The sequence below is a fragment of the Halosimplex rarum genome (assembly GCF_047715405.1).
Classification (GTDB): Archaea; Halobacteriota; Halobacteria; order Halobacteriales; family Haloarculaceae; genus Halosimplex; species Halosimplex rarum.
Genome location: NZ_CP180412.1, coordinates 4,191,819 through 4,246,928 on the forward strand (window position 1 = coordinate 4,191,819; position 55,110 = coordinate 4,246,928).

General features: G+C 69.3%; 54 protein-coding genes and 1 tRNA gene (1 of these 55 cut by a window edge). 23 read left to right on the forward strand and 32 right to left on the reverse strand.

Translation table 11 applies throughout. The features are described from left to right. The 10 genes from ACMGFH_RS19985 to ACMGFH_RS20030 all read right to left on the reverse strand — a co-directional run. Positions 1-218, reverse strand: partial view of a metal-dependent transcriptional regulator gene (locus tag ACMGFH_RS19985; RefSeq protein ID WP_415380369.1) — the 5' portion only. Its footprint begins 187 nt before the window's first position; only the first 218 of its 405 coding nucleotides appear in the window; its start codon is at positions 216-218; the stop codon falls past the left edge of the window. A 97-nt stretch (positions 219-315) separates the two neighbouring features. Beyond that, positions 316-1,104, reverse strand: coding sequence for a hypothetical protein (locus ACMGFH_RS19990; RefSeq protein WP_415380370.1), 789 nt, complete (start codon positions 1,102-1,104; stop codon positions 316-318). A 1-nt stretch (position 1,105) separates the two neighbouring features. Continuing rightward, a complete protein-coding gene (locus ACMGFH_RS19995; RefSeq protein ID WP_415380371.1) occupies positions 1,106-2,026 on the reverse strand; it encodes a hypothetical protein in 921 nt (306 codons plus the stop codon). A gap of 225 nt (positions 2,027-2,251) precedes the next feature. After that, complete coding sequence (locus ACMGFH_RS20000; RefSeq protein ID WP_415380372.1) at positions 2,252-3,544, reverse strand: ABC transporter substrate-binding protein; 1,293 nt, start codon at positions 3,542-3,544, stop codon at positions 2,252-2,254. Further along, positions 3,541-4,863 carry an ABC transporter substrate-binding protein gene (locus ACMGFH_RS20005; RefSeq protein WP_415380373.1) on the reverse strand — a complete coding sequence of 441 codons (1,323 nt, stop codon included), beginning with the start codon at positions 4,861-4,863 and terminating at the stop codon, positions 3,541-3,543. Before ACMGFH_RS20005 ends, ACMGFH_RS20000 begins: the two co-directional genes overlap by 4 nt. Beyond that, entirely contained in the window at positions 4,860-6,134 is a 1,275-nt protein-coding gene (locus tag ACMGFH_RS20010; protein WP_415380374.1) for an ABC transporter substrate-binding protein, read from the reverse strand. The genes ACMGFH_RS20005 and ACMGFH_RS20010 overlap by 4 nt, the downstream gene beginning before the upstream one ends. A 2-nt stretch (positions 6,135-6,136) precedes the next feature. Then, positions 6,137-7,174: an ABC transporter substrate-binding protein gene (locus ACMGFH_RS20015; protein WP_415383285.1), complete on the reverse strand. Its 1,038-nt coding sequence runs from the start codon at positions 7,172-7,174 to the stop codon at positions 6,137-6,139. Between the two features lie 462 nt (positions 7,175-7,636). Further along, positions 7,637-8,650, reverse strand: coding sequence for a HEAT repeat domain-containing protein (locus tag ACMGFH_RS20020; protein ID WP_415380375.1), 1,014 nt, complete (start codon positions 8,648-8,650; stop codon positions 7,637-7,639). A 208-nt stretch (positions 8,651-8,858) separates the two neighbouring features. Then, positions 8,859-9,767, reverse strand: coding sequence for an RIO1 family regulatory kinase/ATPase (locus tag ACMGFH_RS20025; RefSeq protein WP_415380376.1), 909 nt, complete (start codon positions 9,765-9,767; stop codon positions 8,859-8,861). A 322-nt stretch (positions 9,768-10,089) separates the two neighbouring features. Next, positions 10,090-10,467: a winged helix-turn-helix transcriptional regulator gene (locus ACMGFH_RS20030; protein WP_415380377.1), complete on the reverse strand. Its 378-nt coding sequence runs from the start codon at positions 10,465-10,467 to the stop codon at positions 10,090-10,092. Positions 10,468-10,764: 297 nt separating this feature from the next. Here ACMGFH_RS20030 and ACMGFH_RS20035 point away from each other — a divergent pair, with 297 nt between their 5' ends. Then, positions 10,765-11,184 (forward strand): DoxX family protein, encoded by a 420-nt coding sequence (locus ACMGFH_RS20035; protein ID WP_415380378.1) that lies wholly within the window; start codon positions 10,765-10,767, stop codon positions 11,182-11,184. A gap of 3 nt (positions 11,185-11,187) precedes the next feature. On the opposite strand, the gene ACMGFH_RS20040 is transcribed toward ACMGFH_RS20035, so the two are convergent. The 3 genes from ACMGFH_RS20040 to ACMGFH_RS20050 form a co-directional block, all read right to left on the reverse strand. After that, entirely contained in the window at positions 11,188-11,469 is a 282-nt protein-coding gene (locus ACMGFH_RS20040; RefSeq protein WP_415380379.1) for a winged helix-turn-helix domain-containing protein, read from the reverse strand. A 138-nt stretch (positions 11,470-11,607) separates the two neighbouring features. Beyond that, a complete protein-coding gene (locus tag ACMGFH_RS20045; protein WP_415380380.1) occupies positions 11,608-13,497 on the reverse strand; it encodes a vWA domain-containing protein in 1,890 nt (629 codons plus the stop codon). A gap of 270 nt (positions 13,498-13,767) precedes the next feature. Next, positions 13,768-15,441 carry an NADH-quinone oxidoreductase subunit D gene (locus ACMGFH_RS20050; RefSeq protein WP_415380381.1) on the reverse strand — a complete coding sequence of 558 codons (1,674 nt, stop codon included), beginning with the start codon at positions 15,439-15,441 and terminating at the stop codon, positions 13,768-13,770. 85 nt (positions 15,442-15,526) lie between these two features. Here ACMGFH_RS20050 and ACMGFH_RS20055 point away from each other — a divergent pair, with 85 nt between their 5' ends. The 3 genes from ACMGFH_RS20055 to ACMGFH_RS20065 all read left to right on the forward strand — a co-directional run bounded on the left by ACMGFH_RS20055 (position 15,527) and on the right by ACMGFH_RS20065 (position 18,006). After that, positions 15,527-16,192, forward strand: a complete 666-nt coding sequence (locus ACMGFH_RS20055; RefSeq protein WP_415380382.1) for a helix-turn-helix domain-containing protein — start codon at positions 15,527-15,529, stop codon at positions 16,190-16,192. A 101-nt stretch (positions 16,193-16,293) separates the two neighbouring features. Continuing rightward, a complete protein-coding gene (locus ACMGFH_RS20060; protein WP_415380383.1) occupies positions 16,294-17,106 on the forward strand; it encodes a biotin/lipoate A/B protein ligase family protein in 813 nt (270 codons plus the stop codon). A 366-nt stretch (positions 17,107-17,472) separates the two neighbouring features. Next, a complete protein-coding gene (locus tag ACMGFH_RS20065) occupies positions 17,473-18,006 on the forward strand; it encodes a hypothetical protein (RefSeq protein WP_415380384.1) in 534 nt (177 codons plus the stop codon). 39 nt (positions 18,007-18,045) lie between these two features. On the opposite strand, the gene ACMGFH_RS20070 is transcribed toward ACMGFH_RS20065, so the two are convergent. After that, positions 18,046-19,386: an ATP-binding protein gene (locus ACMGFH_RS20070; RefSeq protein ID WP_415380385.1), complete on the reverse strand. Its 1,341-nt coding sequence runs from the start codon at positions 19,384-19,386 to the stop codon at positions 18,046-18,048. 115 nt (positions 19,387-19,501) lie between these two features. Between ACMGFH_RS20070 and ACMGFH_RS20075 the strand changes: the two genes are divergently transcribed. Continuing rightward, positions 19,502-19,942 carry a hypothetical protein gene (locus ACMGFH_RS20075; protein ID WP_415380386.1) on the forward strand — a complete coding sequence of 147 codons (441 nt, stop codon included), beginning with the start codon at positions 19,502-19,504 and terminating at the stop codon, positions 19,940-19,942. Positions 19,943-20,479: 537 nt separating this feature from the next. Beyond that, positions 20,480-21,313 carry a deoxyribonuclease IV gene (locus ACMGFH_RS20080; protein ID WP_415380387.1) on the forward strand — a complete coding sequence of 278 codons (834 nt, stop codon included), beginning with the start codon at positions 20,480-20,482 and terminating at the stop codon, positions 21,311-21,313. Between the two features lie 124 nt (positions 21,314-21,437). On the opposite strand, the gene ACMGFH_RS20085 is transcribed toward ACMGFH_RS20080, so the two are convergent. Further along, positions 21,438-22,088, reverse strand: a complete 651-nt coding sequence (locus tag ACMGFH_RS20085; RefSeq protein WP_415380388.1) for a hypothetical protein — start codon at positions 22,086-22,088, stop codon at positions 21,438-21,440. A 127-nt stretch (positions 22,089-22,215) separates the two neighbouring features. Between ACMGFH_RS20085 and ACMGFH_RS20090 the strand changes: the two genes are divergently transcribed. Both ACMGFH_RS20090 and ACMGFH_RS20095 read left to right on the forward strand, forming a co-directional pair. After that, entirely contained in the window at positions 22,216-22,809 is a 594-nt protein-coding gene (locus ACMGFH_RS20090) for a helix-turn-helix transcriptional regulator (protein WP_415380389.1), read from the forward strand. A 146-nt stretch (positions 22,810-22,955) separates the two neighbouring features. Beyond that, entirely contained in the window at positions 22,956-23,408 is a 453-nt protein-coding gene (locus ACMGFH_RS20095) for a hypothetical protein (protein ID WP_415380390.1), read from the forward strand. Between the two features lie 375 nt (positions 23,409-23,783). Here ACMGFH_RS20095 and ACMGFH_RS20100 read toward each other — a convergent pair whose 3' ends face one another. Both ACMGFH_RS20100 and ACMGFH_RS20105 read right to left on the reverse strand, forming a co-directional pair. Beyond that, on the reverse strand, positions 23,784-25,193 hold the full coding sequence (locus ACMGFH_RS20100; RefSeq protein WP_415380391.1) for a hypothetical protein: 1,410 nt from the start codon (positions 25,191-25,193) through the stop codon (positions 23,784-23,786). A gap of 167 nt (positions 25,194-25,360) precedes the next feature. Then, on the reverse strand, positions 25,361-28,267 hold the full coding sequence (locus ACMGFH_RS20105; protein WP_415380392.1) for a glycoside hydrolase family 2 protein: 2,907 nt from the start codon (positions 28,265-28,267) through the stop codon (positions 25,361-25,363). 164 nt (positions 28,268-28,431) lie between these two features. Here ACMGFH_RS20105 and ACMGFH_RS20110 point away from each other — a divergent pair, with 164 nt between their 5' ends. Beyond that, positions 28,432-29,226 (forward strand): class I SAM-dependent methyltransferase, encoded by a 795-nt coding sequence (locus tag ACMGFH_RS20110; protein WP_415380393.1) that lies wholly within the window; start codon positions 28,432-28,434, stop codon positions 29,224-29,226. A gap of 553 nt (positions 29,227-29,779) precedes the next feature. Here the strand turns inward: ACMGFH_RS20110 and cysK are convergent. Next, entirely contained in the window at positions 29,780-30,733 is a 954-nt protein-coding gene (cysK, locus tag ACMGFH_RS20115; protein ID WP_415380394.1) for a cysteine synthase A, read from the reverse strand. Positions 30,734-30,880: 147 nt separating this feature from the next. Here cysK and ACMGFH_RS20120 point away from each other — a divergent pair, with 147 nt between their 5' ends. Then, positions 30,881-31,972, forward strand: coding sequence for an aminopeptidase (locus tag ACMGFH_RS20120; protein ID WP_415380395.1), 1,092 nt, complete (start codon positions 30,881-30,883; stop codon positions 31,970-31,972). Positions 31,973-32,197: 225 nt separating this feature from the next. Here the strand turns inward: ACMGFH_RS20120 and ACMGFH_RS20125 are convergent, their stop codons facing one another. Both ACMGFH_RS20125 and ACMGFH_RS20130 read right to left on the reverse strand, forming a co-directional pair. Further along, positions 32,198-32,509, reverse strand: coding sequence for a HalOD1 output domain-containing protein (locus ACMGFH_RS20125; RefSeq protein WP_415380396.1), 312 nt, complete (start codon positions 32,507-32,509; stop codon positions 32,198-32,200). A gap of 172 nt (positions 32,510-32,681) precedes the next feature. Further along, the gene (locus tag ACMGFH_RS20130) at positions 32,682-33,380 is read right to left on the reverse strand and encodes a hypothetical protein (RefSeq protein ID WP_415380397.1); all 699 of its coding nucleotides are present in this window, start codon (positions 33,378-33,380) and stop codon (positions 32,682-32,684) included. Between the two features lie 105 nt (positions 33,381-33,485). Here ACMGFH_RS20130 and ACMGFH_RS20135 point away from each other — a divergent pair, with 105 nt between their 5' ends. Together ACMGFH_RS20135 and ncsA are read left to right on the forward strand one after the other, a co-directional pair. Further along, positions 33,486-35,123, forward strand: a complete 1,638-nt coding sequence (locus ACMGFH_RS20135) for an ATP-binding protein (protein WP_415380398.1) — start codon at positions 33,486-33,488, stop codon at positions 35,121-35,123. Between the two features lie 64 nt (positions 35,124-35,187). Continuing rightward, a complete protein-coding gene (gene ncsA / locus ACMGFH_RS20140; protein WP_415380399.1) occupies positions 35,188-36,207 on the forward strand; it encodes a tRNA 2-thiolation protein NcsA in 1,020 nt (339 codons plus the stop codon). A gap of 248 nt (positions 36,208-36,455) precedes the next feature. Here ncsA and ftsZ read toward each other — a convergent pair whose 3' ends face one another. From ftsZ to ACMGFH_RS20155, 3 genes are all read right to left on the reverse strand, one after another. Next, positions 36,456-37,712, reverse strand: a complete 1,257-nt coding sequence (gene ftsZ / locus ACMGFH_RS20145) for a cell division protein FtsZ (protein WP_415380400.1) — start codon at positions 37,710-37,712, stop codon at positions 36,456-36,458. Between the two features lie 3 nt (positions 37,713-37,715). Beyond that, positions 37,716-37,907: a ribbon-helix-helix domain-containing protein gene (locus ACMGFH_RS20150; protein WP_274325293.1), complete on the reverse strand. Its 192-nt coding sequence runs from the start codon at positions 37,905-37,907 to the stop codon at positions 37,716-37,718. Between the two features lie 253 nt (positions 37,908-38,160). Next, on the reverse strand, positions 38,161-38,754 hold the full coding sequence (locus tag ACMGFH_RS20155; protein ID WP_415380401.1) for a double zinc ribbon domain-containing protein: 594 nt from the start codon (positions 38,752-38,754) through the stop codon (positions 38,161-38,163). A gap of 158 nt (positions 38,755-38,912) precedes the next feature. Between ACMGFH_RS20155 and ACMGFH_RS20160 the strand changes: the two genes are divergently transcribed. After that, positions 38,913-38,986: transfer RNA gene (locus tag ACMGFH_RS20160), tRNA-Tyr, on the forward strand. A gap of 322 nt (positions 38,987-39,308) precedes the next feature. Here the strand turns inward: ACMGFH_RS20160 and ACMGFH_RS20165 are convergent. Then, the gene (locus tag ACMGFH_RS20165) at positions 39,309-40,094 is read right to left on the reverse strand and encodes a formate/nitrite transporter family protein (RefSeq protein ID WP_415380402.1); all 786 of its coding nucleotides are present in this window, start codon (positions 40,092-40,094) and stop codon (positions 39,309-39,311) included. Between the two features lie 172 nt (positions 40,095-40,266). Between ACMGFH_RS20165 and ACMGFH_RS20170 the strand changes: the two genes are divergently transcribed. From ACMGFH_RS20170 to ACMGFH_RS20190, 5 genes are all read left to right on the forward strand, one after another. Then, positions 40,267-40,698, forward strand: a complete 432-nt coding sequence (locus tag ACMGFH_RS20170) for a hypothetical protein (protein WP_415380403.1) — start codon at positions 40,267-40,269, stop codon at positions 40,696-40,698. Between the two features lie 587 nt (positions 40,699-41,285). Further along, the gene (locus ACMGFH_RS20175) at positions 41,286-41,915 is read left to right on the forward strand and encodes an HAD family hydrolase (RefSeq protein ID WP_415380404.1); all 630 of its coding nucleotides are present in this window, start codon (positions 41,286-41,288) and stop codon (positions 41,913-41,915) included. Beyond that, complete coding sequence (gene cbiB, locus ACMGFH_RS20180) at positions 41,912-42,856, forward strand: adenosylcobinamide-phosphate synthase CbiB (protein WP_415380405.1); 945 nt, start codon at positions 41,912-41,914, stop codon at positions 42,854-42,856. Before ACMGFH_RS20175 ends, cbiB begins: the two co-directional genes overlap by 4 nt. After that, on the forward strand, positions 42,847-43,665 hold the full coding sequence (gene cobS / locus ACMGFH_RS20185; RefSeq protein WP_415380406.1) for an adenosylcobinamide-GDP ribazoletransferase: 819 nt from the start codon (positions 42,847-42,849) through the stop codon (positions 43,663-43,665). The genes cbiB and cobS overlap by 10 nt, the downstream gene beginning before the upstream one ends. After that, positions 43,665-44,207, forward strand: coding sequence for an NTP transferase domain-containing protein (locus ACMGFH_RS20190; protein ID WP_415383286.1), 543 nt, complete (start codon positions 43,665-43,667; stop codon positions 44,205-44,207). Before cobS ends, ACMGFH_RS20190 begins: the two co-directional genes overlap by 1 nt. An 8-nt stretch (positions 44,208-44,215) precedes the next feature. Here the strand turns inward: ACMGFH_RS20190 and ACMGFH_RS20195 are convergent, their stop codons facing one another. Continuing rightward, entirely contained in the window at positions 44,216-44,848 is a 633-nt protein-coding gene (locus ACMGFH_RS20195; RefSeq protein WP_415380407.1) for a hypothetical protein, read from the reverse strand. 105 nt (positions 44,849-44,953) lie between these two features. On the opposite strand from ACMGFH_RS20195, the gene ACMGFH_RS20200 reads away from it, so the two are divergent. Then, the gene (locus ACMGFH_RS20200) at positions 44,954-45,406 is read left to right on the forward strand and encodes a hypothetical protein (RefSeq protein ID WP_415380408.1); all 453 of its coding nucleotides are present in this window, start codon (positions 44,954-44,956) and stop codon (positions 45,404-45,406) included. Here the strand turns inward: ACMGFH_RS20200 and ACMGFH_RS20205 are convergent. Further along, a complete protein-coding gene (locus ACMGFH_RS20205; protein ID WP_415380409.1) occupies positions 45,391-45,531 on the reverse strand; it encodes a hypothetical protein in 141 nt (46 codons plus the stop codon). The genes ACMGFH_RS20200 and ACMGFH_RS20205 overlap by 16 nt on opposite strands. Between ACMGFH_RS20205 and ACMGFH_RS20210 the strand changes: the two genes are divergently transcribed. The 3 genes from ACMGFH_RS20210 (at position 45,530) to ACMGFH_RS20220 (ending at position 48,072) form a co-directional block, all read left to right on the forward strand. Beyond that, entirely contained in the window at positions 45,530-46,579 is a 1,050-nt protein-coding gene (locus ACMGFH_RS20210; RefSeq protein WP_415380410.1) for a threonine-phosphate decarboxylase, read from the forward strand. The genes ACMGFH_RS20205 and ACMGFH_RS20210 overlap by 2 nt on opposite strands. Then, positions 46,566-47,318, forward strand: coding sequence for an adenosylcobinamide amidohydrolase (locus ACMGFH_RS20215; RefSeq protein WP_415380411.1), 753 nt, complete (start codon positions 46,566-46,568; stop codon positions 47,316-47,318). Before ACMGFH_RS20210 ends, ACMGFH_RS20215 begins: the two co-directional genes overlap by 14 nt. A gap of 76 nt (positions 47,319-47,394) precedes the next feature. Next, complete coding sequence (locus tag ACMGFH_RS20220) at positions 47,395-48,072, forward strand: cob(I)yrinic acid a,c-diamide adenosyltransferase (RefSeq protein WP_415380412.1); 678 nt, start codon at positions 47,395-47,397, stop codon at positions 48,070-48,072. Between the two features lie 7 nt (positions 48,073-48,079). Here the strand turns inward: ACMGFH_RS20220 and ACMGFH_RS20225 are convergent, their stop codons facing one another. From ACMGFH_RS20225 to ACMGFH_RS20250, 6 genes are all read right to left on the reverse strand, one after another. After that, positions 48,080-48,844 (reverse strand): proteasome assembly chaperone family protein, encoded by a 765-nt coding sequence (locus ACMGFH_RS20225; RefSeq protein WP_415380413.1) that lies wholly within the window; start codon positions 48,842-48,844, stop codon positions 48,080-48,082. A gap of 62 nt (positions 48,845-48,906) precedes the next feature. Beyond that, positions 48,907-50,604, reverse strand: coding sequence for a hypothetical protein (locus tag ACMGFH_RS20230; RefSeq protein WP_415380414.1), 1,698 nt, complete (start codon positions 50,602-50,604; stop codon positions 48,907-48,909). Further along, on the reverse strand, positions 50,601-51,449 hold the full coding sequence (locus tag ACMGFH_RS20235; protein ID WP_415380415.1) for an ABC transporter ATP-binding protein: 849 nt from the start codon (positions 51,447-51,449) through the stop codon (positions 50,601-50,603). Before ACMGFH_RS20235 ends, ACMGFH_RS20230 begins: the two co-directional genes overlap by 4 nt. Before the next feature lie 155 nt (positions 51,450-51,604). Next, positions 51,605-51,994, reverse strand: coding sequence for a type II toxin-antitoxin system VapC family toxin (locus ACMGFH_RS20240; protein ID WP_415380416.1), 390 nt, complete (start codon positions 51,992-51,994; stop codon positions 51,605-51,607). A 1-nt stretch (position 51,995) separates the two neighbouring features. Further along, positions 51,996-52,232, reverse strand: a complete 237-nt coding sequence (locus tag ACMGFH_RS20245; RefSeq protein WP_415380417.1) for an antitoxin VapB family protein — start codon at positions 52,230-52,232, stop codon at positions 51,996-51,998. Positions 52,233-52,352: 120 nt separating this feature from the next. After that, positions 52,353-53,225 carry a class I SAM-dependent methyltransferase gene (locus tag ACMGFH_RS20250; protein ID WP_415380418.1) on the reverse strand — a complete coding sequence of 291 codons (873 nt, stop codon included), beginning with the start codon at positions 53,223-53,225 and terminating at the stop codon, positions 52,353-52,355. 256 nt (positions 53,226-53,481) lie between these two features. Here ACMGFH_RS20250 and ACMGFH_RS20255 point away from each other — a divergent pair, with 256 nt between their 5' ends. After that, a complete protein-coding gene (locus ACMGFH_RS20255) occupies positions 53,482-55,101 on the forward strand; it encodes a cobyric acid synthase (protein WP_415380419.1) in 1,620 nt (539 codons plus the stop codon). The last annotated feature ends 9 nt before the right edge of the window (positions 55,102-55,110 follow it).

The following is a 55,110-nucleotide window of genomic DNA, read 5'->3' on the forward strand; positions in this document are numbered from 1 at the left end:
TGGAGGTCGGCAGCGGTCGCGCGCCCCTCGGCTGTCAGCGTCGCCCCCTCGTACGGTTCGAGCGAGACGAGACCGCGGGTTTCCAGCCGCTGTAACATCTCCGTCGTGGCCGCCGGCGACCGGTCCAGCGTCTCGGCGACCCGACTCGGCGGGATCGGCGGGGACAGCTCCCGCTCGGCGAGGTACAGCGCGAGCAGGTACTGAGTCTCCCCCGTCACGGTCGTCCCTCTTCCGTTCGTGCGGACTGCCCGCCTTCCGCTCGCGCGGACCGTCCCCCCTCGGATCGTGCCGGTCCGGGGCGTCGGAACACGCGACTCACGCCCTCCGAACGAGGTGGTCGCGGACGGTTCGCCGACACTCGCGACACGTCTCGTCCAGGCGGGCGACCGTCGAGAGGACGGGGTAGTCGACCGGGAAGTCGCCGTAGAGAAACGCCACCAGATCCCGATGGTCGACCGCGGAGTCGACGTCGTGGCCCGTTTTCGACCGCAGCCGCGACTGGCGCTCGTGGACGGCCTCGTCGCAGCGGTCGCTGAACGCCGCGAGCGTCTCGTGGCGCTCCCGCAGGCCGTCGAATCCGACGTCGCACAGGGGCGTCTCGTCGGTCTCGGCGATCCACGCAGTGGCTTCGTCGACGAGCGTCGCCGCCGTTTCGAGACCGGTGACTTCCCGCTCCAGCGCTCGGCGGACGACTGCGGTCTGGGTCTTTCGGGCGGTCGCTTCGGACAGGACCGCGCGTTTGACCTCCGCGGAGAACGACGCCTCGGTCGCCGGCGCGAGCGCGACCGCGACCGGGTCGCCGAGTTCGGCGCGTATCGAGGCCAGTAGCGGTTCGGACTCGTCGACGTCGGCGACGCTGTGGGGCCGGACCGTCTCCGCGAACGCCGTGCGGACGCTCCGGCAGCAGTCCGGGGTCGACCGGCCGACGTACCGCCCCGCGCCGCCGGTGGTCGCGACGTCCGCCGCCGGCGCACCGGTCGTCTCCGCCGTCACGTCGGCGACCCGCTCGACGAACCGGCCGTACGCGTCGAGCTTCGCGTCGAAGGCGTCGCGTTCGCTACGGGCGCGCTCGCGTGCGCGGTGAACGTGCGTTTCGACGGACATGCTACGCGTTCGGTCGGATCGGGGCGCTCGCGAGGCCGTCCGGGTCGCCGTCGGCGCCGAGTTCGACGGTGACTCGCCACCCCTCGTCCGCGGCGGCGACGCGGAGCGCGGCGGGCGCCATCTCGGGTCGGTGCCGGTAGAGTTCGACCGCGACCGGCAACACCGGTAGGCGGTCGCCCTGCGGCGAGAGCGCGTACTCCGAGAGCGTCGTGCGGACCGATCGGACGCCGCTCGCGCGGTCGATCGCCGCCGGCGCGCACGTGAACTCGCCGACCAGCCCGCGCCGGCGGAGCGCTCGCAACGCCGCGGTCACCGGTTCGTCCGCGCGGTCCCCCGGCGCGAGTTGCGCCGCGGTAGCCGACAGTACGTCCGCCTGACGGATGGGGCTGAGCCGATCGTCGATCTCGGTGGCCATGCTCTCGAGCAGGCACAGACAGAGGTCGTCGGGGTCCTCGACGGTCTCCGCGCGCTCGAAGTACGTGTCCATGATCGCGGTCTCGACGCCCTCGCACGCCCCGTCGGAGAGCATCTCGAAGGTCGCGGCGGCGACCCGGTGGCAGAACTCGATCCGGCGCCGGCGCGCGGGCTTGCGCTCTTCGCCGTCACGGAAGGGTTCCGGCGTCCTCGACGCTTCGGCGTCCGCGGCGAGCGCTCGCGGCCCGTCCGGCCGAGCGGACGAGTCGCCTTCCTCGCAGACGATCAGGTCGTACCGCGGGGTCCGCGGGTCGTAGCGCCTGAGCGCGCTGCGGTACTGCTCGGTGGCGTGGACGGCGGCGCGGGCCGCGGTGCGGGTGTCGAAGCGAAGCCCGGCCGCGGGCACCGGCCGTTCGCCGGTCCGGCCGCAGACCACGTAGTACGTCCCGTCTTCGCTGGCGAGCGCCTCGATCCGTTCTCGGATGTCTGTGAGCGTCGTCCCTATCATCGTGTCTCGTCCCCCCTGCCGTGACCGCGGCTCCCACCGCCGATACACCCGGCCAGCAGTCCTCCGGCTACGAGCGCGCCGGCGCGTCCGAAATAGCTCCTGCGCGTCGAGATGCCGCGCGGGCCGGAGTCTCGTGCCATGGTTTTCGGCTAGCCTAAAACGCATAAATAGCTGCCGGTTTTTAGGCAGGCCAAAAAGATAGCGGAGCCGCAATCGTCGGTTCGGTCAGTCGTCCTGGAGTCGTCCGTTGATCACGTCCGCGACGCGCTGGCGGTCGAACAGCCGCTCCGCCTCGGGGATCTCCGGATATGACCCGTCGACGTAGCTCGGCCACTCGCCGAACTCCTCGGGATAGAGCTGTTTCGCGGTCATCTCCAGCTGGAAGAGGTTCAGGATCGGCCCCTGATAGCGCGCGCCCTGCACGTAGACGCGCTCGTTCTCGACCGCGGAAATCTTGCTTCCGACGGAGTGGTCTTCGAGGCGCTGCCGGATGCCCGCCATGTCGGTGTCGGGGTGCATCCCGCCGAGCGCGAAGATCACGTCGGGGTCGGCCTCCAGCAACCCCTCCATGTCGATCTGGCTGCCGGAACTGACGTCCTCGCCGAGGGCGCCGCGGGCTCCCAGCGGTCTGACGTGCGCCGCGAGGAACCCCGGCACGTCGGTCTTGTACACCCACGGGTTCTCGACGTCGGTCAGTCCGGCCATCAGCGCCGTGGGCCGCTCGGCCGTCGGGGGCAGGTTCGATTCGATCGTCTCGCGGACCGCCGCGTGCTCCTCCGCGAGCGCCTCGTATCGGTCGCCCGCACGAAACACCTGCGCGACCCGCTCGAACATCTCCCACAGGTCGTAGTAGCGATAGCGATCGGCGTACTCGTCCGGCGGTGAGAGGTGCCTGTTGCTGTAGTGGTTCCCGAACCACGGTCCGATGTTCTCGCGCACCTCCTCGACGTCGGCCGCGTTCCAGCTCCCGAGCGAGCGCACGCTCGCCGGGTCGGCGAGGTGGACGTCGCTGTCCAGTTCGTAGAGCCGCTCCTTGGTCGGCTCCCACGAGGAGTACAGCCCCGACCAGTCGAGTTCGACACCGGGCAGTCGCGGCGTGAACTGGTTCCACAGCGCGTCGTAGTAGTCCGGGGCGTGCATCGCGTTCACGTCGTTCCCGCGACCGACCGCGAAGGCCATCCCCGCGAGGTGGGTCAGCCGCGTGAAGATCGTCTCGGGCACCCCTTCGAAGGTGACCTCGCCCATCGGCGCCATCTCCACCGTGTAGGGCCCGCCGTCGGTCGGCGTCGGCGAATCCGTCGCCGCCGGCGTCTCACCGTCTCCGGGCGTGGGCGTCGGCGTGGCCGTCGGCGTCGGTGACGCGGAGTCGGTCTCGCCGCCGTCCACACCGTCGGTCGAGGTAGTCTGGTCTCCGCGGCCGGTACAGCCGGCGAGCAGCCCGCCGCCGAGGACCGCACTGTACTTCAGGTAGTCTCTGCGGCTCGGTTCGTCGTTCGTCTCGGTCTCGTGGTCGCTCATGATTCGATGGCTCCGTCGACGATGTCGCGCACGCGCTGGCGGTCGAACAGGCGATGCTCCTCGGCGATTTTGGGGAATCGCTCGGCGTCGAACCCGCCGAACTCGTCGGGATACAGCTGCTGGGCGACGAGTTCGGTCTGGAGCAGGTTCACCAGCGGGCCCTGCGAGCCGAACGCGCCCGGGTAGACGCGCCCCTCCCGGACGGCGGTCAGCTGACTCCCCACCGAGTCGGCTTCGAGCGGCGCGACGTAGCGCTCGCGGAACGCCTCGGCGGAAAAGCTCGTCGAGTCCCCAGTCGTCCCGATCCCCCAGTGGACGACGAGGATATCGGGGTCGACTTCCAGCAGTTGCTCGTAGTCGATCGTCCCGCCCTCGACGAGGTCCGCCGAGAACGCGCTGCCCACGTCGAGGTCGCGATACGGCTTCATCTCGACGCCCTCGACCTGGGTGTGCATGGGGTAGAACGTCCCCTCGTTCGGGTCCGACGCGCTGTTGATCAGCCCGATCTCGGGGCGCTCGTCGGCCGGGGGGAGCCGGGACTGGACTTCCTCCTGCACGGACGCGTGGACCGCGGCGAGCGCCTCGTAGCGCTCGCGCTCCCCGAAGAGGTCGGCGAGGCGGTCGAGCGCCTCGTACAGCGTGTACAGCCGGTAGTCGTGCCACTCGCGGCGCCGCAGGACGTTGTTCCCGAAGAAGGGGGCGACGTTCTCGCGTACCTCCGCGGTGTCGGACTCGTCCCAGGAGTCGTCCCACCCCGTCTTGTGCATGTAGTTCGGGTCCATCAGGATGACGTCCGGATCCAGCTCGTAGAACCGCTCTTTGTCCCAGTCCGTCGTCGAGAGGCTCGTCGTCTCGTCTTCCGGGGGAACGTCGAGCCCGAACGGCTCGAAGAGGAACCCGGGGATCATGTTCGCCCCGGTCAGGAACCCGTCCCGCTGGCCGAGCGCGAACGCCATGTCCGCCCACTCGCCGTTGTTGACGACGTACGTCTCCGGGACCTCCTCGAACGTGCGGCAGCCGACCGGTTCGATACACGCCTCGTACCCGCCGCCGGCGTTCGTCGCGGTCCGCGCGTCCGTTTCGCCCGTAGCGCTCGTCGTACCGTCGTCCGCCGAGTCGTCCGTCTCCGCGGCCGTCGGCGAGCCCGTGGCGGTCCCGGACTCGGTGGCGGCCCTCGTCTCCGTACCGCCATCGCTCGTACAGCCGGCGACGAGACTGCCAGCGATGACGGCGCTCCCCTGCTTGAGATACCGCCGCCGCGTCCGTTCGGTCCCGGTTTCGGACTCGCCGTCGCCATCTTCGTCCGCGGTGTCGCTCATTGCTCGCCCTCCCCGGACTCGTCGACCCCCTCGGTGACGATCCGCGCGAGTTCGTCGCGGTCGAACAACCGATCTTCGGTGAACTCCTCGGGGAAGTACGCCTTCGCGTAGCGCTCGATCATGAAGAGGTTGTGCAGCGGCCCGGCGTAGATCGGCCCGCCGCGGAACACCCGCTCCTCCTGGACCGCGGTCAGCTGACTGCCGAGCTCGTGGTCGCGCAAGTAGTCGAGGACCGAGGCCTCGAACTCCTCGCGGGTCTTCCCCTCCTCGTGGTACCGCAACAGCAGGGAGTCGGGGTCGACTTCCAGCATGGTCTCGTAGTCGATAGTGCCGGTGTCGCTCGTCGAGAGACCGTCGACGCCGGTGTCGGCGAACGCGTCGGCGATGCCCAGCGTGCGGAAGTGCTCCTTGTTGGCGCCGTTACCGGACAGTCGGTACGGACTGAACTCCTCGGGCTCTTCCCCGGCGAACACGAGCGCGGCGTTCGGCCGGTCGTCGGGCGCCGGCAACCGCGACTGGACCGTCGCGACGAGGTCGTCGTGCATCGCCCGGATCGCCTCGAAGCGCTCGCGCTCCTGGACGATCGCGGCTACCTTCTCGAAGGCTTCGTACAGGGAGTAGTACCGGTAGTCGTGCCACTCGTCGGTCCGCCGGAAGACGACGTTCCCGACGAACGGCGCGACGTTCTCTCGAACTTCTTCGAGGTCCGACTGGCTCCAGGCCTGGAACCAGTCCGTCAGCGCGTGCGGGTCGATCAGGTGCAGGTCGGCGTCCATCTCGTAGAAGGGCTCCTTGGGGACGCCGTCCGCCCAGAGCTGGGTCAGCCCGTCTAGGTCCATCGAGACGCCGTCGAGCTCCTCGTAGTGGAGCGTCTTGTAGCGTCCACGGTACCAGATCGACTCGACCGCGTCGCCGTGACCGAGCGCGACCAGCATGTCGATGTAGTCCGCGGTGAACGGCGCGATCGACTGTGGAACGGCGTCGAACTCGACCGTCCCCACCGGCTCCATCGTCACCGAGTAGCCGCCATCGCCCGACCGGTTCGACGTCTCCGCCGCCGTTTCGGCCGGTGTCGGCGTCTCCGTCGGTGTCACAGCGTCCCTGGTCGCCGGGTCGCTCTCCGTCGAAGCAGGCGTCTCTTCCGGCGTGGCCCCGGCGTCGCCCTCGCTCGAACACCCGGCGACCAGTCCGGCCGCCGCGAGCGCGCCGCCGTAGGTCAGGAACGTTCGTCGCGTCGGCGCCTCGCCGTCGGTAGTACTGTCGTCTCCCATGGTCAGAACTCTCCCGTGATGACGTCGGCGACCTTCTGGCGGTCGAACAGCCGCTCTGCCTCCGCGATCTCGGGGTACGGTTCGCCGTCGACGTACCCCGGCCACTCGCCGAAGGCGTCGGGGTAGAGCTGCTTGGCGGTCATCTCCAGTTGAAAGAGGTTGAGGATCGGACCCTGTCGGCGCGCACCCTGAGCGTAGACGTTCCCTTCTTCGACGGCGGTGATCTCGCTCGCTACTTCGTCGTCCGCCAACTTCGTCCGGATCTCCGCGAGGTCGTGGTACTGCGCCATCGGACCGAGGACGAGCAGCACGTCCGGGTCCGCTTCGAGGAGCGTCTCGTAGTCGAGCGTGACGTTCCGGCCGTCGTCGCCGTATCCCTCACCGACGGCGTCGGCCAGCGCGTCGGTGACTCCCATCGGACGCGTGTGCGCGGCGTAATAGCCCGGATGGTTCAGCTTGTAGCCCCACGCCTTCGCGTCCGACGACGAGAACAACACCAGCGCTGCGTCCGGCCGCTCGCTCTCCGGCGGTAGGCCCGCCTCGATGGTCTCCCTCATCGATTCACGGACGGAGGCGAGCGCCTCGTAGCGCGCCCCCTCCTGAAACACCTGGGCCACCTTGCCGAAGATCTCCCAGAGCGTGTAGTACTCGTAGCTGTCGGCCCACCCCTCCGGGGGCGTCTTGTTCGTGCCGCTGAGGGTGTTCCCGAACCAGGGGCCGACGCCCTCCTCGATCTCCTCGATGTCGCCGTCGTCCCACCCCTCGGCCGTCGCGACTTTTGCCGGGTCCGCGACGTGAACGTCGCTGTCGAGTTCGTACAGCTTCTCCTTCGTCGGCGGCCACGAGGAGTACAGCCCCTCCCAGTCCACCGAAACTCCGTCGAGGCGGGCCAGGAACTTCCGATACAGCGACTGATGGTATTCGGGGGCGTGCATCGCGTTGATCGCGTCGCCGCGCCCGAGCGCCAGCAGCATGTCCGTGTGATGGCCAAGAATCGTGAACACGTCCTGGGGCACGCCCTCGAACGTGACGTCGCCCATCGGCGCCATCGTCACCGAGTAGCTCGGACCGTCGGAGGGAGCCGTCTGCGACCCCGCCGCAGTCTCCGACGCGGTCGGTGTCGCCGTCGCCGGAGCCGTCTCGGGCTGCGTCGACGTGCTCTCCGAGTCGGTTCCCGCGGGTGACTCGCCCGCTTCGCCGTCCGTACAGCCGGCCAGGAGTCCGCCACCCACGAGCGCTCCACCGTACTTCACGCACTCTCTGCGCGTCGGTTCACCCTCCGCGTCGGCATCGCGTGCCATGGGTTTCGGCTAGCCTAAAACGTATAAAGAGCTTCCGAATTTTAGGCTAACCAAAAACACTGATAATACGCGAGTATTTCGTCTGCGTTGTCGACCGTGCACTCGCGAGAAACCGTGAGAGACGGGACGGACCGCGGCCGTGCGCTGTAGGGAGCAACGCCGCGCGGCGCGTTCACCGACCGATCGAGCCCGCTGCTGTCGCTATCGCGGCGCTCCGCAGCGCGGGCACATCGGCGGTCCGCTCTCGGGGAGTTCGAGGCCGCAGTGGGGGCACTCGCCGTCGACATCCGGCGTGGTCAGTTCCTCGATAGCCACCGCTGTGGTCTCGCGGACGGCGCCGAGCGACCCGATCGCTGTGCCGTCCGGAGACTCGCCGCTGTGATCGTCGCCCCCGCAGCGGACAGCGACGCCGAAGCTGGCGCGTTCGGCGACGAAGCGCTCCTCGTCTCCGGTGAGATCCGCGAGTCGGTCGGTCGGTAGCGACGCGTCCGGGTCGGCCTCACCGAGCAGTCCGAGGGCTTCGGCGGCGCGGCCCCGAACGAACGAATTGGAGTCCCCGAGGCGCGAGCCGAACTCGTCTACCGCGTCGGTCAGGCGGTCCGGATACGAACAGCCCACGGCGACCAGTGCTGTCGAGAGGTGGTACCTGACGAGTTCGTTGTCGTCGTCCAGCCGCTCGGCCAGCCGCGGGACCTGGTGGCGGAGGCGACCCGGGTCGCCGAGGGCGACGAACTCGATCGCCTTGGCGAGTTTCTCCTTGACCTCCGGCTCGTCGAACTCCAGGCCGACCCGGAGGTCGGCGAGCAGTTCCGGCGAGGCGACGGCGTCGGGGTGTTCGAGCGCGACGTACCCGAGCGCTTCGGCCGACCGGGCGCGCACGTAGTAGAACTCGTCGCCGTCGGCGAGGCGGTCGGCGAGCGCTTCGACGACGGGAACGACGGCGTCGGGGTCGGACTCCGCGACCGCGACGAACAGCTTCGCGGTCGCGAGCCGAACCGCGCGTTCGTCGTCGGTCAGGAACGGCACGACGGCCGGGAGCAACTGACCCGTCGAACCCGGTCGTTTCTCCGCGAGCGTGCGAAGCGACCGGATCGCTTCGCTGCGGTCGGCGGCCGATGCGTCCCCGAGGCGTTCCAGCGCGGACCGCGCCTCCCCGGACGACTCTGCCTCGACGAGTTCGACGACGCGTTCCGGTACCGGCGAGTTGTCTCCCATCTGTGGAGGATTCTACCCGGCTCGTCTCATCGATTCTATAAATCGCTTGCGTTCAACAGAACCCGCTCGTCGCGGCGGATCTCGTGGGCGTCCGATCCAGCTACTTGCCGATTTGATATAGCGACATGTGGTTTACTAGCACGAAACGATCGGGGGCATTCGTCGCTTTCAATTGGTCAGAATGGGGTCAAGGGGCCGAGATCGGCGCTCACTCGGCGAATTCGGCGACCGAGTCGAAGGAGTCGTCGGCGAGCGCGGCAGCGAGGGCAGGAACGTCGATCTCGTCGACGTGGCTGGGGTACTTGCGGGCGAAGTAGCCGACGAGGTTCTCCACGTCGCGTTCGAGCAGTTCGCGCGCGTTGTCGTGGTCGGTCGGCACCGCCTGGGGCCAGTCGAAGACGACCACACCCTGCTCGGTGACGAAGACGTTGTACTCGCTCATGTCGGCGTGGACGTACCCCTCGGCGTACGCCGTCGCCATCTCGTCGAGGATCAGTTCCATCACGGGGACGACCTGCTCGTCGGTGAGCTTCGTCCGCGAGAGCTCGACGCCGTCGACCTTCTCCATCACGAGCGCGTGGCGGTTCTGGTCGACGGGTTGGGGGACGGACACGTCGGGGTAGAGCGACTCCAGAGCCTCGTGCTCGCGCTCGGCGGCTTTGCGCGCGGTATACTGCCAGGAGACGTGGCCGCGGTCGGCGGTGTAGTCGCGCTCTTTCATCACTTCCCGGAAGTTGGTGTACCCTTCGCGGTGGTACTTCAGGGCGAGCGGGCGATACGAACGGACCTCGTACACGTCGCTCTCCTTGCCGACGCCGAGGGGGGCGCCGACGCCGTCGAAGGTCTCCCGTTCGGCGAAGGTGTGGAGCGCGAGCGCGTCGTACCCCTCGAACGTGAGTTTGAACCCCTCGTACTGGATGGTCTTTCGCTCGACCAGGCCGCGGTCCTCGCAGCGGTCCAGCCGGTAGTCGACGTCCTCCGCCGAGAGGCGGGTGAACTCGGGTAGCTTCTCGCGGTCGACGTACTCCGAGAAGCGCATCCCCTGTTCGACCCCCGAGAGGAGATAGAAGTCCTCGGGTTCGAGGTCGGCTATCACAGATGCCACGTTCTGGACCATTACTCGTCCATACTCCGTCGATAGGGAAAAGCCCGACGCGTTGGGTGACGAGTGGTGATAAACTACTTACCGCGATATCGAATCGGTCTCTATCGGCCACTCCGGGAGCCGAGTCGATCCGCGAACGCAGTCGGACCGACCGTCGAGCCGGCGGCTCCCAGTTCACGCGTTCGATTCCGCAGTTTCTGCCGCGCTCTCGGCCGATTGAAGAGCACCCGCTGGAGAACAAGTGGGATGAGACGACGGGATACGGACCGGAACTAGCGCGTCGCGCGGTTCCCGAAGCCCGCCGGGCCGCGCGGTCGCGCGTCGGTCGGGCGGTTCACTCGTTGGCGACGGCTTCGACCGCGGCCATGGCTTCGGCCTCGTCGGGGTCTTCGCCGAGCCACTCGTCGGCCCACGACTCGATGGCGTCGAAGACCGGACAGAGCGACTCGCCCTTGGCGGTCAGCGAATAGAAGGTCGCGACCGGTGCGTCCTCTTCGAGCCGTCGGTCGACCAGGTCGAGCTCCTGCAGGTCGTCGAGGACGCGCGAGAGGGTGCGCGAGCTCGCGCCCGTCGATCGCTTGAGCTCGTTGAACCGCTTCTCGTCGCCCTGCAGGTCGTAGAGGACGACCAGGCGCCACTGGGAACCGATCTGGTCGAGCGAGTCGACCACCGGGCACGCCTCGGGGTTCGCCGCGTCCGCATTCGTTGCCATGGACACCGCTACTGCGGGCAACTACTTAGGTGGTTCGTTAACGAACCGGGTATCGAAGTGAAACCAGGTTCTACTTCTACCCGCGTTCGCGCTTCCCCATTTGACTTCCCGATCGGTTCCGTGCCTGCGAGAAGACGCTGTCCCGGTAACACCGACGTCTCCCGGTGACACTGATGTCAGATAACGTATATGTGTGGCGGGGTCGTACGCGGTATCGATGTCAGAGACACGGATTTCAGAGGGAAACGAACCAGACGAACGACCGAACGGGGCGGCGCGAACCGTGGTGACGGCCTGATGGTCGCCGAGACGGTCGTGGGCGAGATCGCCTTCTTGCTCGCGCGGGTCCTGTTCGGCGGCGTGCTCGCGTTCATGGGGTTCAACCACTTCTCGGGCGTCGAGGGAACGGCCGGGTACGCCGAGATGAAGGGCGTTCCGGCACCGACGTTTTCGGTCGTCGCCTCGGGCGTGTTGCTCGTCCTCGGCGGACTGGGTATCGCGCTCGGAATCGCGCCCGTTATCGCCGCGGGCGCGATAGCGACCTTCCTGCTGGCGTCGGCGGTTGCGATGCACGACTTCTGGGCTGTCCCCGACGAACAGGCCCAGGACGAGATGACGCAGTTCCTGAAGAACGTCACGATGGCTGGCGGCGCGCTTGCGTTCCTGGCGATCGGTGGACAAGCATGGCCCTACGCGGTCGGGGTCAGCGTCTTCTGACGGTCACTGCGCGGTGACGCGGTCGATTATCTCCTCGGCGGTGTCCCAGCAGCCGCGCAGTCGGTCGCTCGGCAGGTAGATGGCGCCGTAGCCGTCGCCGCTGCGGCGGATCAGGCCCTTTTCCGTGAGAACGTCGAGGTGGTGGCGGACCGTCTTGTAGTCGAGGTCGAGCGCGTCGGCGAGCTGATTGGCGTTGCGCGGTCGCTCCTCGAGCGCCCGGAGAATGCGCGCTCGGTTGGGACCGCCTCGCGTCCCGGCCAGCACTTGCCAGAGTGTTCCTTCCATCGTCGGGAGCGCCGCGGGGTCTGTCCCCCGTGTCGTGTTCGGTCGTCAAGGACTCTCCGGTCTTAAACCCCGGGGCGCCGGCGACCGCACGGGAGCGGATCGCGGGCCACCGGGGGCCGTCGCGTGACGTCTCAGCCGTCACTGCACGGCGTCTTCACCGTGGGACCGCGACCGGCGCTTCTGTCTGATCCCGAACGCGGCGACGCAGAGAGTGACGAGCAGGTTGAGGGCGCCGAACACGGGCAGGTCGCTACCGAACACACTCGACAGCCACGCGTTCGACCCCGCCGCATCGTCGGCGCCCGGGCCTCCGTCGTCCGCGGGTGCGACGGCGTCGCGGTCGTCGGTCCCGCGGTCTCCGGTAGTAGTGAGATCCGTCCGTGACTCGTCGGCGGACGATTCCCCCGGCGCTGGCCCGTTCGCGGCGGCGAGCCGTTCGAGCACGTCGATATCGCGGTCCATCCGGTCGGCGTCGAGCGCGGACTGCTCGGCGCGGAAGTACTCGAGGAAGCGATCAATCCGGTCGTCGTAGGGCTCGGAGACGCCGAGGGCGACCGACCCCTGCTCCCACTGTTCGTCGTACTCGCGGTACTCTATCGGCTCCTCGACCGCGGTCGCGCCTGCCTCGCCGTCGGCGCGTTCGTGGGCCATCCAGTTGCGCACGAGCGTACCGTACTCGCTGAGCGCGACCGCCTTGCGCACCCCCGTCGACCCGTAGTACGGCGCTTCCCGCGATTCGAAGGACACGTTACGGACCACCTGCCGGGCGCCCCCGCCGGGGTCCTCGTAGCTCGCGACGAGCCCCAGGGTGGGGTCATCGCCGGTCCGCTTGACCTCCAGCAGGACGACGCCGCCCTCGGTCTTGTTCCCCTCGCGCCGTGAGGGGAACAGGGTGGTGACCTCCATCAGTTCGGCGCTGGCGGCGTCCGCCTGGGGCGATCCGTAGACGTTCTCGATCTCGTAGCCGTCGCCGGCGACTCGCAGCGAGAGGTTGTGAACCAGCGGCGTCACCATGTACGAGAACCCCTCGTCCATGCGCTCCTCGAACTGGGCGGGGGAATGGACTGCGTAGTAGTTCGCCCCCCGAACGGTCGAGATGGTCTCGGTCAGTCGGGAGTTGAAGTCGACGCCGACACCGACGAACGTGGTGTGGATCCCCCGGTTCGCATGCGAGCGGAGCCGCGACTCCAGCGAGTCGCCGCTCGTGTCGCCGAGGTTCGGCATCGCGTCGGTGACGTAGACGACGCGCGTCTCGCGCTCGCTGTCGTTCCCGTGCTCGGCGAGCATATCGCGGGCCTCGCTCATCCCGGCGTCGAGGTTCGTCCCGCCCCCGGCAGTGAGCCCCCGCACGTCGCTCCGCAGATCACCGCGGTCGATCTCGGAGACGCGCCGGAGGCCCTGGACAGTCCGCGCGCTGTCGTCGTAATCGACGACGCCCACGCGGTCGTCGCCGTTCAGTTTGCCGAGCATCGAGACGACGGCGTCCCCGGCGGCGTCCATCTTGGCCTGGTTCTCCTCGACTTTCGTCTCCTCGCCGCCGTCGTAGTGGTACTCGTCGAACTGGCTCTCCATCGACCCGGAGGTGTCGACGACGACCACGAGATTGAGCGGCTTGCGCTGGAAGTCGCGCTTCGAGATCCCGGAGTTGAGGCCGACGGTGACGAACCGCTCCGTGTCGTTCGAGAGCGGGTCGCGCGTCACGGCCGTGCTGTAGGACGGGCAGAACAGTCGCTCGCACGGCCGGTCCTGGCCGGTATCGAAGTAGTAGTCGTGGAACAGCCCCTCGTAGGTGAGGTCCGTGGGTTGCGGGACGTACCCCTCCTCGACGTTCGTGCGGAAGGCGTTGGCGTCCTGCGCGCCGCCGGCGCTGACGCCGATGTTCCCGCTCCCGCCGTCGCCGCCGCCCATCGCGCCGCTGGCCCCGTCGCCGCCGTCCCCGACCGCCACGTCGGCGCTCCCTCCGCTGCTCGAACAGCCGGCGAGGACGAGAAGCGCGACCACTGCCACTGTGAGTATCGCCTGTCGCATACTCCCGTATCGTTCACGTTGGGTTATATGTCGGCTGATGGATCAAAGACGCGTTTCACCGTTCAGAAGCCGTCTGTCGACAAATTCTGTAAGGGAGTTCGTCGATCGTGGTCATCGGTACCAGAAGACACTCGTCGACCGAATCGAGGCGGCGAGACGTCCGGCGAGAACCGTCGTTGGCGGCATGCTCGTCACGACGGACGACGAGGATGCGTGCCCGGGGGCGGGAGTGCGGTCGGTGTCGAGGGCGGATCAGGAGTTCACGGCAATTCAGCGGTCGACGTCGCCCATGATCGGGTCGAGGCTGCCGATAGTGGCGATCAGGTCAGGGACGAACTCGCCGCGGGCGATCTCCGGGAGGACGGAGACGTGCGAGAACGAGGGGCCGCGGATCTTGAACCGGGCCGGCTTGTCAGTGCCGTCCGCGCGGATGTAGATGCCGAGCTCGCCCTTCGCCGACTCGACGGCGCGATAGAGTTCGGTGTCGGGGTCGGGGCGGAGCGTGCGAGGGACGTTCGCCTGGACGGTCCGCTCCTCGTCGGGCCAGGTCTCCAGGAGGTCGACGCACTGCTCGACGATGCGGGCCGACTGTTCCAGTTCGCGCAGGCGCACGAGCACGCGCGCGTAGTTGTCGCAGCCGTCCTCGGTGACGACGTCCCAGTCGAGTTTGGGGTAGTAGCCGTACGGGTCGTCTCGCCGGAGATCGTAGTCGATGCCCGACCCGCGGGCGACCGGGCCGGTACAGCCGTACTCCCTGGCGGTCTCCGGCGACAGTTCCCCGGTGTCGACGGTCCGGATCTGGAAGATCTCGTTGCTCGTCAGCAGGTCGTGGTACTCGGCGAGTTTGGCGGGGAGGCCGTCGACGAAGGCGCGGACGGACTCGAAGAACGCCGCGCGGGGTTCGGGCAGATCCCAGGCGATGCCGCCGAGGCGGAAGTAGTTGAACATGAGGCGCTGGCCGGTCAGGTCCTCCAGGATGTCCTGGACGATCTCGCGGTCGCGGATGCCGTACTGGAAGGCGGCGGTGAACTCGCCAACCACGTCGAGGGCGTAGGTGGCGACGGCGAGGAAGTGCCCGAGCATCCGCGAGAGCTCGGCGCTCATCGTCCGGATGACCTGAGCGTACTCGGGCACGTCGATGTCCGCCAGATCCTCGGCGACGCGGGCGTAGGCCCACTCGTTGCAGAGGCCGGCGCCGCTCCAGTCCCAGCGGTCGGGGTAGGGCATGATCTGGTGGCGGTAGGTGCCCTGCTGGCACATCTGCTCCTCGCAGCGGTGGATGTAGCCGATGTCGGGGGTCACCTCGGCGACGTGCTCGCCGTCGAGGGTGACGCCGAGGTGGAGCACGCCGTGGGTCGCCGGGTGGTGAGGCCCCATGTTGACGAACAGCGTGTCGCCGTCCTGATGGTCGTCGGCCAGCGGGTTCTCGTGTTCCCGGAAGGTCACGATCTGTGGCTCGGTGTCGTCGTCGTCCGGGTCCAGCGGGTGGCCCTGCCACGTCTCGGGCAGGAGTATCCGCCGGAGGTCGGGGTGGTCGTCGTACTCGATCCCCACCAGGTCGTAGGCCTCGCGCTCGTGCCAGTCGGCGGCCGGGTACACCGGCGCGGCGCTCTCGCTGACCGGGTCGGCGGCTGGGACGGGGACGACGACGGAGAGTTCACGCGTCGGGTCGTCGTAGCTCCGGAGGTGGTAGATCGACTCGTAGCGGTCGCCGTAGGCCTGGCCGGTGACGCAGGCGCAGTGGTCGAAGCCCGCTTCCTCGCGGAGGGCGGCGAGGACCGCTTGCACCCGGTCGGCCCGGACGACCAGCGCGGGGGCGTTGCGGTGCTGTTCGGTGTCGGTCACGGCGTCGTCGGGAACGACGGCGAGGGCGGCGTCGAGCGGTGATTCTCGGGACGGTGTGGCCTCGTCCGCGTCCGTTCCTACCTGTCGCTGCTGGGCCATACGCGGACTTCGCGCGGTCCGACAATCGCCGTTGGGCCTCACGAGTGGGCGGGATTTAAGTCAGCGCGCGGAAATCGATCGCGCGATGCGCTACCTGCGGCTCGCGGTCCACCAGGAACCGTCGGTTCGCCACCCGATGCACCAGTTCGTGGTCGAGCACGACGGGTACAGCGTCTCTCGACTCCTCCAGTACAACATCACGCTCGAGGACGAACCGGCGTTTCTCTTCCACGTCGACGGCGACCCGGAGCCGTACGAACCGGCGCTGCGGGAGACCGAGAGCGTGCGGACCTACGAGATATCGGAGTGTCCGGACGACACGTTCTATCTCTACGTTCGCGAAGCGATCCCCGAGCACAGCCGGGACTTCATCGGAGCGTTCACACAACCGGGGCTGGTGGGGTTGATGCCGGTCGAATATCGCGAGGACGGGACGGTCCGACTGACCGGCGTCGGACCGGCGGAGATGCTCCAGGCCGCCGTCGACGAGACGCCCGAGGGCATGGACGTGGAGGTACTGGAGATCGGGGAGTACGACGCCCGCCGACTCGACGCGGGCAGCGACCTGACCGACCGGCAGTTCGAGGCCGTCGTCGCCGCGGTCGACTGCGGCTACTACGAGACGCCCAGCGAGGGGACCGTCGCGGAGGTGAGCGAGCGACTCGACTGCGCGCCGGGGACGGCCGCAGAACTGCTCCGCCGGGCCGAGCGCTCGGTCATGAAGAACGTCGTCTCGACCGGCCCGTTCTGACCCGACCGGTCTGTTCTGACCCGACCGGCCTGTTCTGACCCGATCTGTGCCGGGAGCCATCCGAACGCAACCCCTTTCCTGACACTGTTCCAAGTGCGCGCATGGACCTGGCCGACCGGGAGTGGCGGCTGATCACCGAGGAGTCCCGCTCGGGCCCGATGAACATGGCGCTCGACGAGATCGCCGCCGAGTCGGCGGCCGACGAGGGTATCCGGACGCTACGCGTCTACCGCTGGGAGCCCAGCACGCTCTCACTGGGGTATCACCAGGACCCCGCGACTATCGACTGGGACGTTTGCGAACGCGAGGGGATCACGGTCACGCGCCGGCCCACCGGCGGTGGCGCCATCTACCACGACGAGCGAGGTGACATCTCCTACTCGATCGTCGCGCCGGCCGACGAACTCCCCGGTGATCTGCTGGAGTCGTACGAGTTGCTCTGCGAACCGCTGCTCGATGCCTTCGAGGGCATGGGCGTCGATGCGGGGTTCGCCGCGGAGGAGCGGCCGGCGCTGTACCAGCCGGCGTGTTACCTGCGTGCGCTCCACCCTGCTCACGACGTGGTGGCGAGCGACGGACGGAAGATATCGGGGAACGCCCAGTACCGCCAACGGGATGCCGTCGTCCAGCACGGATCGATCACCTTCGAACGGACGACCGACCGCCACCTCTCGTCGTTCGCCGACCCCGACGCGACGCCCGCAGACTTCGACGATCGGGTGACCAGTGTGGTCGAACAGGCCGGTATTTCACGCAGGGAGGCCGTCGGCGAACTGACCGACGCGCTCCGTAACCGGGCTGATGCCCACGAAGGAACGTGGTCCGAGGCGGAACTGGCCGATGCTCGCGAGCGCGCGAACGAGAAGTTCGCGACCGAACAGTGGACCCGCGACGGCGACGACCCGACCGACTGATCCTCCGGTCGGGCGCGCTCCCGCTCGCCCCGCCGGCGTCCCCGTATTTTACGGGACTCGTCCCGTCGACATCCAGTGACAGCGATCAGATGGTAATTATTGCGCACCTCTCTTCGACGGCCGAGACGTCTTCTCGACGGCGAAATTCATAGATTCCGATCTAACGAACCTGACCTATCTCTTCGAGCGGACAAGATTCAAGGCGGTCCCGACACACCTTCCCCGAACAGAGCAATCGCTCACCGTGGAGAAGACCGTGGAAGTAGGACGCCTGGTCTTTCTCCCTCCGGCGAAATAAGCTTTACCCACGGATAGCGGCGCCTCCGGTCGACGGCGGGCCCGTTCGTGGGGGGAACCCACGGGAACATGGACAACTCACGCGAATCGAACGCAGCACGCATCGATCGGACGGACTCCTGGGCGGACCGCTGGGCGGACGCCGAGGCGCTGGGAACCGGTGGGGGCGGTCGCTCCCCGCCGTTTTACCGCCGCGACGCCATCTCGCTGCTCGCGCCGACGGCGCTCGCGATAGTGTACGGCATCGTCGTGCTCGTCACGGGCGGGGGCGTCTTCGAGACGGGTCAGCCCTTGCCGGGTGCAGCCGTCGCCTTCGGCCTGCTCGGGGCGCTCTTTGCGGTCGCCGCCCACGGCACGCTCAGGCTCTACGACGACGCGCGGACGGTAGCGCGGGCGGCGGGCGACTGGCGCCCGAACCCGTGGCTGTACGTCGCGAACGCGGCACTCCTTCTCGTCGCCCTGCAGGCGGCGCGGTTCGCCGTCGCCGGCCAGCCGGTCTCCGCTCCCGTCCCGACCTACGTCGGTGCACTCGTCGTCGCCCTCCCTCTCTCCTCGCTCGTCGCCGGTCCCGTCTACGTCGCCCAGCGGTACAGGCACGCCTGAGCGAAGCGATCCGACTTCTTGCTGAGTTCCGCCGACCGGTCAGACGACCAGCAGCCCGACGGCCAGCCCGACGAGGAGACCGAGGGCGACGAGCAAGACCTTCGGGAGGAGCGCCTCGACGCGCCGGCGCCCGCGCGGCGTGTCGCTCAGGCGGTCGGCGGTCCAGGTGAGTGCCCGTCCCCCGGAGCGGGCGAGGAAGCCGACCCCGCGGCCGGCCACGCCGACGATCGCACCGGTGAGGTAGGTGAGGAACTGCGCGGCCTCCCAGGCGGGGTCGGTCGCCGGCTCGGCGCCGCCGTCGCTCGCGGCCGTCGTCGTCGCAGCCGCCCCGCTCGCTCGGCCGCCGGTCGACCCGGTGTTGGAGGCGGTCGCGTTCGCCGTCGTCGTGCCGTCCGCGTCGGCGACGTCGTCGCCGGACGACTCGTCTTCTGTCGAGCCGTCCGTACCGTTCGGATCAATTTCGTCGGTCGACTTGCCACCGTCTGCCGGTCCGTCTCCGACGTCGTCGCCCGTGACGTCGGCGTCGACGGCGGACTGGAGTTCCGCGAGCAGGTCGCCGTCGACGGACTTGAGGTCAGGGCGGTCGACGCTGTCGAGATCCGGCGTCGCGCCGGCGTCGAAGGTGCGCTTGCGGCGGAACGTCACGCGCTGGACGCGGTCGTCCCAGTCGGTCATCACGATCGCTTCGCCGTCGTCCAGGTCCTCGACGTCCTCGGCGGCGTCGTCGCCCAGGATGCGCCCGACGACCTTGGTGTCGTTCTCCCAGGTGAGCCGGTGCCAGACGAGCCAGTCGCACTGGGTGATGTAGTCCTTCGAGACCGAGGCCGGCCGCTGGGAGAGCGCGCAGACGCCCAGTCCGCGCTTGCGACCCCGCTTGGCCACCCGGATCAGCGTCTCGCCAACTTCGTCGCGGCCGCCCTGCTCGGGCACGAACTCGTGAGCCTCCTCGACGATGACGAGGAACGGCGTCTTCGCCGTCTTCTCCCGGACGAACAGCTCCTCGACCACTTCGCCGACGAGTTCGCGGCCCTCGTCGGGGTCGCGGTAGCCGGAGACGTCGAGGATCACCGGCATCTGGCGGTCGAGCGCGACGGCCGCGATCTGCTCGGCGTGGCCCGGGTGGACCTGCAGGTCGCAGTGGTCGTCGCCGCCGACGTGCAGGAGTTCGAACTCCTCTTTGAGGCCGTAGTACTCGCCGTCGGTGTCGACGATCAGCAGTGGCACCTCGGCGGCGAGCAGTTCCTCGGCGACCACGCTCACGGTGTTTGACTTCCCGCTGCCGGACTTGCCGGTGATGAAGCCCCTGCCGGTCAGGACCTCCAGCGTCGGCATGGAGAAGCCGTCTTCCGAGAGCGTGATCGCGTCGGGCGTGTCGGCCATCTCGCCGTCGATATGTACGCTACCCGTAAATGCTTCGTGGCCCGATTCTCCCTCGCTGTTGTCGAGGGGACCACTCCGCCAGCAAGCTTTTACCCCCGCCGCCGGATCCCCGACCATGGCGCTGTCCGACCGATTCGGCGAGCGACTCCGGCGCGTCGTCGGCACGCGGGCCGCCCTCGGCGTCGCCGGGCTGACCGTCCTGCTGACCTGCGCGTTCGTCGGCCTGCTCGCGTTCGTCAGCGGCGCCCGCCCCGACGTGGGCTCGCGACTCCCCTACTACGTCCTCGCCATGGCCGTCGTCTTCGTCGCCGCCGTCTTCCGCCTCGACGACCGCGAGCGCCAGGGCACCCACGTCCTCACCTCGGTCTCCGCGGTGTCGGTCGTCGCGTTCGTCCTCGTCGGCCTCGCCGTCGAAGGTGTGGTGTACGCCGTGCAGAATCCCGGTGAACTGGTGGCTTCTCAGCTGATCGTCTACTTCGCCGCGGCCGCGCTGATCTGCACCGGCGTCACCGTCTGGGGCCTCCACCACTGGCGCGAGTTCGCTAGCAGTGAGTGATTGTATCCGTGTCGTTGGTCGGTTCCCCGTCTGTTCTGACGTTCGTTTTGAGTCGTGATCGTCGTCGACATCGAGCGACGAAAGCCCTCGGCCCGCTCGCTAGGAGTCGATACCGCAATTGCCAACAAGCGACGAAAGCCCTCGGCCCGCTCGCGCGGTCTGCGCGGGATATCCTCGGTCGCTGGCGCTCCCTCGGATAGGGCCCGCGCAGACCGCGCGACCGTGCTCACGGCTCGCTTCACTCGCCGTTCGCCAATCGTGGCGCTCCCGTCGGTCGCGCCACGCGCGCCTCGCCCTTTCAGTCCACCAGGGACACCACAACTGCACGGCACAGCACCGCGCCTCACGCCTCCCCAACCGACTGCGCTTCTCGCTCACTTCGTTCGCTGCGATGCTCATCCCTCGCGCGGCTACTGTCGCGCGATGAAACGCGCGACAGCGCGCGCCACCGCGCTTCAAAATTGGCGTCTAGACAGGTGGCGATCGGTCGCAGATCGCTTCGATACGACTTTCCCGATCCGTTCCCTGCGGTCTGCCATGATCCGGATCGGCGCACACACATCGATCGCGGGCGGCGTCCCGAACGCCGTCGACGAACAGCTCGAGATCGGCGGCAACTGCGGGCAGATATTCACCCACTCGCCGCAGGTCTGGCAGGATCCGAACATCGGCGACGACGAGGCCGCGGAGTTCCGCGACCTCGTCGGCGAGAACGACCTCGGCCCGTGGGTCATCCACTCGTCGTACCTCGTGAACCTCTGCACGCCGAAAGACGACCTGCGCGAGAAATCCGTCGACTCCATGCAGAAGGAAGTCGACGCCGCCGACAAACTCGGCGTCGAGTACGTCAACGTCCACCTCGGCGCGCACACGGGCGCGGGCGTCGACGGCGGCCTCGACAACGCCGCGAGCGCGCTGGACGAACTGGACATCCCGGGCGGCGTCACGGTCCTCGTCGAGTCCGATGCGGGCTCGGGCACGAAACTCGGCGGCGACTTCGAGCACCTCGCCGAGGTGCTGGACCGCTCGGCGCAGGACCTCGACGTCTGCCTCGACACGGCCCACATGTTCGCGGCGGGCTACGACCTCTCGACGCCCGAGGGCGTCCAGGAGACCGTCGCGGAGTTCGACGAGGTCGTCGGGCTGGAGCACCTGGAGTGCATCCACCTCAACGACTCGAAACACGAGTGCGGGACGAACAAGGACGAGCACGCCCACATCGGCGAGGGGCTCATCGGCGAGGACGGGATGCGCGCGTTCCTCAACCACGAGGACCTGCTCGACGTGCCGCTCGTGCTGGAGACGCCCACCGAGAACGGCAAGAGCTACGCGTGGAACGTCGAGCGCGTGCGAGAGCTGCGTGACGCGTAGCGAACGACGATTGGAGTGAGTGAGCGTCACGTTTTGGCGAACGGGGAACGAAGTGACCCGTGAGCCTGCGAGACGCGGAGTGACCGACGAACGCCGGTGAGACGGGGCGAACCGTTTCCGACGGTCAGTCGGTGACGACGACTACCTCCTCGTTTTCCAGGTCCACCTGCGCTTCGGCAGTCACCGCGCCGGTCGCGTTCCGTATCTCGACCTCCACGTGGCCGTCGTAAGTCTGTTCGCTGACGGTCACCGAGCCGTCGTGGCTGTCGACCGTCGCGTTCTCGACTTCGAACGTCCCGGTGCTACCGACCTTGGTCCCGTTCCCGGCCGACGCGGTCCAGTTGCCGCCGGCGGCGTCGAGTGAGACGTTGGTGGACTGGACCCGGTCGGCACTAATCCCGTAGATCGGCTCGACGGCGAGTTCGTACCCGTCCAGTTCGGCGAGGCGCTGGCGGACGCGGTCGTCGCTCCGGGTGATCGCCTTCGCTCGCTCACGGTCCGCGGGCGAGAGCGGTCCGTCGTCGGTTTCGACGGCCAATCGCCCGTCGGTCGCGCTCATCTCGACGGCGGCGACCCCGGTCATGTTCTCCACGACGGTGACGGTCTCGTCGGTCCCCGAGAGGGTGACGCCGTGGTCGGAGACGCGGAACTCCGCGGCCGGCGTCCGATCGGTGAGCGGCCCGCCGACGCCGAGCGCGGTCCCGGCGTAGCCAACGCAGCCGCCGAGCACCGCGAGCGCGACCAGCGCCACCGCCCGCAGTCGGATGTCGGTCATCGGTAGACCGTTGTCCGAAAGGCCTCATCAGCGTTCGGCTGAAAGCGGTTCGGAACGCGTTTCACCGGCGTTTCGCGGGAAACAAACCGGTGGGAATTAGGGGGTGTCGCGGGATGGCCCGGAACGTATGCCGTCCCTCCAGCGACGCCAGCTCGCCGCGGCGGCCGCGTTCGTCGCCGCGGCGGTGGTCCTCGCCGTGCAACTCATCACGCCCTCGCCGGTCGTCGTCTCCGTGGGGGAGAACGGGACGACCGTCTCCGAACTCGGGACGTACTTCACCACCGAGGACGTCGCGGTCGTCGCCGCCGCTGCCGCGCTGCTCGGTGCGAGCGGGACGTACCTCCTCGCGGGCCACCGCTCGACTCCCGACGGGGCCGGCGGGGTAACCAGCGATGGCAACGCGTCGATCGCCGGTCGCCACTCCACCGCTGGCGCCGACGACCCGGTCTCCGCGGACCGGTCGTCCGGGCCCGAACCGAGCGACGAACTCCTCGAAACGCGCCGCGAGGAACGAGCGGAGATCGCGGCGCGACTCTCGACCAACGAGGAGGCCGTCTACGACGCGGTGCTTGACGCCGACGGCGTCCTCCCGCAGTCGGAGATCGTCGCCGGGACGGACCTCTCGAAGGCGACGGTCAGCCGCACGCTCGACACGCTGGAGAGCAAGGACCTCCTCGAACGCAGGCGACGGGGCATGGGGAACGTCGTCTTCCTGCGGTGAAATACGTCGGAAGGGCTCTCGGAACGGTGATTCCGGCCGTTTCCAACGGGGATATATCCGGTCTTTCGCGCAACGTCCGCTCGCCGTGGCGCGGTGTCCAGGCCGGGGTCGGCCCGCGCGGACACACGTGCCACGCGCGCAGACACATGAAACACGGAACCCTGATCGCGTCCCTCTGCGTCGCGGCGCTGGCCCTCGGTGGCGCCTCCGTCGTCGCGGCGGATCTCGGGACGCCCGACCGACAGATAGCACAGCACGACGACTCCCCCAACGTTACCGTCGAGGTCGCCGATCCCGACGGCGAACTGACGGCCGACGAGCGCGAGCGGGTTCGCTCGCTCGTCCACGGGGACGACGCCGTCTCGTCGCTGGCCGACCGCTTCGAGGAGGGGACGGTGACGCTGACCGTCAGCGGGATCGACCCGAGCGACCGCGTCCACATGGACGCGACCGCGCCCGACGGCGGCCCCGAGACGATCGTCGTCGCCGACCTCGACGAGAGGTCGGTGAGCGTCGAAGACGGCACGCTCGTCGACGACAGCGAGGTCGTCACCCGGACAGTCGACAGCGACAACGTCACGATCGTCGACGGGGCGTGACGACCCCGCGGACCGCCGGACGAACCGTCAGGTAGCTCTACCGCCGTCGCCGGTGTCGGCGACGGTCGTTCCCTCCCGTCACCGATCGACTGCTCCGAGATATTAACACCAGTATGACACTAATCACGCGTTTGTTGCCGGTTACGACCGCTCGATGCTCTCGACGTTGAGGGGCTCGTCGCGGCCGTGTCGATGGCGGCGTCCGTCGACGGCGCCGCGGTGGCTGCGGGGATCGACTGGGGGCCGCTGTCGCCCACCAGTTCTGCGCGGGGTCGCCCGCCGGCAAGCGTCTTCTGCGAACCGGCGAGCGAGCGATCCAGCCTCTTCGCCGGGTGGGTGGTCCGACTTCGCCGTCCGCGCGGTCGCGACCGGGGGTCACCCCTTCTCGACCGCGCCGGGCCGGTTCTGCACGCGGGGATAGCGAACCCCGAGGGCCTTCCAGTCGAGCCAGCGGGCGCCGGGGCGGTCGTCCGCGAGCCTACCGATCGGCGGGCTGCCGCCGGTGGGAACCCCGTCGACGGGGCCGCTGGGATCGACGGCGTCGGCGACGTATTCGAGGGTCTCGTCGGTCGCGGCCCAGACGCCGGCGGCGCCAGACGGGAGCGCGACGCCGACGTTTTCGAGGCCGTCGAGCGGCCCCGCGAGGTGGCGCGTCGACTCGCCGTCTATCCGCTGTTCGAGCGTGGCGTAGGCGTAGAACTCGATGTCCGCGCCGTCGGCGGCGCGGTCCTTGACCGCGGGCGCGAGTTCGAACAGTTTGTTGTAGCCGACCTCGACCTGTTCGGGGTCGAGCGTCCCCGTCGCGTCGTCGGTGGCCTCGACGGGAGCGACCTCGTCGGTCGCGGTGTCGTTGGTGACGTACCAGGTCACGTAGCTCTCCTCGCGGTGGCGGTGCCGGCGAGCGACGACAGACATCCCTTTGTGCGGGAGGGAGGCGCTGACCGCCGGCAGATCGGTCGCGGGCCCCCGCACCGCGAGTACGAGGACGTTCCGGTAGGTGACCGGCGAAATCGACTCGCGGACGCGCTCGGCATCACCGCCAGCGTCGGTGAACCCGTCCGCGCCGACCAGCGAGTCGACGAAGTTGTGCGTCCCGGTGCCCGTCGCGGCGACGACGTAATCGGGCTCGAAGTGGACGGTCAGGTCCTCGTGAGTCTCGACGGTGAGTCCGTCGAGCGCGGGAGGCGATCCCGCTCCGTCGGCGAACGCGAACTCGGCGATATCGCCGACGACGATGCGCTCTTCGTGGCCGTCGGCGAGCGCGTGGACGAGCGCCTCGCGGTCGATCGCGTACTCGTCGACGGCAGTGACGTGCTCGCCGCTGCCCTTCGCGAAGATCGTCCCGTCATGGTAGATCTCGGGTAGCCCGTCGATCCCGCGTTCGTCGTACTCGTAGCCGTGGTCGTCCCACTGCGGCGGGAGGTACCGGTAGGGGTGGTCCGTCGAGCAGACGTACCACTCGCCGCCCGCGACGGGGACGCGCTCGTCCTCGGCGAAGGGGAGCCACCGCTCCTCGACGGCTCGGCGCTGATCGGCGTCGGGGTCGAGGTACCCTTTCGAGAGCGTGCCCGGCCAGTCGAACGACTGCCCGGCACCCAGCGGCGCGTTGGAGACGAGCGCGGCCGCGTACCCGCGGTCGGTGAGTTCGTTCAGGAGGAGCAGTCCCTGGATCCCGCCGCCCACGACCAGCACGTCCACGTCGGCGGTCGGGAACCACCCCAGGCGCTCGCGGATCCGCTCGTACAGCGCCACCCCGGTGTCGAACTCCGGCTCGTCCGCTGGCATCTGTTGTCCCCGCTTTTCACGCGGTCTACAAAGGTCTGATCACCCACAACTCGCCCACCTGGGCATCCACCCGCCCACCAGCGCACCTGGGTATCCACCTGCCCACCCAACCACCCACATCGTTCCGCCCGGGGTCCCCGGGGCCCGTTACTGACGGCCCTCGGGAGTCACGACTCCGGCCCGTAGAGTTCCACTTCGAGGAGTTCGAGGTGGTCGCGGCCGCTCTCCCGGTCGGACTGGTGGCGCTCGCCCGTGATCTCGACGATTTCGCCGAACGGGTCCTCCACCTGGGTCACGCCGGCCAGCGCGATCGTCACGCTCTGCCCGTCGACCGGGTCGAACGAGATCCTGTCGTAGGCGAGCGTGTGTCCGACGTCGCCGCTCCACACTTCCCGGCCGTCGACGGCGACCCGGATCGGGTACCCGGTCGTGCGGTGGCCGCCGACTTTGAGCCGCACCTCGCCGACGGTCGTCGGCTCGTCCAGGTCGAACCGGATCCACGCGTCTCCCCGATCGCCGGCGCTCTCCCACGAGCTGAGTTCGTCGTCGTCCATCGCCTCGTCGGCGTCGTCGGCGTTCGACCCCGCGGTGACGTCTCCCACCTCCAGGGATCGACCGTCGGACTCGTACGCCGGCCCCTCGGGCGTCGGACCGCGGTCGAGGTTCGCCGGCAGCCCGTCGCCGGGCAGGTGCGGAGTCAGTCCGCCGGTCGTCTCGATCGGCTCTGTCTCCAGTTCGACCGTCGCCGGTTCCAGCCCGTCGCTCCGCGCGGTCAGCGTCACGGTTCCGGCCTCCCGCGTGGAACGGATCAGCACGCGGTTGACCCCGAGTTCGACAGGCAACTCCTTCGAGAGGATATAGTTGTCGGGACCTTTGGCGATCCCGCCGCGCCACTCCGCGGGTCCGTCGAGTTCGAACTCGATCTCGTCGAACGCGACCGGGTTCCGCCGCCCCTCCTCGTCGACGACTTCCACGTCGACCAGCGCGAGGTCGTGGCCGTCAGCGCGCCAGCCGGTCGGGGACGTTCGCGGCGTCAGTTCGACAGCGACCGGGTCGCCGACGGTCTCCGCGACGTCCTCACAGACCTGCTCACCGGTGTCGTCGTAGCCGACCGCACGGAGCGTCCCCGATTCCCACTCGACATCCTCGAACGTGAACAGGAACCGGTCCGACTGCGTCCCGTGGCTGAGTGACTTCCCGTTCCGGAAGAGTTCGACCTCGTCCGCGCCGGAGACGACCGTGACGTCCGTGACTGTCCCGGGCTCGTAGTTCCAGTGGCCCATGATCGCGGCGTGGACCTCCTCGACGTCGACCCAGCCGTCCCAGATGGCCTGGTGGGCCCAGAAGGCGTCTTTGGGGATCCGCATCGGATCGACCTCGCCGCTGCGCCGGTAGTTCTCCTCTCCTCGGTAGTGCGTGTTGGTGTCGCTGAAGACGATGTTCAGCGCGCCAGCGTTGACGCGGTCGCCGGTTCCCGGGCGCTCGCGCCAGTACTCGTACCACCGCCTGACGTCCTCGGCGGCGAAGGTGTCCTGGTTCTGGTTGTACCGCTCGCCCTCCCCCTCGCCGCTACCGTCCTCGTGGTACGGCGGGGACTCGGCGTCCCAGTAGCGCCGCAGCCCCTCGCTGCGGTTGTACTCCGTGGCGAACATCGGCTTGTCCGCGCTCTTGTTGACGTAGAGCATCTCGCCGCCCCACTCGGCGACGTCGCTGTCGAGCATGTCGCGCGACCCTATCGCCCGGCCGCCGTGCGGGTCGAACCGGTCGCGGAGCCGGACCAGTTCCTCCATGTGCTCCTCGCTGATGGTCTCGTTGCCGCCCTCGTAGAAGAGGACGCTGGGGTTGTTCCGATTGTAGATGATCGCGTCGCGCATGAGTTCGGCGCGCTGTTCCCACTGGCGGCCGTCGACGTCGCTCTCGGCGTCGCCCGCTGGCAAGAGCTGGACGAGCCCCATCCGGTCGCAGGATTCGACGTCCTGCTTCCAGGGAGTGACGTGCATCCAGCGCACGGTGTTCGCGTTGCTCTCGACCATCAGCCCGTTGCTGAAGTCGCTGAGCCAGGCGGGGACGCTCCGGCCCACGGCCGGCCACTCGTTAGTCGTCCGCTGGGCGTACCCCTTGAGGTGGACGGTGCGGTCGTTGAGTTCGACTTCCCCGTCCTCGAAGGCCGTCTTCCGGAAGCCCGTCTCGGTGGTGACGGTGTCGACGACCTCCCCGTCGACCGTCAGCCGGGTGGTCACGTCGTAGAGGTAGCCGTAACCCCAGCTCCAGAACTCCAGGTCCTCGACGTCCGCGGACGCGCTCAGCGTGCGCGTGGCGCCGGGCGCGACCGACCGCTCGCCCGCGTCGAACTCGGCGACGGTCTCGCCCTCGGGATCGCGGATCTCGACGTCGTACCCGACTGTCCGTTCGCCGGCGTGCTCGTTGCGTATCTCCGATTCCGCAGTGACGGTGCCCGTGCCGGCGTCGACGTCGATGTCCTCGGCGTAGACGTAGACGCCTGTCGTCCCGAGCCACGAGTACAGCGGCAGCGTCTGGTAGAGCCGGTCGGTGACGTGCAGTGTGACGTTCTTCGTGATCCCGCCGTAGTTCGCGTTGAAGTTGTGGTCGGCCCACTGGTAGCGCTCGCCGGTCGCCTCTTCCTCGTAGTCCCAGTCGTTGTCGACCCGGACCGCGAGGACGTTCTCGGCGGGCGCGGGCTCGGCCAGCTCCGTGAGGTCGAAGCCGAACGCCATGACACCGTTCTCGTGACGGCCGACGAACTCGCCGTTGAGATACACCTCGGCGGCCTGGCGGACGCCCTCGAACTCGACGAACACCTTCTTGTCAGCCGCGTCCTCGGGCAGCGTGAACGTCTTGCGATACCACGCGATCCCCGTGGACAGCCCGTAGATGTCCTCGCGGAACGCCTCGTCCTCGTTCCAGGCGTGGGGCAGGCTCACCCGCTCCCAGTCCTCGTCGTCGAAGTCTCTCGACTGCGCGTCGTCGAACTCCCCCACCCCGACGCGCCAGTCGGGGTTCATGCTGTAACTCTCGCGGCGTCCTGGCTCCGGCTCGTGTGCTGATCCTGTCATTGTGGGTCGGTATCGATCTACGGACGCCATGGCGGGCAGCCACTACTTATCCTTACTCGTCTCGGAAATCCGCGCCCGTGAACGGTGCCGCGCCGGGAACCGATCCGCCGAGTTCCCGCCCGGACCGACGGGCATTTGCCCCCGGCGGACAGACTGGCCAGCCAGTGCGACAGTTCAGCGCCGACTACCTGGAGACCACTCGCGAGGGGATGTGGGCCGACTCCCGCGAGGCGCTCGCCGACCTCGAACTCGACAGCCGCGAGTGCGTCCTCGACGTCGGCTGCGGCACCGGCGAGCTGACCCGCGTCCTCGCCGAGGAGAGCGGCGCCGAGGTCGTCGGCGCCGACGTCGACCCCGACCTGCTCTCGGTCGCCGGCGAGTTCGCGCCGGTCGTGCGCGCCGACGCCACGCGTTTGCCGTTCGTCGCGGACGCCTTCGACCTGGTCGTCTGCCAGGCGCTGCTCATCAACCTGCCCGACCCCGTCGGTGCTGTTCGGGAGTTCGCCAGAGCGTCGTCGGATCTCGTCGCCGCGGTGGAGCCGGACAACGGCGCCGTGACGGTCGACTCGACCGTCGACGCGGAACCCCCGCTCGCTCGCCGGGCGCGCGAGCGCTTCCTCGACGGGGTGGAGACGGAGGTGACCATGGGTGCGAGGGCGCGCGACGTGTTCGAGGAGGCGGGGCTGGACGTGGTGTCGACCCGCCGCTACGACCACGAGCGCGTCGTTTCCCCGCCCTACTCGGAGGCCGCCGTCGAGGCCGCCCGCCGGAAGGTCACCGGCGAAGGCCTGGCCGACGACCGCGAGACCATCCTCTCCGGGGAGACCACCGCCGGGGAGTACGACGAACTGCGCTCGGCGTGGCGCGCGATGGGCCGCGACGTGGTCTCGCAGATGGGCGCCGGGTCGTACGTGCGCACGGAGACGGTGCCGTTCTTCGTGACCGTGGGTCGGGTGTAGCCGTATCTTTTGAACGCTGCCTTGGTGCTCTCGACTCGAACTAAACGACATCAACCGCAGTGGACAGCAAGTGACGAAAGCCCTCGGCGCGCTCGCTGGCAGTGCTTTCTACCGCAGTGAGCAACAGGCGTTGAAAGCCCTCGGCGCGCTCGCGGTCGCTGTCTCCGAAAATCGGAGATTTTCGGGATGACGAGAGACGCCGTAGGCGTCTCTCGAACCACGCGGGATATCCTCACTGCGTTCGGATAGTGCCCGCGCAGGCGACTCCGTTCGCTTCGCTCATCGCGAGCACACCTCGCCCTTTCAGTCCGCCAGGGACAGCGGAACCACACGGCACAGCACCGCGCCTCACGCCTCCCCAACCGACTGCGTTGCTCGGTCGCTTCGCTCCCTGCGCTACTCGCCCCTCGCACGGCTTCGACTCGCGGTCCTCGCAGGGCTCGGCACGCTCACGGGTCGCTTCGCTCCCCGTTCGCATCGAGGCGTTCGCTTCGCTCACGCCTCGCACCGCTCGACAGCGCGCGCCGAAAAGAAGATCCCCGGGGTTTCGATTTCAGTCGTCGGCGGGAGCGGCTTCGTTCGACTCCCAGTAGCTGACGTTCGCGGGTTCGTAGAGGTCCGTCGAGAGGTAGCGCTCACCGGTGTCGGGGAGGACGACGACCACGAGGTCGTCGGGCCGTTCGCGGGCGACCTCGGCCGCGGCGGCCAGCGCGGCGCCGGCGGAGACGCCGGTCAGGATACCCTCTTCGCGGGCGAGTTTCCGGGTGGTCTGGACGGCCTCCTCGTGTTCGACGGCGCGGACCTCGTCGACGAGGTCGGTCCGGAGGATCTCCGGGATGAACCCGGCGCCGATGCCCTGGATGGAATGGGATCCCGCGTCGCCGCCCGAGAGGACGGGCGAGTCGGCGGGTTCGACGGCGACGGAGTCCAGATCGGCGCCCTGCTCCTCCTCGAAGTACTCGGAGACGCCGGTGATCGTGCCGCCGGTGCCGACGCCGGCGACGAACACGTCGATCTCGCCGTCGGTGTCCTCGTAGATCTCCGGGCCGGTCGAGCCGCGGTGGGCCTCGGGGTTGGCGATGTTCTCGAACTGGCTGGCGACGACGCCGTCGCGCTCCTCGGCGATGGCGTCGGCGGCCTGGATGGCGCCGTCCATGCCGCCGTCGGCGGGCGTGAGGACGACCTCCGCGCCGAGGGCCGAGAGGAGCGAGCGGCGCTCCTCGCTCATCGACTCGGGCATGGTGAGCACGAGGTCGTAGCCGCGGGCGGCGCAGGCCATCGCGAGGCCGATGCCGGTGTTGCCGCTGGTGGCCTCGACGACGGTGGTGTCGTCGTCGAGGTGACCCATGCGCTCGGCGCGGTCGAGCATCGCGGCGCCGATGCGGTCTTTCACCGAACTCGCGGGGTTGAACGACTCGACCTTGCCCGCGAGGTTGTCGGCGAACGAGTCCAGCCACACGAGCGGCGTGTCGCCGATCTCCGCGGCGATGTCGTCTGCGATTTCCATCGTCCCGAAGTAGGCGCTCGCGACGGATTTGCTGGCGCCCTCAACATCGGGGGGATTGTCGTCCCCTTCGCCGGCGGCGAGCTGTCGGATCGCTTGCAGAATCGCCGTTCTGGAAACTGTTAATTGGCTGCTGGGTGACCAGCCGGTATGGACCCACGAGTCGAGGACCACGCGGACGTCATCGTCGACCACTCGGTCGGGATCGAGGCCGGTGACGAGGTGCTGATCTCGGCGTCGCCCGAGGCGGAAGACCTGGTCGTCGCGCTGGAAGAGCGCATCGGCGAGCGCGGCGCCCACAGCGTCACGTTCGGCGGCACCGGCCGCACTCGCCGGGCGTTCATGCGAGCGATGGACCCCGAGGACTACGACGAACCGTCGGAGACGCTGATGGCCGTCGCCGAGGCGATCGACGTGGCGATCACGATCCGCGCGTCGCGCAACACCCACGAGACGGGCGACATCCCGCCGGAGAAAAACGCCGCGTTCGCGCAGATCATGAAGCCCTTCCAGGACGAGATCATGGGCAAGCGCTGGGTCGGCACGCAGTACCCCGCGCCGGGCAACGCCCAGGACGCGGAGATGAGCACCGAGGCCTACGAGGACTTCGTGTTCGACGCCGTCACGAAAGACTGGGACGAACAGCGCGAGTTCCAGGCGAACCTGGTCGAGATCCTCGACGGCGCCGAGGAGGTCCGGATCGTCTCGGGCGACACGACGGACGTGACGATGAGCGTCGAAGGGATGGTCCCCGTCAACGACTACGCCGAGAAGAACCTCCCCGGCGGCGAGGTGTTCACCGCGCCCGTCCCCGACAGCGTCGAGGGCGAGGTCCTGTTCGACATGCCACTGATGGCCCAGGGTCGGGAGGTCGAGGAGGTCCGTCTCGTCTTCGAGGGCGGCGAGGTCGTCGAGTTCGAGGCCGCGAAGAACGAGGAGGTGCTCGCCGCGGTGCTGGACACCGACCCCGGCGCGAAGCGACTGGGCGAACTCGGCATCGGGATGAACCGCGACATCGACCGATTCACCTACAACATGCTGTTCGACGAGAAGATGGGCGACACCGTCCACATGGCGCTCGGGCGGACCATCGACGAGAACGTCCCCGAGGACCGCGACGACCGCGAGGGCAACGACTCCGCGGTCCACATGGACATGATCGTCGACATGAGCGAGGACTCCCGGATCGAGGTCGACGGCGAGGTCGTCCAGCGCGACGGTACCTTCCGGTTCGAAGAGTAGGGAGGTCCGAGCGGAGCGAGGACCTCCGACATCCGAGCGGGGAACGGAGTGACCCGCGAGGAGTAACCGCGGATTCGCCGACTGCATTTTTCGACTGGTGCGGTCGTGACGAGCGAAGCGAGTCGCTCGCTGTTCGCTGCGGTCGCAGTACCCGGGAGCGAGCCCCCGGCTACCCGGCCGATTGCTCCGAGAACTCGCGGTGTCCGAGTATCCGAGTGACGGATCTCAGGACGAGCGGTCGTCGGTCACGGCGGGACGGACGGTGATCCGGTCCCCGTTGACGATCGAGACCTCGTACCCGTGGAAGGCGAACGAGACGCGCAGCGACTCGTCCCGGTCGTCCGCGGCGTCGTACAGGGCGTCGAGCGCCTCCGGATCGACGCTGTCGTACAGTTGCGTCGAGAGGTCGGTCGGTTCGACCCCGTCGACCGTCGCCACCGCCTCGACGACGACCTGGGTGATCGGTTGGTCGTCGGTGATCTCGGTCGTTACGAACCCCGGGTCGGTCTCGTCCATGCGTCGAGTTGCCTGACTCATACGTTCGGTCTACTTGCCAATTACTGGGACACTACGTTGTTATTCACCGCCTATACCCCGAAAAAACAGATCAGGCCGAAAAAGGAGGTAAATAGGACCGGTTGATCCGGGTCGGTCCGATCGCGTCCTCGGAGCGGACCGTGCGGCTGTGGACAGGCGAGACGCGATCCGATCAGACCACGTCGCCGCGAACCGTGGCGCCCTCCTGGCGTTCGCGGTACCGCTTGACCGCCGCGGCGGCCTCCTCGGCGACGTCCGGTTCGGCGCCGAGCATCTCCAGGGCGCCCGAGAGCGTCGGCAGGACGAACTCGCCGTCCCGGAGCTTCTGGAAGGCGTCCTCGCTGCGTCGCCCACCGTCGGACTCGTCCGACGAGCCTCGCCCCGCTCCGCTCGACTCGGCGCCGACCCACAGACAGGCGCCGCGGGGGTCGAGGATGTTCTCGTAGTTCCCGGTAGCGAGTGCGCCTTCTAGCCGCTGGGTGACGTTGTCGTCGAAGCTGGCGTTGCACACCTCCAGGTGGACCGGTTCGTCGTCGTCGACGAGGTGGGCGGCCAGGCACTTCTCGGGGGCCGCGTAGCCGTTCGCGTTGGTCCGGACGTGTTCGGGGTACTCGGCGGCCCAGTCGGCGCGGACGGTCTCGCCGATGCCGTCGACGCCGAGGGCGAGGTCGTCGGGGTCCGTGTCGCCGTCGTCGCCGAGCAGGATGTCCTTGGTGAGGTAGACGTCGAGGCGTTCGACGGGGTCGAGACCGAGTGTCACGTCGCCGAAGACCCATATCTCGCGGACGGGGACGGGCATGCGGTCGTCTTCGACAGTGGCGACGAGGTCCTCGACGCGGGCGACGGCCTCGTCGCGAGAGAGGTCGGTCATGGGTAACCGGTAGCTCTCGGAGGGGGAAAACGGTTTCTCGACGGGTCGCCCCCGAGGACGCCGCGGGTACGGAGGTTTAAGGACCCGGTCGGTCAAGCATAGGCGATGCGACTCCGGACCAGGTTCGCGGTCGCGCTCGCCGTGCTAGCGCTGGTCCTCTCAGCGACGACGCTCGCCGGGTTCGTCCTCTACCGCGACGCGGTCGCCGACCACGAGCGCGACGAACTGTCGCAGTCGGCCGAGTCGGTCGCGACGCAGCTCGACACCGTGCTCGCGGAGAAACAGCGGCAGGTCCAGTTGTGGGTCGAGGCGCCCGCGCTGGTCGACCACGGGTCGATCTCCCAGCAGGCTCGGCTCGACTCGTTCGTCAGAACGACCGGGTTCAGCGGTGCCTCCGTCATCGCGGCCAACGGGACGATGACGGCGTTGCACTCCCAGGGGCTCTCGGCCGCGGAACAGGAGTCCGTCGTCGGACGGAACTTCGCCGGGCGGACGTACTTCCGGCGGGCGATGGCCGGCGAGACGTACGTCAGCGACCCGGTGCGGGCAGAAACGGGACACTTCATCGTGACGGTGAGCACGCCGCTGTACGAGGACGGCAGAGTCGTCGCGGCGTTCAACGCGGCCTTCCACATCGAAGCGGGCGACCTGGAGGAGATAGTCCGCGAGAACTCCGGGCCGGACCAGGGGATCCGCATCGCAGCCAACGGATCGACGGTGTACGCGGCGGGGCCGGTCGGCGGCGACGTGGACGTGATCACCGCGAACCGGACGGTGACGGGGACCGGGTGGACGGTCTCGGCGACGACGACCCAGGCCGCCTTCGAGTCCCAGCTGTGGACGGTGACCATGGCCCAGGCCGGCGCGTTCGGGCTGGTCCTCCTCTCTATCGCGCTGTTCGGCGCCTGGCTCTACCGGGAGTTCGTCGGGAACATCGAGCGCCTGCACCGCGGCGTCGGGTCGCTCGTCGACGGCAACTACGGGTCGACGGTCGCCCTCACCGGCGCGACCGAGTGGACGGAACTCGAAGCGCAGTTCAACGAACTGAGCGAGACGCTCGCCCAGCGCCGGACGGAGGTGATCGTCCTGAACCGCGTGCTCAGGCACAACCTCCGGAACGCGATGACGGTCGTCGTCGGCAACGCCGACCGCATCGCCGAGCGCACCGACGACGAGACGACCGTCGTCGAGGCCGACCGCATCCGCCGGCGCGGCGAGTCGCTGCTCGATCTGGCCGACCACGCGCGGGCCATCGAGGGATCGCTGGGCGCCAGGCCAGAGGAGTCGGTCCGCCGCTCGGTCGACGCCGTCGTCGACGAGGTCGCGGCGACCCTCGTCGAGGAGTTCCCGCACGCGACCGTCGAGACCGACCACCCGGACGAGCCGGCGGTGTTGCCCAACGGGGACGTGTTGCTGGTCGTCCTCGACGAACTCGCCCGGAACGCGATCGTCCACAACGACGACGGCCCCACCGTGCGGATCGCGGCGACGATCGCGGACGGTTCGGCGCGGTTCACGATCGCCGACGACGGCCCGGGGATGCCGGTCGTCGAGCGGCGCGTCCTCACCGAGCGGTTCGTCGAGACGCCGACCGAACACGGCGCGGGCCTGGGCCTGTGGCTGGTCAACTGGCTGGTCCACTGGGCGGACGGCGACGTGGCCGTCGACGTCGACGAGGGGACGACGGTGACCGTGACCGTCCCCTGCGAACCGCCCACCGACGGCGACAGCGGCGAGGCGTAGCTCCTCCAGTCACGCCCGACCGGGAACGAAACCCTGACGCCGCTCGCTCCGATACCTTCGCTCGATGGACTGCGACAAGTGCGGGTCGGAGGCGGTCATGCACGCCGCCTACTCGGGGCTCCACCTCTGCGGCGAGCACTTCTGTCGGACGGTGGAGACCCGCGTCCGCCGGCGCGTCCGCGAGGACAACCTGATCCCGCGGTCGGCGACGCCGGAGGACCCGGACACGTGGGTGATCGGGCTCTCCGGCGGGAAGGACTCGGTCGTCCTCACGCAGGTGCTCCACGACACCTTCGCGGAGGACCCGCGGATCGACCTCGTCGCCCTCTCGATCCACGAGGGGATCGAGGGGTACCGCGACGAGTCGCTCGACGCCTGCGAGGAACTCACCGCCGACCTCGATATCCGCCACGAGGTCGTCTCGTACGCCGAGGAGTACGGCGTGCAGATGGACGACGTCGTCGAGGACGACCCGGAGGGGATGGCCGCCTGCGCATACTGCGGCGTCTTCCGCCGCGACGCCCTCGAACGCTACGCCGAGGAGCTGGGGGCGGACAAGCTCTTCACCGGCCACAACCTCGACGACGAGGCCCAGACCGCGCTGATGAACTTTTTCGAGGGCGACGTCCGGCAGATGGCCAGCCACTACGACGCCTCGCTGGGGCCGTTCCCGGAGGAAGACCGCGACGGGAACCCGGTCGACGACCCCGTCGATCCGACCGAGCGGCCGCGCCAGCCACAGGACCACCACGTCCCGCGGGCGAAACCGCTCAGGGACGTGCCCGAGAAGGAAGTCGCCCTGTACGCGCACCTGCAGGACCTGCCCGCCCACATCACCGAGTGTCCCCACGCCGAGGAGGCCTACCGCGGCGAGGTCCAGGAGCTACTCCTCGGGATGGAAGAGAACCACCCGGGGACGCGCCACTCGATCATGGCCGGCTACGAGAAGCTGGCCGCGCTCGCCGCGAGCGCGTTCGGCGCGACCGAGCCGGCCGATTACGGCGAGTGCGATATCTGCGGGGCGCCCACGGGGCGCGAGATCTGTCGGAAGTGCGACCTGCTGGACGCGCTCGAAGCGGCCTGACCGACGGCACGGCGACTGTTCTCCCGTCGAGTCGCGACGCGTCGGTGAATCCGTGAGGCGAGTCGGTCGGTGTCTGACGAACCAGTAGAGCGCCGAGAAGCGGTCGCCGAACGGGTCGTGGGTCGAGCGGTGTCCGACGCGTCGGGCGGCGTCGTCACTCGGCGGGTGGAACCGAAAGAGAGAGTGGGTCGAGCGGTCCCGGGAGTTGTGGAGGGGTCTCCAGCGGGAGTCGGTCGACCCGGGAGCCGTCAGTCCGGACGGATGACGTCCAGACCGTTGTTCTTCTCGAGGCTGTCCCGGCCGCCGTCCGTGTGGCCGTAGCCGGGGTCGCCGCCGGCACTGCCGCCCGCACCGCCGCGGCCGCCGCTACCGCCGCTGCCGCCGGCCTCGTTGCCGAAGTCCGTGTCGATGTTCTGGCTGGCGTCGAAGGACGCGTCGTCCACGTCGTCGAGCGCTTGCCGCGACTTGTCGGCCTGCTTCTGGGTCGTCGGGCCGAGCACCTGCGCGGACTTGACGCCAGTCATGATGGCCATGACCCGCACTTTGCCCTTGTACTCCTCTTCGATGCGCGCGCCCCAGATGACGTTCGCGCTCGCGTCGAGGCGTTCGGTGATGTTCTGCGCGATGCCCTCGGCCTCCTTCAGCGCGAGGTCGGGGCCGCCAGTGATGTGGACGAGGCCGCCGGTCGCCCCGCGGTAGTCCACGTCGAGCAGCGGGTGGTTCATCGCGTCCTTGACGACCTCCTCGGTCTTGTTCTTGTCCTGGGTCTCGCCGACGAGCATGACGGCGACGCCACCTTGGTTCATGATGGCGGTCATGTCGGCGTAGTCCAGGTTGATCAGCGAGGGCTGGGTGATCGTCTCCGAGATGCCCTTGACCGTCTCCGCGATGATCTGGTCCATCACGGAGAACGCCTTGCCGATGGGCAGGTTCGGGACGTAGTCCAGCAGGCGGTTGTTGTCCAGCACGATGATGGAGTCGGCCTCGCTGCGGAGGTTCTCCAGGCCTTCCTCGGCCTTCACCGTGCGGGCGCGCTCGACGTTGAACGGCGTCGAGACCATGCCGACCACGATCGCGCCCTGGTCTTTGGCGATGTTCGAGACGACGGGGGCGGCACCGGTACCGGTCCCGCCACCCATGCCGGCGGTCACGAAGACCAGGTCGGCGTCGCCCAGGACTTCCTCGATGGTACCCTGGGCCATCTCGGTGGCGCGCTTGCCCATCTCGGGGTCGCCACCGGCGCCGAGGCCGGACGTCAGCGACTTGCCGACGAGGATCTTCGTGTCCGCCTCGATCATCTGCAGGTGCTGCTTGTCGGTGTTGATGGCGACCGTGTCGGCACCGTCGACGCCGATGTTGTACAGGCGGTTGACGGTGTTGTTGCCGGCGCCACCGCAGCCGACGATGACGATCCGCGGGTCACCGAATCCATCGCCCTCGGTCTCGTCCATCTGCTGCTGTTCCTGCTCGTCTCGTTCGAGGGCCTCCTTGACGATGTCCTGCATCGATCAGGCCCTCTGCTGCCAGCTACGGCGCTTTCGCTTCTCCGACGGGCGCTCTTTGCCCCCGTCCTGCTCATTTAGTTTCTCGCGGACGGCCGCCCGGATCGCCTCGCTCCGGTTGGGGTACTCCCCAGTTTCGACCATTCGCTCGACCTCTTCGATCTGCTGCTTCGGAATCCGTAGTGTCACACGCTCCATGTTTTTGATCGTTCCCCTTGGGTAAGACGGCGTTCGCGGACGAGTCCGTCCGTTCGTCTTACACGGCGGCATCGCCGTCCTATCCGACGTAATCGCACGAAGGCGCGGGTCACACGTCCGCGCTTCGGCCCGTGTAAGACGACCGTCTTACGCAAGCATTACATCTGGGTGTGGCATTATAAAGGTTGCGGCGACCGTCATACACTCTCGCGTTTACGGCGTTTAACGCGCGCTATCGCGCGTTTACGGCGTATCACGTCTGGTCGAGCACGTCGGCGGCCGGGGTGCGTCGACCGCAGCCCGGGCAGAACGCCCAGTCCGACCGGAGTTCGTCCCCGCAGTCGCAGAAGACCCGGTGGGACGCCTTCTCTCCGCAGTTCGGGCAGTAAACGTGGCCAGCGGAGATGTTCTCGCCGCATTGCGTGCACGGGCGGGACTCGGTTTCGAGGGCGTTTTCGTCCGTCTCGCCGCCCGTCTTACGACCTCGTTCCGTGTTAGACGCGTCTGTCGTCGCCGACGTGGACGCGTCCGACGCGTCGGCCGAGGCGGCGCGTTCGCCGTCGAGAGCGATGTTTACGTTGATATCCTGCGGCTGGGATGGCGTAAACGCGCCGTCCAGACGCTCGGCGACGATGGCGTCGACGCGCTCGGCGACGAGGGCGTCGAGAGAGTCGGCCTCCTCGGTCGCGTCGGCGCCCGGGGTCGACGTCGTCGCGCTCGCTTGCGCGTCGGACGCGTCGTCGAGGTACTCCCGCAAGGCCTCCCGCATGATCTCGCTCTTCGAGGCGTCGAACTCCTCGAGTCGCTCGATGAGATCGTCGTCCGCACGGAAGGTGATCTTGCTCATTCGGCTCGTCGTAGTCGTCGTTCTCCGGGTATTTCAATCTTCCCGCGTGTCTGACGCACGTCTGCCGATCGGTGGCCGTCGTGGGGCTGGTTCACACTCTCATCCCCGACGGAAGTCAAAACGGTTAAGTCCAGTACAGCGGCTACCTGCATGTGCGTCCGCCCTTAGCTCAGACTGGTAGAGCAGTCGACTGTAGATCGACTTGCCCCCCGTTCAAATCGGGGAGGGCGGACTTTTCCCGCGGACGAAGTGAGCAGTGAACCGTCTCTCCCGAACCGATTTGAACACGAGAGTCACAGTGCCGGAACGGCGCACTTCGCGCGCCACAGGTCGGAACGTCTCTCATCTGTTCAAATCGGGGAGGGCGGATACTTCTCGCGCCCCTGGCTCGCGAGCGCCGCGTGTGTCTCTTGTCGGACGATCCCTGAGCGCCCGGGACTGGGCGCGTCCAGTTCGCCCGCTCGGTCCCGGGCGTCTGCGCGCTCTCGGCCACTCCCCACAGAGCCGGTCGATAGCGGCGGTCGGTGCCTCCGACGCGCGGTTCGCGCGGGTCCTCACTCGTCGGACTTCTCGGCGCCCATCCCCTGGGTGACGTGGGTGACCGTGACGAGGCCGAGACCGCCGACGAGGTTGCCGACGGTGACGACTGCAGTCATCGCGCCGAGCGCTCTGAGGCCGATCCCGGCGCCGAGGTAGATCCCGAGGACGACGTGTGTGAGGGAGACGACGACGTGGTCGAAGGGGCCGAGCGCCAGCATGAAGCCGACTGCGTACGTCAGCGAGAGTTTGCTGCCGTCGCTTCGCACGGCGACTATGAGGAAGGAGAGCAGGCTCACCAGCGCCCCGCCGGCGATGCCGCGGGCGAACCAGGCCATCGGCGTGCGCCTCGCCGTGTCCTCGGCGATGGTCCGCAGGATCTCCGTCGACTCCGGTGGGATCGCCCCTTCGACCGCGAAGACGAGCGCGAACAGGCACGCTCCGACGACGTTGACGGCGAACGTGACGACCCACAGGCGGGCCAGCGCGGGGACCGCGGAGAATCCGGGACGCTCGACGGCGGCCGCGGCCGGGTCGGCGAAGTTCTCGTTGAACAGCTCGGTCCGGCCGGCGACCAGGAAGACCAGACCGACGCCGAACGCGAGCGCGCCGGCGACCTTCGCGACGTGGCCGAGCGTGGGTTCGACGAAGGCTTCGACGATCCCGAGCGCGACGACGCCGAAGACGATGGTGAATCCGGCGATGAAGCTCGTCGAGACGAGTTCGAGCACCGACTGATCGAGGCGACGCTCGCCTTCCTCGACCGACCGCTCGAAGATCTCGTCCGGCGTTCGAGGGGACACGTCTCGAATTGGGTCTCCGAGCGGAAAAGCCACTACCCGGCGATAGAGCGCCCCAGATCGCTCTTGTGAGTGCGGGCCGGGACGCCGATATCGTTCTCCCCGCGGCGGGTCTCCCCGGAGCGGTAAACCCAGTCGCCACCGAGCGTAAACCGCTGGGGCCCGAACGGGAGGTATGGACGAAATCGAACTCGGCCAGGCGACGATCGTCTACGAAGACCCCGAGGAGGGGACGACCGAGGTCACCGTCGACAACGAGGAGGTCGTGTACGCGCGCGACCACTGGATGCTCCGGTCGGGCTCGGACGACGAGGGCAACGACCTGATGAAGCAGATCCCGCGGGACCGGGTCTACCGCGTCGACCGGAACGTCGAGCGCTTCGAGGAGGAGGCGTCGACGGTGCGCCACCGCGTCGAGTCGCTGGCGAACGAGGTCCGCGACCGGATCCCCGTCGGGGGCGACGGCGACCGCCGCTCGTCGAGTGGGGGCGACCGCCGCTCACCCAGGGGGAGCGACGAGGGGCCGACGCGCGTCCCGGTCACCGAAGGCGGCGACGAAGGGAGCGACCGGACCGGCGGCGAGCGGAACGACCGCGACCAGGAGTGAGTGGGTCGGACCCGTCTGACTCGCCGGTGGGCCCGTCTGACTCGTCGGCAGATGGCGGCGGGATCGGTCCGCGAGCTGTTCGAGCGAGAAACCGGCGTCAGGGCGCCGAGGACGGACGACGCCGCCGTTTTCGGCGGATGTAAACTATCCTCGCTCTTTTTAGTGGATGCGGCCTCGTGATCAGTTGGTCACGATGGGCGTCTTGGAACGGGCCAAACGCGCTTCAGGGTTGTCGCATTCGGAGGCGCACCCGTACATCTGCGTCGACTGCGAGGCGCAGTTCGACGTACAGTATCACACCTGTCCCGCCTGTGGGAAATACGACGTCCGACGGGCAAAGTGGATGGACGCGGACGGCGCGGACCGCTGACGACGGCCGTCCGTGCGGCTCCGCGACGACTCGGCCTGCCCGAAGCCGAGCGCGCGGCCCGACCCCATGTGACCGGGGCCCTCCGGCCCACGCGGCACACATTTATTCCCCGGCCAACGCGTCGGACAGGACACCCGCTGCGATACGCCAGATAGCGGCCCCTAACTCTGATGAACAGTCCGAATCGTTGAAGTTGACCCGTGGCGATGGGGGGGCCGTGGTGGTATCGTTTGACCTGTTCGGCACGCTCGTCGCCGTCGAGCGGCCCGACGAACCGGCGGACGCCGTCGGTCGCGAACTCCGCGAGCGCGGCGTCGCGGTCCCCGACGACTGGGTGCGAGCTTATCGCGAGCCCCAGGTCGCCGTCGACCCCGGTCGGGAGACGCCGCTATCCGACCACGTCGCCGCCGCGCTGGCGAGTCGGGACGTCGACGCCGACGAGGCCGTCGTCGAGGCGGCCGTTCGAGCCGCGTTCGACGGGGCCGTGGAGACGCGCGAGGGTGCCGAGGCGGCCGTGGACGCGGCCGCGGCACACGGAACGGTGGGTGTGCTTTCGAACTGTAGCGTCACAGGACTGGTCGAGCGGGCGCTCGACCGGTCGACGATCGACCCGGAGCGGTTCGACGCCGTCGTCGCCAGCGTGGATTCGGGCTGGCGCAAGCCCGATCCGCGGGCGTTCGAGGCGGTCGCTGCGGCGCTGGAGACGCCGACCGAGCGACTCGTCCACGTCGGCGACGACCCGGCGACAGACGGCGCCGCGAGTAAGGCCGGCGCGACGCCGATACTCCTCTCGGACGTCTCGCTCCGGGACCTCCCGACCGAGCTGGAGGCGATACGATCTCGGTGACGGCCGCCGCGGTCGGGGTCGCCCTCGCGCTCGACGCCGTCGCGGGCGAACCCCCGACGCGGCTCCACCCGGTCGCCTGGTTCGGCCGGGTGGTCGCACCGCTCGACCGCTCGTGGTCGCGTCCGCGCCTCGTCGGTGCGCTCGCGACCGCGACGCTCCCGCTCGGCGCGGCGCTGACCGTCGGCGCGCTCGTCGGCGTGGCGGCCCTCCAGCGACCGCTGGCGGGTGCTGTCGCCGGCGGGATCGCACTGTTCGTCACGACGAGCCTCCGGCGACTGCTCGTCGTCGGCCGCGGGGTCACGGCCGCGAGCGAGACCGACATCGACGCCGCCCGGGAACAGCTACGGGCCCTCGCCGGGAGGGACGCGTCGGCGCTCTCGGCCGGCGAGGTGCGTAGCGCCGTCGTCGAGAGCGTCGCCGAGAACCTCGCCGACGGGCTGGTCGCGCCGCTGGGCGCGTTCGCGGTCCTCGCCGTCGCCGGCGCGCGAATAGGCCCGGCTGCCGGCCCAGGCGTCGATCCCGCCGTACTCGGGATAGCGCTCGGCGCGGCCGGCGCGGCCTGGGTGAAGGCAGTCAACACGATGGATTCGATGCTGGGCTACCGGTCGAAGCCGGTCGGGTGGGCGCCGGCGCGACTCGACGACGCGGTGATGTGGGTGCCCGCGCGGGCGAGCGCGGTCCTGATCGCAGCGGCGTTCCTGGCGCCGCGGTCGCTCGCGAACGCGCGTCGCTGGCTCGACGCAGTCCCCTCGCCGAACTCGGGGTGGCCGATGGGGACCGTCGCCGCGGCGCTCAACGTCCGCCTGGTCAAGCCCGGCGTCTACGAACTCGACGGCGGCCCGGCGCTGCCGTCGGTCGCTGACGCCGAGCGGGCGGTTCGCCGGGTGGGCGTCGCGGGCGGCCTGGCGTATCTCGCTGCGGGGGTGGTGACGTGGGGCTGAGGGAGGCGCCGACGGCGCTGCGCGGCGCCCTCGGGTTCCTCTCGCGGCTCCCGGTCGGCCGCGACGAGCGCGCGTGGGAGGCGTTCCGGACGGCGCCGTGGACGCTCCCGATTGCGGGGTACGTCCTCGGCGCGCTGGTCGCCGTCCCGGTCGCCGTCGCGCTCGCGCTCCCCGTCCCTGCAGTGACGGTTGCGCTCACGTACGTCCTCGCGGTCGTCGCGCTGACGGGGATCAATCACTTCGACGGCGTCGCCGACCTCGGCGACGCGGCGGTCGTCCACGGCGACGCCGAGCGCCGGCGCGAGGTGATGGGCGACACCGTCCTCGGCGTCGGCGGGACGCTCGCCGTCGCCGTCGTCGTCACGGGGCTGGCCCTCGGTGCGGTCGGACTCGCGGCGCTCCCGCTCGCCGCGGCTGCGGGGCTCGTCGTCGCCGCCGAGGTGGCCGCGAAACTCGCGATGGCGACGCTGGTCGCGCTCGGCTCGGCGGCCCACGACGGCTTCGGCGCCGCGGTCGCCGACGAGACGCCGCCGCGCGGTCTCCTCGTCCCCCTCGCGCTCGCCGTCCCCGCCGCTGTCCTGACGCTGCCGTCGCTCGCGGCCGCGGGGACCCTCGCGAGCGCGCTCGCGGTCGGGCTCGGACTGCTGTGGTGGGCCCGCGCCCGCCTCGACGGGGTGACCGGCGACGTGGTCGGCGCCGCGAACGAACTCGCGCGCGTCGCCGCGCTCCACGCCGCGCTCGTCGTCTGGCACGCGGGCGTCGACGCGCCGATCGGACTCGGGGAGGTGACCCAGTGGACGCCCTGGTGATGTGCGGCGGGCAGGGCACGCGGCTCGACGCCGACGTCGAGAAGCCCCTGTTCCGGGTCGACGGCGAGCCGATGGTCGACCGGGTGATCGCGGCGCTCGAAGCGAGTCAGATCGACGAGGTCTACGCCGTCGTGTCCCCGCACGCACCGGAGACGGCCGCTCACGTCGACTGTCCGACCGTCGAGACGGCCGGCGAGGGCTACGTCGCCGACCTGCAGGAAGCGCTCGCGGACGACCGGATCGACGAGCCGGTGCTGACGGTCGCCGCGGACCTCCCGCTGCTCGACGCCGACGTGGTCGATAGCGTCCTCGACGCCCACGAGGGTGGGTCGGTGACCGTCGCGGTGCCGACGTTCCTCAAGAGCGCCATCGGCGTGAGCGCCGACGCGCAGTTCGTCCACGAGGGCGAGGAAGTCGCACCGACAGGGGTCAACGTCGTCGGCGACGGCGCCGACGAGACGGTCGTCCGCGACGACGCGAGACTCGCGGTAAACGTCAATCGCCGCGAGGACGCCGCGGTGGCCGAGCGACTGTTGCAGTAGCTCGCGGGTCAACACCGCTGTACGTAGCCGTCGTCGAGCGGGTCCGGACCCGGTGCGACGCGTCCATCGGTCGCTGCCCGGACGGTGCGATCGGCCGAGACGGCGTACACGACCGTGAACTCGCCGCGGGACTCCCCCTCGAAGACGCGGTCGTACGCCAGTCTGACGACGACGCGGTCGTCGCCGCTCCGGAGTACTTCGGCGGTCGACTCGTCCAGTCGGACGCCGGGGAAGTCGTGCGCGGGGAGCCCGGTTCGGCCGTCGGGCGTCTGCGGACCGAGATCGTCCATCGCACGGTACGCGAGGTAGTAGCGCTCGTACTCCCGGGCGTACGCGACCGCGGCGTCCGGCGTCGGGTCGCCCGGACGTTCCGGGACCGGCACAGGCGTGGTTCCGGTGAAGCCGGTGAACTCGTCTGTCACGCACTCTTCCGGCAGGTTCCCGAGGGATTCTTCGGTAGCCGGTGGCTCGCTGTCGGTGACCGTCGCGGTCGGCTCGACTGCCGAGGGGGGCGGGCTCGATGTTCGGTCCGTCGGGCTTCTCTCCGACTCGTCGTCCGTGTCCGACAGTGTTGGACAGCCCCCGAGTCCACCGGCGAGTCCGAGCGAGACGCTCGCGAGTACCGACCGTCTGGAGGGCATGGCGGCCGCCACTCCCGGGCCCGGTAAGTGCTTTGTCGCCTGGCGACCGCTGACGGGCGTGGGGCCGTGGGAAACCCTCAATGCGCTGACCGACCAAGGTGTGGTATGGCATTCGACCCCGAGGTACCCGACCCGCCGAGACTCGACGCCGCGGAGGACCCGGGCGACTACGACGCGGTCGAGGAACCGGAGACGAGGACCGGCGAGGAGGGGCGCCGCGAGGCGCTCGCGGAGTTCCTCGAAGACGGCGCCTGGGAGGACGCCTTCCTCGAGTGGGCCGACAACGCCTACCTCTCCGACGAGCAATTTGAAGCCGCCCACGAGTTGGGACTGGTCGCCGCGCTGGACTTCTACTGGAACGAGACGGCGGGCGACGTGGGGTATCTCGCGCCGTCGCTTTCCGACGACCTCCCCGAGCCCTGGGACGAGCGCCTCAACCGGGCCGACCGCGCAGATATCGACGAGGCGATGGACGAACTCGGTCGGACGACCAGCGAGGTGCTGGAGAACCGCTACATCGACCGCAGCTCCGAGGCGTTCGGCTACACCTGGGAGTAGCGGCGCGTCGGCTGGGCGGCCGAGACGCCGCTCGCGACGCCCGCGAGCGGCTGTGCGGGCGACCGTTCCCGCCAGCGGATCCCGAACGGGACCTTCTTGTCGCCGCTGGTCCACCGGAGTGACATGGACAGCGAGGCCGTCGCGCGGCTCGCCGGGCGGGAGGTCACCCACGGGAGTAGCGACGACCCCGACGTGCTCGATTTCAGCGCGAACGTCAACCCCGAGGTACCTGCGGGCGCCCGCGAGGCCTACGCCGCGGCCTTCGACGAGTCGCGTACCTACCCGCCCGAGGACTACCCCGAGTACCGCGCGGCCGCGGCCGAGTACGTCGACTGCGACGCCGACGACGTGGTCCCGACCGCGGGTGGCCTCGCGGCGATCCGACTGACCGTCGCGGTCACCGTCGACCCGGGAGACCGGGTCCTCGTGCCCGCGCCGAGCTTCGGGGAGTACGCCCGTGAGATCGAACTTCAGGGCGGCGAGCCGGTAGCGGTCGCCCACGACGCGCTCCTCGACCGCGACCCCGGCGAGTTCGCGCTCGCGGTCGTCTGCAACCCGAACAACCCGACGGGCGACGCCTACGAGGAGGACGCGTTGCGGGGGTACGCCGAGCGCTGTCGCGCGGCGGGCACGCCGCTGCTCGTCGACGAGGCGTTCCTGGGTTTCACCGACCGCCGCTCGCTGGCGGGCACGGACGGCGTCGTCGTCGCGCGCTCGCTGACGAAACTGTTCGGGCTGCCCGGGCTGCGCGCGGGCTTCGCCGTCGCGACGGGCGACCTGCGCGACCGGGTCGAGACGGCGTCGCTCACGTGGGGGGTGGGTTGGCCCGCCGCTGCGGTGGGAACGCACTGTCTCGCCCGCGACGAGTTCGTCGCGGCGACGCGCGAGCGGGTGGCGAGCGAACGCGAGCGACTGCGCGCTGTCTTCGACGCGGACGAGCGATTCGAGGTGTACTCCCCTCGGCCGCCGCTGGAGCGCTCGACCGCCCCCTTCCTCTTGCTCGACTGCGGGTCGGCGGCGCGGGTCGACGAGACGCTGGCGACGGCGCGCGAGGCGGGCATCGCGCTCCGGGACGCGCGCTCGTTCCGCGGGCTGGACTCACACGTCCGCGTCGCCGTCAGGCGCCCCGAGGAGCACGACCGACTGCTGGAGGCGCTGGATGTTCGAGAGTGAGATTTCGGCGGGCGTGCTGTGCGCTCGCCGGCCGGGCATGCGCTGGCTCGCGACGGGTTTTTCGGGGGGATACGAGACGGCCGACGCCGCGTACAACGTTACCGTCCCCGAGGGGTTCGACCGGACGGACCTGGCCGAGTACGTCGCCGAGCGACGGGAGCGCGCGGGGTTCGAGGCGGCCGGACCGGCGATGCTGACCGGCGTCGAGCAACGGCACGCTCGCCGTGCGCGGCTGGACGGCGTCGAGGTGGTCGCGACGACGGGCGTGTCCAATCCCGCGGTGCTTCCGATGGGTGGCGAGGTCACAGAGCGGCGCGCGGCCGACGGCGACCGCGGCGACGGCCCGCCGCGGACGGGGACGGTGAACCTCGTCGTCGGGACGACGCGGGCGCTGGCCGACGGCGCGCTCGCGACGCTACTTTCGACCGCCGTCGAGGCGAAGACGGCGACCATGCTAGCCGAGACGGGGTTCACCGGGACGACGTCGGACGCGGTGGTCGTCGGGAGCGACTCCACGGGCGAGACGGCGGCGTTCGCCGGGAGCGCGACGCCAGTTGGGCGGGCGGCGCGGGTCTGCGTCCGCGACGCCGTCCGCGCGAGTCTCGCGGCGCGGTACGGCGGCGAAGGCGGGGTCGACGAGAGCGGCGACAGCGGGGACGAAATCCCCGAGTCCGTGTCGGCCGCCGACTACGGCGTCGTCTCCCGGGGCGAGGCGACGGTCTCGCGAGTGGACGGGTGACAGACCGTAGACCGTCTGCGGCGAGCCCTGCCGACGTGTCGAAGCGGCTACGGGCCCGGGGGTCGTCGGTCCGCGTATGACAGCAGACGACGTCGACGACGCAGGCCAGGCCGGCGACGACCCGCTCGAACCGCAGGCGATCGAACCGGCCGCACCCGAGGAGTTCGGCCTCGTGCAGGTCTGGTGGGGCGACGGCAAGGGCAAGACGACCGCCGCGATGGGCATGGGCTTGCGCGCCGCCGGCCACGGCTACCGCGTCCACATGCTCCAGTTCATGAAGGGCGGCACGAGTACTGTGGAAGACGTCCGCGGCGAGTACAACGCCATCCACGCCCTGCCGGGCTTCTCCTACGAGAACAGCGGCCACTACGGCTGGCACCGCTTCCACGACGGCACCGACGACGACGAGCACGCCGCCCGCGCGAAGGGCGGCCTCGAACGCGCTCGCGAACTGGTCGAGGCGGCCGGCGAGGCCGACCTCTCGACCCCCTTCGACGCCGACGCGCCCGCCGACGAGGGCGTCCACATGCTGATCCTCGACGAGATCGGCTACGCCGGCAATCGCGGTCTGGTCGATCCCGACGAGGTGCGCGAACTGGTCGAGTCGAAGCCCGACGACCTGGAACTCGTCCTGACCGGCGGCCACGAACGACCCGAATTCGTGACCGAACTCGCCGACCTGGTGACCGAGGTCGGCAAGGAGGCTCACCCCATCGAATCGGGTCACAGCGCACGGAAGGGAACCGAGTTCTGAGGCGGGGCTACTGGAACATGCTCGGCTCGTCGTCCTCGGGCGGCGGTCGCTCGAAGCCCTCCTGGGCCTCGATACGCTGCATCTGTCGCGCCATCTCCGTCATTTCGGCGACCAGCGCCTCCTCGCTCGCGTCGAGGGTGCGCGTGTCGAATTCGTCGGTGACGAGCGGCGCCAGCCCCTCGCTGAGGAGCGAGCTCGCCGCCGCGGGATCGGGACGGTACGGTTCGACGCCGACCACTAGCGCGACCGTGGGAACCCCCTCGCGAGCACAGGCGTCGACGACCGCTCCCGCCGGCCCGCCGATGGCCCCGACGCCCGGCGCCGGCGGGACGCCCGCCTCGCGGAGCGTCCGTTCGAGCCCGTCGGTCGTGCTGACCGCGGTGACCTCGCCGTGCTCGTCGACCCACTCGGCCGGCGCGCCGACGGGCACGACGACCTGTTCGCAGCCGTCGGTGAGGTGTTCGACGACGCCCTCCGCGAGCGGACCCCGCGAGCGCGGCGGGAACACCAGGTCCGCCTGGAGCGCCGTCAGGTCCCCGTCGGCGTACACCCGGACGGAGTCGCGGACCCGTCCCTCGGCGTAGGTCGCGACGTGGGGGAACTTCTCGGAGGCGAAGTGGCCGCGGTGGGACAGACCGCGCTCGTCGGTGACGTGTCCGACCGCGATGACGCCGGCCAGTCCGAGACCGGGCAGTCCGACCAGCACTGTCGACCCCTCCGTGTCGAGTTCGTCGACCGCCTCGAAGGTCGCCGCTTCCGCTCCGTTTACCATGGATTCACAGACGCACCCGGGGACCATGATAGCTCCGCGCGCAACGGCCGGGCGCCCCGTTCTCACGCGATCGTGTACCCGTCGAACGAGCGGACGGCGTAGCGATAGGAGAGCGCGGGGAGGAGCAACAGGACGACGAGCGCGACGGCGCTGATCGCGTAGAGGGTCCCGGCGGACACCGAGAGACCGAACGGGAGCACGATCGAGAGCAGGTCCGCGCCGACCGAGCGGGCGAACTCCAGGCCGACGAACAGCGCCGACAGGGTCGTCAGGACGACGTGGACGCTGAAGAGGAGGAACGCCCACGGGCTGGGGACGACGGCCTCCATCGAGCGGGTGACGTTCGTGGCCTCGAAGCGGGGGAAGGCCATCCCGATGCCGACCGAGAGGGCCGCGGCGACGATCATCGAGACCGGCGCGAGGCCGGTGAGGATGGCGGCCGACCGGGCGTCGAGCGGACTCAGGGCGGCCGTGATCGCGACGAGCGCTGTTCCGAACGGGACGACGACGAGCAAGCCCGCGAGGACGTGCGCGCCGACGAAGCGGTGGCCGGTCACCTCGCTCAGCAGCGTCGTCGCGAGCACCGACCCCTGGTCGCCCAGCGGGTTGAGCGTGAAGACGACGCCGCCGGCCCAGGCGACGAACACGAGCAGCCCATAGGGGAGGTAGACCGGAATCTGCCCCGTCTGGATGATCTCGACGAACGCGCCGGTCCCGAAGAACAGGGGGTAAGCGGCGTACATGAGCTTCAGCGGCGCGCGAGCGGCGCGGCGCCACGCGAGGGTGATCAGCGCTGCGGTCGGCCGGTCGACGACGGCTTCGAGCCAGCGGGCGAGCCTGTCGTCGGAGGTCGCCGCGATCGGGTCGGCGCTCGTCGGGCCTTCGGCCGCCGGTGGTTCGTCATCCTTCTCGCCGGCGAGGGCGGGGTCGGCGAACCAGTGACGGCCGGCGACCCAGGTCCCGGCGGCGACGGCGACGGCAGCGAGGACGACGGAGCCGCCGGCGACGGCGATGGCGTTGGTCGACTCGAAGGCGACGCCGGGGAGCCCGGAGAGCGCGAGATCGGCGTACCAGCCCACGGGGGAGGCGGCCATCGGTTCGAACAGCGCGCCGACGAGCTGGTTGAACGACCCGGAGACGATCGCGGCCATGTAGACGAGGAACGCCAGCGCGATCAGGCCGGTCTTGTGCCGGGCGACGAAGGGGAACCGGGTGATGACGTGTCGAGCGGCGAGTCCGAGGGCGAAGGCAACCGTGACCGCCGTCCCGCCGGCGAGCGCGACAGCGAGCGGGACGCCCACCGCGGGCCAGAGCGTCTCCCCGCCGAGCGCCAGGCCCACGCCGGCGCCGGTCGCGGGGAGCAGCGTCCAGAGGAGCAGGTAGACGGACTCGCTGGCGACCAGCCCGAGGTACGCCTCGGCCGTGGGGACGACCGTCAGGACGCCCTCGGCGTTGGTCAGAGTCCCGCGCTGGCCGACCGCGCGGATGGCGAAGACGACGGCGAGCAGGACCCAGACGACGCCGACGAACCCCCGCGCGGCCGTCGCGGTCGCCGTCGGGATGAACTCGATCGATCCGGTCACGAGCGCGCGGCCGAGAGCGCGACCGCCCCAGACGCCGCCCGCGGTCAGCCCGAGCGTCAGCAGGGCGTACAGCCCCACGGAGACGACCGAGGACAACCGGTTGTCGGGCGCGGTGCGCTTGCGGACCATCCGCCGCACGTCGATCCGGGTGAGGCGGAGGCTGTGTCCGAGGTTCATCGCTGTGCGTCCGCCTCGCTCGCGTCGCTTCCCTCCACGTCGCCCGTGCCCGCGCCGCTCGGCTCCACCGCCGTCGCGCTCGCTTCGTCGGCGTGGTCGGTCGTCACTTCGAGGAAGACGTCCTCCAGCGAACCGGCCTCGCCGCGCTCGGCGCGCTGTTTGAGCCGGTCGGGCGGCCCCTCGGCGACGAGGTCGCCGCGGTGGAGCACGCCGACGGTGTCGGCCAGCTCGTCGACGACCGGGAGGATGTGCGTCGAGAGGAAGACCGTCGTCTCGCCCCCCGAGAGCTCGGCGATGAGGTCCTTGACCGTGCGAGCGGCGCGCGGGTCGAGCCCGCTCGTCGGCTCGTCGAGGAACAGGACGGGTGGGTCGTGGAGCACGGTCGCGATCAGGCCCACCTTCTTGCGCATCCCTGTCGAGAAGCCTTCGAGCCGGCGGTCGGCCTCGCCGGCGAGCGAGAAGCGGTCGAGGTAGCGCTCGATGCGTTCGCGCGAGCGGTCGCGCGGCAGGTCGTGCAGCGCGGCGACGTGGCGCAGTTGCTCGCGAGCGGTCAGCTCGTCGAACAGCGGGGGCTCCTCGGGGAGGTAACCCACGACCGAGATCAACTCGCGCCGGTCGGTCACGTCGACGCCCATCACTCTCGCCGAGCCGCTGGTCGGTCGCGTCAGCGTCGTCAGCATGCGCATGGTCGTCGTCTTCCCGGAGCCGTTCGGCCCGAGGAAGCCGTACACGTCTCCCCGAGGGACCGACAGGTCCAGCCCGTCGACGGCGAGCACGTCGCCGAAGCGCTTCGTGAGATCGGTCGTCTCGATGGCGGGGCCGTCGAGACGGTCGTCGGGAACCATTGCCGACGTTTCGATCGTCTAACTCTTAGTTGGTAGGGAACAGGGGTTCGTGTTCTGTCCAATAGATCGTCGCGTATCGAAATCGGCGCGTGCATCTGATGGTTCGGGATACCAGTTCTGGTCGGGACCCGTTTGAACCGGCTGCACGAAGTGGTTCAGTAGGATTCGATCTCGACACCGAGGCGCTCGTAGTCCTCGACGTTCCGGGTGAGGACGGGCTCTTCGAGGACTTCGCCAGTCGCACCGATGATCACGTCGCCGTCTCCGACGGGCGTCCCGTCGTTCTGTAGCTCGCCCGCGAGTCGGCCAGCCTTCCGCATCACGGCGGTATCAGCGGGGTGGATCGGTTTCGATTCGAGGACCTGTTCGACCTTTTCGCGTTCGGTCGTGGAATCGGTCGCCCGGGCGATGCCGTAGTACAGTTCGAAGAGCGTCATCGACGAAAGGCGCTGTTGGACCAGATCACGTTCCAGTTCGCGGGCCTTCTCGACAGCGTCCTCGTCGCCATCCATGAGGTCGATAAGAAAGGCCGTGTCGAGCAACACGTCACGAACCCCCCATCCGGTCTGCGGTCGTTTCGAGGTCACTCGAGCGTTGCTCGCGGCGCTCGTCGACAGCATCCCGTAGTGCGTCGGCCTCCTCGTCGTTCAAGATACCTGCGAGTTCCAGCAGCGACCGCTCGCCCGACAGCCGAAGGACGACCTCCGAAAAGGTCTCGTCCTCGCGTTTGTGGGCGGCAAGGCGCTCGTAGGCCTCCTCGGAGAGGCGGATGCTCTTCGACATGTGCATACGGTTGTATGCAGGAAAACAAATGCCTTTCTCCGGACGAAACTCACGGCTCGTCACATCTGTCGGGTTGGCTGTGAGCGCACCGAGAGGATTCGACTCGTGCTGTGGCCGTAGCTAACTTCGTGGCTGTTGGAAACTGTTCCCTCCACCAAGCAGCTCTGCGCGCAGACAGAGCGACCGCGGCGGCCGACGAGCCAGCGCCGAATCCCCGTCGACCAGGTCGTCGTCCAGTCGCTCGGTGAGGTCGGGTTCCCGCAGGTCCCGGAGCGCGAAGCCCGCGTCGAACAGCGGGCCGGTGAGTGCGTCGAGCGGTCGCCGGTAGAAGGTCGCGGGCGCTTCCTCCCCGTCCTCGCCGTTGCCATCGGGCGGGTCCGCCGGTACGCTGCCGCTCCAGTAGAGTTCGTAACGCTCGGTCTCGCGGTAGGTGGACGGCTGGGAGTCGGCGCGGACGGCCGGGCGGGCGTCGAGGTCGTCGATAGCCCGCGTGTCGGGGTACGTCTCGTCGCGAACCACGAGGTACTCGTGGAACGGGTGGTGTGTCGACAGGACGACCGAACCGCCGGAGCGGAGCAGGCGGGCGAACTCCGCTGCGACCGGTTCGAGGTCGGGGACGTGCGAGAGGACGTGCTGGCAGCACACGAGGTCGACGCTGTCGGTGTCGAGGAAGTCGAGGCCCTCCGCGAGGTCGCCGCGACGGAACTCGGCGCAGTCACCGTAGCGCTCGCGCGCGACATCGACCATGCCCTCGCTCGCGTCGACGCCGACCACGTCTGCACCGCGGTCGGCGAGTCGCGCCGCGTAGTGCCCGTCGCCACAGCCCGCGTCGAGGACGCGCTGGCTGTCGAGGTCAGGCAGCAGCGCTTCGAGCGTCGGCCAGAGCACCTGCTCCCGCCACGGAACCCCCGCGTACTCGCTCCAGTCGTCGGCCAGGACGTCGTAGTGAGACTCGACCGACCGATCGTCGCCATCGCCGGCGTCGTCTGTCATACCCAGTGGTGGGCGGTGCGGACAAAGAGGATGGGGGGTCGACCGAATTACTCCAATGTCGCCGGTCGGGCGCTCGACCGAATTACTCCAATGTCGCCGGTCGGGCGCTCGACCGAATCGGGCGCTCGATAGCGCCGGTCGCGGGGACCGCGAGCGCACCCGCCGGGGGTGTCCGACGGGACCGACCGGCGACGGGGCGTGCTGGTCCCACGCTCCTATTTAAACGCTCGCCCCGGAGGGTCGGATCGAGCACGCGATGACACAGACGATCCTCGTCGCGGGAACGGCCAGCCACGTCGGCAAGAGCACCGTCGCCGCGGGGCTCTGCCGCCTGCTGGCCGACCGCGGCGTCGACGTGGCGCCGTTCAAGGCCCAGAACATGAGCAACAACGCCCGCGCGGTGCCGAAGGCAGATGCCGTCGTGGGCAACAACGGGACGGAGGTTGCAGACACCGGCGTCTCGGCCTTCGGCGAGATCGGCGTCTCGCAATACGTTCAGGCGCGCGCCGCGCGCGTGCCACCGACGACCGACCACAACCCCGTCCTGCTCAAGCCACGGGGCGATGCCGAGTCACAACTCGTTCTCGACGGCGAGGCCGTTGCCCACTACGGCGCCGGCGAGTACTACGACGAGCACTGGGAGCGCGCCCGCGAGACGGCTCGGCGCGCCCACGACCGACTCGCCGCGGAGCACGACGTGATCGTCGCGGAAGGCGCGGGATCGATCGCCGAGCCGAACCTCCGCGAGCGCGACCTCGCCAACATCGAGACGGCGCGGTTCGCCGACGCGGCCGTCCTGCTGGCGGTCGACATCGAGCGCGGGGGCGCGTTCGCCAGTCTGGTCGGCACCGTGGAACTCCTGCCCGACGACGTTCGCGAGCGGGTCGCGGGCGCCGTCCTCACGAAGTTCCGGGGTGACGAGTCGCTGCTCGACCCGGCCGTCGCGGAGGTCGAAGCGCGGACCGGCGTCCCGATTCTGGGCGTGCTCCCCCACGACGATCCCGGGCTCCCCGCCGAGGACAGCGTCGCCCTCCCCGCGGAAGGCGAGCGCGCGGTCCGCGGCGCCGACGACGGCGTTCCGTCCGAGGGAGCGGTGACCGTCGCCGTCCCGCGGCTGCCGCGCATCTCGAACTTCACCGATCTGGAACCGCTCGTGGGCGAACCGGGCGTCCGCATCGTCTACCTCCCGCTCGACGCCGACCTCGTCGACCCGGAGGCGGTCGGCGTGGGCACCGGTCGCGGCGCAGACGCGGTCGTCGTCCCGGGGACGAAAAACACCGTGGACGACCTGCGGGCGCTCCGAGCGGCGGGCTTCGACGAGCGACTGCGGGCGTTCGACGGCCCGGTCGTCGGCCTCTGCGGCGGTTTCCAGATGCTCGGCGAGCGGATCACGAACGCCGGCGTCGAGAGCACCGGCGACATCGATTCCCTCGAAGGTATCGGGCTGTTACCGGTCGAGACGCGCTTCTCGTCGGACAAACGAGTCGAGCAGGCGACGCGTCGGATCGACGGCATCGGACCGCTCGCGGGTGCGACGGGTGCGGTGTCGGGGTACGAGATCCACATGGGCGAGACGCGGGTAGTCGGGGAGTCCGGTCCCGGCCCGGGCGTCGGGAAGCTCTTTCCGGACGCCGAGGCCGGCGTCGCCACCGACCGCGTGGCCGGGACGTATCTCCACGGGCTGTTCGAGAACGAGACCGCACGCGAGGCGTTCGTCAACGCCGTGTTCGCCAGCGCCGATGTCGAGCGGCCGGCGACGGACACCGCCGCGGACTCACCGTACGACCGCGCGGCCGCACTCGTGGCCGGTCTCGGAACGGGCGCGCTGGTTGATCTCGGCCTCGACGAACTCGACACCGACGCCTCAGTTCAGTAGCCGCGACCG

Coding starts and splice junctions, on each gene's coding strand:
- ACMGFH_RS19990 (WP_415380370.1), bottom strand. CDS start 1,104: ATGTCCGTCGAAACGCACGTTCACCGCGCACGCGAGCGCGCCCGTAGC.
- ACMGFH_RS19995 (WP_415380371.1), bottom strand. CDS start 2,026: ATGATAGGGACGACGCTCACAGACATCCGAGAACGGATCGAGGCGCTC.
- ACMGFH_RS20000 (WP_415380372.1), bottom strand. CDS start 3,544: ATGAGCGACCACGAGACCGAGACGAACGACGAACCGAGCCGCAGAGAC.
- ACMGFH_RS20005 (WP_415380373.1), bottom strand. CDS start 4,863: ATGAGCGACACCGCGGACGAAGATGGCGACGGCGAGTCCGAAACCGGG.
- ACMGFH_RS20010 (WP_415380374.1), bottom strand. CDS start 6,134: ATGGGAGACGACAGTACTACCGACGGCGAGGCGCCGACGCGACGAACG.
- ACMGFH_RS20015 (WP_415383285.1), bottom strand. CDS start 7,174: ATGGGCGACGTCACGTTCGAGGGCGTGCCCCAGGACGTGTTCACGATT.
- ACMGFH_RS20020 (WP_415380375.1), bottom strand. CDS start 8,650: ATGGGAGACAACTCGCCGGTACCGGAACGCGTCGTCGAACTCGTCGAG.
- ACMGFH_RS20025 (WP_415380376.1), bottom strand. CDS start 9,767: ATGGTCCAGAACGTGGCATCTGTGATAGCCGACCTCGAACCCGAGGAC.
- ACMGFH_RS20030 (WP_415380377.1), bottom strand. CDS start 10,467: ATGGCAACGAATGCGGACGCGGCGAACCCCGAGGCGTGCCCGGTGGTC.
- ACMGFH_RS20035 (WP_415380378.1), top strand. CDS start 10,765: ATGGTCGCCGAGACGGTCGTGGGCGAGATCGCCTTCTTGCTCGCGCGG.
- ACMGFH_RS20040 (WP_415380379.1), bottom strand. CDS start 11,469: ATGGAAGGAACACTCTGGCAAGTGCTGGCCGGGACGCGAGGCGGTCCC.
- ACMGFH_RS20045 (WP_415380380.1), bottom strand. CDS start 13,497: ATGCGACAGGCGATACTCACAGTGGCAGTGGTCGCGCTTCTCGTCCTC.
- ACMGFH_RS20050 (WP_415380381.1), bottom strand. CDS start 15,441: ATGGCCCAGCAGCGACAGGTAGGAACGGACGCGGACGAGGCCACACCG.
- ACMGFH_RS20055 (WP_415380382.1), top strand. CDS start 15,527: ATGCGCTACCTGCGGCTCGCGGTCCACCAGGAACCGTCGGTTCGCCAC.
- ACMGFH_RS20060 (WP_415380383.1), top strand. CDS start 16,294: ATGGACCTGGCCGACCGGGAGTGGCGGCTGATCACCGAGGAGTCCCGC.
- ACMGFH_RS20065 (WP_415380384.1), top strand. CDS start 17,473: ATGGACAACTCACGCGAATCGAACGCAGCACGCATCGATCGGACGGAC.
- ACMGFH_RS20070 (WP_415380385.1), bottom strand. CDS start 19,386: ATGGCCGACACGCCCGACGCGATCACGCTCTCGGAAGACGGCTTCTCC.
- ACMGFH_RS20075 (WP_415380386.1), top strand. CDS start 19,502: ATGGCGCTGTCCGACCGATTCGGCGAGCGACTCCGGCGCGTCGTCGGC.
- ACMGFH_RS20080 (WP_415380387.1), top strand. CDS start 20,480: ATGATCCGGATCGGCGCACACACATCGATCGCGGGCGGCGTCCCGAAC.
- ACMGFH_RS20085 (WP_415380388.1), bottom strand. CDS start 22,088: ATGACCGACATCCGACTGCGGGCGGTGGCGCTGGTCGCGCTCGCGGTG.
- ACMGFH_RS20090 (WP_415380389.1), top strand. CDS start 22,216: ATGCCGTCCCTCCAGCGACGCCAGCTCGCCGCGGCGGCCGCGTTCGTC.
- ACMGFH_RS20095 (WP_415380390.1), top strand. CDS start 22,956: ATGAAACACGGAACCCTGATCGCGTCCCTCTGCGTCGCGGCGCTGGCC.
- ACMGFH_RS20100 (WP_415380391.1), bottom strand. CDS start 25,193: ATGCCAGCGGACGAGCCGGAGTTCGACACCGGGGTGGCGCTGTACGAG.
- ACMGFH_RS20105 (WP_415380392.1), bottom strand. CDS start 28,267: ATGACAGGATCAGCACACGAGCCGGAGCCAGGACGCCGCGAGAGTTAC.
- cysK (WP_415380394.1), bottom strand. CDS start 30,733: ATGGAAATCGCAGACGACATCGCCGCGGAGATCGGCGACACGCCGCTC.
- ACMGFH_RS20120 (WP_415380395.1), top strand. CDS start 30,881: ATGGACCCACGAGTCGAGGACCACGCGGACGTCATCGTCGACCACTCG.
- ACMGFH_RS20125 (WP_415380396.1), bottom strand. CDS start 32,509: ATGAGTCAGGCAACTCGACGCATGGACGAGACCGACCCGGGGTTCGTA.
- ACMGFH_RS20130 (WP_415380397.1), bottom strand. CDS start 33,380: ATGACCGACCTCTCTCGCGACGAGGCCGTCGCCCGCGTCGAGGACCTC.
- ACMGFH_RS20135 (WP_415380398.1), top strand. CDS start 33,486: ATGCGACTCCGGACCAGGTTCGCGGTCGCGCTCGCCGTGCTAGCGCTG.
- ncsA (WP_415380399.1), top strand. CDS start 35,188: ATGGACTGCGACAAGTGCGGGTCGGAGGCGGTCATGCACGCCGCCTAC.
- ftsZ (WP_415380400.1), bottom strand. CDS start 37,712: ATGCAGGACATCGTCAAGGAGGCCCTCGAACGAGACGAGCAGGAACAG.
- ACMGFH_RS20150 (WP_274325293.1), bottom strand. CDS start 37,907: ATGGAGCGTGTGACACTACGGATTCCGAAGCAGCAGATCGAAGAGGTC.
- ACMGFH_RS20155 (WP_415380401.1), bottom strand. CDS start 38,754: ATGAGCAAGATCACCTTCCGTGCGGACGACGATCTCATCGAGCGACTC.
- ACMGFH_RS20170 (WP_415380403.1), top strand. CDS start 40,267: ATGGACGAAATCGAACTCGGCCAGGCGACGATCGTCTACGAAGACCCC.
- ACMGFH_RS20190 (WP_415383286.1), top strand. CDS start 43,665: ATGTGCGGCGGGCAGGGCACGCGGCTCGACGCCGACGTCGAGAAGCCC.
- ACMGFH_RS20195 (WP_415380407.1), bottom strand. CDS start 44,848: ATGCCCTCCAGACGGTCGGTACTCGCGAGCGTCTCGCTCGGACTCGCC.
- ACMGFH_RS20200 (WP_415380408.1), top strand. CDS start 44,954: ATGGCATTCGACCCCGAGGTACCCGACCCGCCGAGACTCGACGCCGCG.
- ACMGFH_RS20210 (WP_415380410.1), top strand. CDS start 45,530: ATGGACAGCGAGGCCGTCGCGCGGCTCGCCGGGCGGGAGGTCACCCAC.
- ACMGFH_RS20205 (WP_415380409.1), bottom strand. CDS start 45,531: ATGTCACTCCGGTGGACCAGCGGCGACAAGAAGGTCCCGTTCGGGATC.
- ACMGFH_RS20215 (WP_415380411.1), top strand. CDS start 46,566: ATGTTCGAGAGTGAGATTTCGGCGGGCGTGCTGTGCGCTCGCCGGCCG.
- ACMGFH_RS20220 (WP_415380412.1), top strand. CDS start 47,395: ATGACAGCAGACGACGTCGACGACGCAGGCCAGGCCGGCGACGACCCG.
- ACMGFH_RS20225 (WP_415380413.1), bottom strand. CDS start 48,844: ATGGTAAACGGAGCGGAAGCGGCGACCTTCGAGGCGGTCGACGAACTC.
- ACMGFH_RS20230 (WP_415380414.1), bottom strand. CDS start 50,604: ATGAACCTCGGACACAGCCTCCGCCTCACCCGGATCGACGTGCGGCGG.
- ACMGFH_RS20235 (WP_415380415.1), bottom strand. CDS start 51,449: ATGGTTCCCGACGACCGTCTCGACGGCCCCGCCATCGAGACGACCGAT.
- ACMGFH_RS20245 (WP_415380417.1), bottom strand. CDS start 52,232: ATGTCGAAGAGCATCCGCCTCTCCGAGGAGGCCTACGAGCGCCTTGCC.
- ACMGFH_RS20250 (WP_415380418.1), bottom strand. CDS start 53,225: ATGACAGACGACGCCGGCGATGGCGACGATCGGTCGGTCGAGTCTCAC.
- ACMGFH_RS20255 (WP_415380419.1), top strand. CDS start 53,482: ATGACACAGACGATCCTCGTCGCGGGAACGGCCAGCCACGTCGGCAAG.